Raw genomic sequence first — 55,591 nt, 5'->3', positions numbered from 1 at the left:
GATGTCGCCGACGCGGTTGCCGACGGTGGCCGCGGCGATCCCGGCGTCGAGGGCCCGCCGCGTGGCCTCGATGAGGCGCACGTCGGCGGGCCGTGGCGTGCCGACGGTGAAGCTGATCGCGGCGTCGCCGGTCCAGCCCTCCAGTTCGGCGCCGCAGTCGACACTCACCAGGTCGCCGTCCCGCAGCCGGTAGGCGGTGGGGATGCCGTGCACGACGGCGTCGTTGACCGAGGTGCAGATCACCGCGGGGAACGGCGTCGGCGCGAACGACGGCCGGTAGCCGAGGAAGGGCGACCGCGCGCCCGCCCCGTCCAGGACGGCGCGCGCCGCCTCGTCCAGTTCCCGCAGCGACACCCCGACCCGGGCCGCCTCCCTGGCGGCGGCGAGCGCACGCGCCACGACGCGCCCGGCCTCCCGCATGGCCGCCAGCGCGGCGTCGGTCTTGATCTCCACCATGTCCGTCACTCCTTTTCCGTCCTCAAGGGCACCCAATTCTTATACCGGTATTAGTATCACGGACATGGTGCGAACTCCCCTGACCCCCTGGGAACGGCAACGCGGCGAACGCTTCGGGGCACTGCTGCGGCAGGCCCGCGGCGACCGCAGCATGGTCGAGGTCGCCGCGGCGGCGGGCGTCTCCGCCGAGACCCTGCGCAAGATCGAGACAGGCCGCGCCCCCACGCCGGCCTTCTTCACCGTGGCCGCGCTCGCCGCGGCGCTGGGCATCTCCCTGGACGAGCTCGCCTTCGCGTGCGTCGACGCGCCGGAGGGCGGGGACGCCCTCTCGGCGTAGCGGTGCCCTTCGCCACCCGGGGTTGTGGTTGCGGCCTGTGTTCGTGCGCGGGTCGTTTGCTCGTCGGCTGCGTCGGCTGCGCTGGCTGCCCGGCGGTTCGGTGCGCCGGGTGCGGGTCGTTTGCGCGTCGGCTGCGCTGGCTGCGCTGGCTGCCCGATCGTTCGGTGCGGTCCGTTGTGCCGGGTGCGGGTCGTTTGCGCCTGCGGCGGGCTGCTTCCCACCCTCCCGCCCGATTGCCCGGCGCGATTGGTGCGGGCCTGCGCACCTCGTTGTGGGGTCGGCGCCGCGCCGGCGCACTCCCCCAGCCTTCGGCCGGGGGGACCCCCAGAACGCTCGCGGTTTACGTCCACATCCTTGGGCACCGCGTCCGCCGCTCGTCGTTTCCGGGCGCTCCCCGCCACACCCCCTCCCGTCGTATGGGCGCACAACCGCCTGTGGGGGGTATGGAGGCAGTCCGAAACGCCCCGAACCGCTCACTGACCCCCACGGCCCCGCGGTTCAAGCCCGTATAATCGGCACCGAATCCCACCGCTCCTCTCCCCTCCGGCCGGTGTGGCCGCATTACGGCCGGTGGGGGAACGTAGACAGTACGGGGTTGCCGCCCACGTCTGCGTCGGGCGCCGTCCCTCCCGTTGCACGGGCGCCGTTCTCGCGTGGGCAATGACAGCCGGTGAGGGGTGCATCGAACACGTGCGGTACCCCCGGACTGCCTTCTGACCACCCACCGGCCGCCGCGACTGCGGGTGCTTCGGGGTGCGGTCGGGCGGACGGCGTGAGATCGGGCCCGCTTTCAGCGTCATAGCCGTCGGAAGAGAGCCCGATGTCGGATCGGGGAAGCACCCGCAGACGCCGGTTACGGCGGGCGCGCCACCCACCAACAGTGGGCGTGGTCACCGGCCATCTATACCCGCGGACGGCAACGAGACCCGAGCCAGACGAACAACCCACCCCGCTCCGGCGCCGGAACTGGCCGCCCACCCACCCGCACACCGCCGAAGACGAGCGCCCCCGCCCTCCCATCCGCAGCCAGCATCTTTGCGCCCGCAGGGCGCGAGACGGCGGTCACTGTCGAGACGGAGGGGGTGAGGGAGGCGGGGGCACCCCCGGCCGAAGGCTGGGGGAGGCTTCCCCTTCGTTCGGGCGCAGGGTGTCCAGTTGGGGGTGCGTCGGACAGGTGCGGTGCCCCCGGGCTGCCTTCTGACCCCCACCGGCCGCTGTGCGCCCATACGACGGGAGGGGGTGTGTCGGGGTGCGCCCATGGGGGTCCCCCCGGCCGAAGGCTGGGGGAGACGAGCGGCGGACGCGGTGCCGAATGATGTAGACGTAAACCGCGAGCGTTCTGGGGGTCCCCCCGGCCGAAGGTTGGGGGAGTGCACCGGCGCGCCGCCGACCCGACAACGAGGTGCAAGGCCCGCATCAATCGCGCCGGGCAATCGGGAGGGCGGGTGGGGGAGGAACCACAACATCAACCACAGCGGCGCCGCACCCAACAACCCACCGGGACACTCAACCGTCCCCGAAGCCGCCTCCGAAGCCGTCCCCGAACCCGCCCCCGAAGTCCCCGGGGTCGAAGTCCGCACCCGAGTAGTCGCCGCCGGCCTGATCCACCCCGCCCCCGTCGAACCCCCCACCCCATCCGCCGCCGAGGGAACCCCCCAGCAGCGTCCCGACGAGGATCCCGGGCAGCATCCCGCCGCCGAAGTAGCCCTGCGCCCAAGGCGCGTAGGCCGGGCCCGCCTCCCAGTACGGGCGGGGGCCGCGGGGCGTGCCGACCTGGCGGGCCATGGGCTCCAGGCCGTCCGCGAGCCGGGCGGCGTCGGCCGCGCACACCGGTACGGCCCGCTCGGCGCCGCCGCCCCCGGGCGCCCACGGCACGTCCTCGACGGAGGGACCGTGCCGGGGGTCGAAGAAGCAGGGCGGGCGGCGCTCGGGCAGCGGCCTGCCCCCGATGCGCGCCTCCAGGGTCGCGAGCGCGAAGCGCCCCTCCTCCAGGGCCTGGCTGACCGGCCGGACGTCGTCGGGCGACCGCGCCCGGTCCATGGCGGCCTTCGCGGTGTCGTAGGCGTCCAGGGCGTGCGTGTAGTCCTCGCGCATGGCGTCGTCAGCCGTCGCGCCGCCCGGGTCGAAGCCGATCCGGCTCAGCTCCTCGCCGAAGGCGGTGACGTCCTCGTCCACCACCGGGCGCAGCTCGTCGAGGCGGCGCCGGTCCTGCTCCTCGCGGCGCCGCTTGGCGCGCCGTGACATCAGGACGGCCCCGCCGCCCACGACGAGGACCAGGAGCCCGAGCGCGACCAGCACCCCGGTGCCGCCGCCCGCGGATCCGCCGCCCCACGAGGCCGGGGCGTGCCCGCCCGCCTGCGGCAGCGCCTGGTCGACGAAGCCGGTGACCATCGCCGCGGGGTCGCCGGGATCGGAGCGGCGCACGGCGCCGGCCAGGTTCTCGACGGCGTTGTGCGGCATCACGGCGGGGTCCGCGCCGGCGTCGAGGCGGTCACCGAGGGCGACGACGTACAGGCCGGTGATGCCGACCTTGGTCCGCAGGTCCTGCAGGAGCGTGGTGGCGGGGAACTCCGCGGTGTCCGGGAGCACGGCGACGAAGACCGGGCGGTCCGCCTTCTCGATGCGCCCGGCGAGGGTGTCCGCCTCGGCCGGCGACAGTGCGTCCCGTGCCCGGGGGTCGACGTAGACCGGGCCCTGGCGGAGGGCCGCGGCCGCCGTGTCGAGGCCTCCCGCGGCCCGCGCCCCGGCGCCCGTCGCGAGGACGAGTCCCAGCACACCGCAGATCACGGCGAGTACGGGCAGGAGGCGGAGGATCCGCCGGACGGTCCTCATATCTTCGACGCTAACCCACATCGGCCGGACACGGCGCCCGCGCCCGCCCGCCCGGGCGGCGCCCGGGATCTCCGAATAGGCTGTTCTGTCGGAATTGCCTCACAATGAGCGACATCGGCAGGTCGGGTCCGGCGGGTCGGGCCGCCCGCGACCGGCCGGATGAGAACGCCCCTCGTTCCCGGGGATGGGTCGTCGCGGTGGACATGCAGCAGTCGGCGAAGGACGTCGGTCAGCCCCAGGTGGCCGTCGGGCAGGCGGGTGTGTTCCGCGACCTGCTGCCGATCGCGATGTGGCGGATCGACTCCGAGGGCCGCATCTCCCAGTGGTCGCTGGCGGCGCAGGAGCTCTTCGGGCACACCGCGGAGGAGGTGCTCGGCCGCAGCGCCACGCCCCTGCTGGTCCCCGTGGCGAACTGGGAGCTGGCGGACGAGCTGACGCGCAGGGTGCTGTCGGGCGAGGCCGTCGTGGGCACGCTGCCGGTGCGCCACCGCGACGGCCACCTGGTGACCATGGAGATGTGGATCTGCCCGACCGCCGACCCGCAGGGCCGCACCGGGCTGATGGGCATCGCCGCCGAGACCTCGGCGGTGCTGCGCATGCGGGACTCGCTGGCGGCGCTGGAGGGGCTGTTCACCCAGTCCCCGATCGGTCTTGCGATGCTGGGCCCCGACCTGCGCTACGTACGGGTCAACGAGGCGCTGGCCCGCATGAACGGGGTGCCTGCGGCGCAGCACATCGGCCGGCGCGTGAGCGAGGTCGTGCCGGGACTGAACACCATGGCGCTGGAGACCGTGATGCGGCAGGTCCTGGCCCGCGGCGAGCCCGTGGTGGACTTCCGGGGCCTGGGACGGACGGGCGCCGACCACGTCGCCGAGCGGGTCTGGTCGTGCTCCTTCTCGCCGTTGCTCGGCGGCGGCGGCCGCCGGCTGGGCGTGATCGCCTCCCTGATCGACATCACCCGCGAGGAGCGGGCACAGCTCCAGGCGACCCGCGGACGGCAGCGCCTCGCGCTGCTCGCCGAGGCCGGCACGCGCATCGGGACCACGCTCGACCTGCGGCAGACCGCCGAGGAGGTGGTGCAGGTGCTCGTGCCCCGGGTGGCCGACTCCGCCGACGTGCACCTGCTGGAGGAGGTCCTCGACCCGGACGAGGCCACCGCCTCCGCCCACGGGATGGTGCGCCGCCTCGCGGTGTCCTTCGCCGACCCCGCGGCCCCGGCCGAGGACCTGGCCGTCGGCATGACGCACCAGGTGCCCCGCGCCTCGGCGTACGAGCAGGTCATGGTGGAGGGCCGGCCGTTGAGGCTCACCAGGGCCGACATACCCCGGCTGGTGCCCGGCCCGGAGCACGAGCGGCTGAGGGGCTACCTGCGGACCCTGGGCTCCGCCCGCATGGTCCCGCTGGTCGCCCGCGGCACGGTGCTGGGCATCGTCATGGTGACCCGCTCCCGCAGGCGCGAGCCCTTCGACGACCAGGACAACCTGCTCATCGACGAACTCGCCGCCCGCGCGGCGCTCGGCATCGACAACGCACGGATGTACTCCGCCCAGCGCCGCGCCGCCCTCACCCTGCAGCGCAGCCTCGCCAACACCGCGCTGCCCGAGGTGCCCGGGCTGGAGCTGGCCGGCCGGTACCTGCCCGCCAGCGACCAGGAGGTGGGCGGCGACTGGTTCGACGTCATCGCGCTGCCCGGCGACAGGACGGCCCTGGTCATCGGGGACGTCATGGGCCACGGGGTGCACGCGGCGGCCGTCATGGGGCAGCTGCGGACCACGGTGCGCACCCTGGCCCGGCACGACATCCCCCCGGCCGAGCTGCTCCGCTCGCTGGACGCGGCCGTCGCCGACGTCGGCGAGAACGAGATGGCCACCTGCGTCTACGCCGTCCACGACCCGGCCGACGGCAGCTGCCTGGTCGCCCGCGCCGGCCACCCGCCGCCCGCGGTGACCGGGCCGGGGGGCGAGGTGGCCTTCCTCGACGGCCCGAGCGGTACGCCGCTGGGCGTGGGCCGCAGGGACTTCCAGACCGAGCGGATACGGCTGCCGCCGGACGCGGTGCTGGTGCTGTACACCGACGGCCTGATCGAGGCCCGCGACCGCAACCTCGACCAGGGCATGCGTCAACTCGCCCGTGCCCTGCGCGATCCCGGCCCGCCGCTCTCCCGGATCTGCGACCGCGTCCTCGCCCGGCTGCTGCCCGACGGCGCACAGGACGACGTCGCGATCCTGCTGGCCCGGCCGCTCCGCGCGACCACCGCCACCACCGCCACCACCGCCACCACCACCACCGCCACCGCCACCGCCACCGGCCATGAGCCCCCGCGGTGAGTGCGCGACGTGGCCCGCCGGGCCAGGCGCCACCGGCCGGACGGGCCGATACTGGAGCTGTGCCCGTAGGGGCGCCCGTCCCGAGCCACGGCGGGGAACCACAGGAGTTGACGCGGCTCGCCCGGCGCTCCGGCACGTGCGACGGTGGTAGCGATGGACAACCCGGCCAAGACGTTCAGCGAGTCACCGGAGGACCCGTTCTCGGTGCACGGCGCGGCCTCGGTGGTACTGGACGACGACGCTTCCGTGGTGGGCTGGAGCGCGCGCGCCGAGACGCTGCTCGGCCACCGGGCCGGGGAGGTGCTGGGCCGCCCGGCACCCGAACTCCTCGTGCACCCCGCCGACCTCGACCTGGTCCTCGGCGTCACCGCGGCGTGCGTCCGCGAGGGCGGCTGGTTCGGGATCGTGCCCGTGCTGCACCGTGACGGGCGCCGGGTGGAGGTCGGCTGCCGGGTGCGCCCCGTCGCGCGGGAGGACGACCGCCGCGAGTGGTACGTGGTCGCGGCACCGGCCGCCGAGGTCGTGCAGTGGGAGACCGACCGGTGGGTGCTGGACGGGCTGTTCCGCCGCTCCCCCATCGGGCTCGCGGTCTTCGCGCCCGACCTGACCTTCCTGCGCGTGAACCGGGCGATCACCAAGTTCAGCGGCGTCCCGCCGGAGCGTCACCAGGGCCTGCGCACGGCCGACTTCCTCTACGGTCCGGACGCCGAGGCCGTGGACGAGCAGCTGCGGCAGGTGCTCGCGACGGGCCGGTCCTCGATCTTCTCCGAGCAGCCCTGCCGGCTGCGCCGGGACCCGCAGCGCGAACTGTACGTGGCCGTCTCGGCGTTCCGGATGCAGGACGCGGGCGGGCACGTGCTCGGGGTGACCCAGACCGTCGAGGACGTGACCGAACGCCACCGGGCCCGCCGCAGACTGGCGCTGCTCAGCGAGGCCGGGGCCCGCATCGGCACCACGCTGGACGTCGGCCGCACCGCCCGCGAACTGGCCGAGGTGGCCGTGCCGGGGCTCGCCGACAGCGCCTCCGTCGACCTGCTGGAGGCCGTGCCCCAGGGGGACGAGCCCGCCCAGGACGCCTTCCCCGTGGTCTGCCGCGCGGCGGTCCAGTCGGTGTTCCCGGACACCGAGAGGCTCATGTACCCGGTGGGCCGGATCATCGTCATCCCCCGGGGCTCCACGCAGGCGCGGTCACTGGCCGAGGGCCGTCCGGTCTTCGAGTCCGACATGGACCGGGCCATGGCCTGGCTCGACGAGGACCCCGCGCGGGCCCGGGCGGCCCGCGAGGTCGGCGCGCACTCCCTGATGGTGGTCCCGCTGCTCGCCCGCGGCCTCGTCCTCGGCCTGATCAGCCTGTGGCGGACCCGCGGCCGCGAGCCCTTCGAGGCCGACGACCTCACCCTCGCCGAGGAGTTCGCCGCCCGCGCCGCCCTGAGCATCGACAACGCCCGCCGCTACACCCAGCAGCACCAGGCGGCCCTCACCCTGCAGCACAGCCTGCTCCCCGGGGACGTGCCCCGGCACCCCGCCGCCGAGGTGGCACACCGCTACCTGCCCGCCAACACCGCCACCGGGGTCGGCGGCGACTGGTTCGACGTCATCCCGCTCTCCGGGCTGCGCATCGCGCTGGTGGTGGGCGACGTCGTCGGCCGCGGGCTGCACGCGGCCGCGACCATGGGCCGGCTGCGCACCGCCGTCCACACCCTGGCCCACCTGGACCCCACCCCGGACGAGGTGCTGTCGCACCTCGACGATCTCGTCGACCGGCTGGCCTCGGAGCAGGGCGACTGCGACGAGGACGCCCCGCCGGTCGTCGGCGCGACCTGCGTCTACGCCGTCTACGACCCGGTCTCCCGGCGCTGCTCGCTGGCCCGGGCCGGCCATCCGCCCCCTGTGGTCGTCACCCCGGAGGGCCGGGCCAGCCTGGTCAACATCCCGCCGGGGCCGCCGCTGGGCCTCGGCGGCCTCCCCTTCGAGACCGCGGAGATCGAACTCGCCGAGGGCAGCACCCTCGCGCTGTACACCGACGGGCTGCTCTGCACCCGCTGCCGCGACGTCGACGACAGCCTGGCGATGCTCTGCGGGGCGCTCACGGCGCCGTCCGGCTCGCTGGAGGAGACCTGCGGCGCGGTCGAGGACACCCTGCTCAAGGGGCGCCGGTCCACCGAGGCGGCCGACGACGTCGCCCTCCTCGTCGCCCGGACCCGCGTCCTGGCGCCCGAGCAGGTCGCCACGTGGGACCTCCCGCCGGACGCCACCGCCGCCGGGCGGGCCCGTTCGCTCGTGGAGTCCCGGCTCGCGGAGTGGGGGCTGGAGCAGGCGGCCTTCGTGACCGAACTGATCGTCAGCGAGCTGGTCACCAACGCGTACCGCTACTCGGGCGGGCCCATCACGCTACGGCTGATCCGCGACAGCCACCTCATCTGCGAGGTGTCCGACACCAGCAGCACCTCCCCGCACCTGCGCCGGGCGCGCACGACCGACGAGGGCGGGCGCGGGCTCTTCCTGGTGGCCCAGCTCAGCGAGCGCTGGGGCACCCGCTACACGCGCGAGGGCAAGACGATCTGGGCCGAGCAGCCCCTGCAGGGGAACTTCTGAGCGTGTGCGGCACGTGGGCCTCGCGCCCGTGCGCCCGACGCCCTCCCCTTCAGGGGCGGCCGGCCCGAGTGCGGCAACGGCCGCGGTCAGGGCCCGTGGACCTGAGACGAGCAACACGGCGACGGGACGCCGGGCCGCTCGGCCGGGGGCGCCGTCCCGCCGCACGGGACCGGGTCCGCTGCCCCACCGGGGCCGCCGCATGAGGGGGACCGGCTCAGCGGGGCGGGAGTCCGGTGCCGCAGCGGGAGCAGAACAGGGCGTCGCTCTCGCCGGACAGCCGGCCGCAGTCCGGGCACACGCGGTGCAGCAGGCACGCCGCGTCGCCCGCTTCCGGCGCCGGGGCGGGGGCAGCGATGGTCAGGCCGGGCCGGCGGGCGTGGACCGTGAGGTAGGTCAGCCCCGTCGCGCCGGCGGACAGCGCGCGGCACGTGCCGCGCGGCAGCCAGGCGAGGGCCCCGGCTGCCAGGGTCGTCTGGCGTCCGCCGTCGTCGCCCGAGAGGTGTCCGCCACCGTCGACGACGTACAGCAGGACGTCCAGGTCGGCCTCGACGTGCGGCCGGACCTCGGTGCCCGCCGGAAGGCGGATGACGTTGGCGTCGAGCTGGCGGCCGTCCGCGCCCAGCCGCCACAGCGCTCCGCGCTGTCCGACGGGCGTACGGCCGATCAGGTCCGCCACTTGGGCGAGGACACCCGGCGCGGGCTTGGTCTCCACGTTCGTCCTCCCTGCACCTGTGGAACAGCCGAACGGTACTCCGCCCCGCGTGCCACCGCACGGCGGCGAGGACGCGGCGTCCCGACGCGACGCGCGCACCGGGGAGGCGGACGATGGGGTCATGACGCCGGAACGGACGCCGCCGGGGAGGCAGTGATGCCAGTGGGCCGGATCGGGATGGTCGTGCACGGGGCGCGCGAGGACGCGAGCGAGGCCGCCGCGACGGTGCACGACTGGGCCGCGCGCCACGGGGTCCCCGCGGTGGAGATCGACGTCTGGCGCAGGGACGAGCCCCGGCACAGCGGTGAGGAGGAGGCGGCCGCCGCCGGTTACCCGGACCTGGTCGTGACCCTGGGCGGCGACGGGACCTTCCTGCGCGGCGCCCGGGTCGCCGCGGCGTGCGGGGCGGCCGTGCTGGGCGTGGACCTGGGGCGCGTCGGCTTCCTGACCGAGGTGTGCTCCGGTGACGTGGAGCACGCGCTGGACTGCGTGCACGAGGGCCGGGCGTCCGTCGAGGACCGCATGACGCTCACGCTGCGGGCGTCGCGACCGCTGGAGATCCCGGAGGGCATCGAGTCGTTGCTGCGGTACGGGCGCGGGCCGGCGCTGCCGCCGCCGCGGGTGCGCTCCAGCGACCCCGACGACGTGGGCTGGGGCGTGCCGATGGCCGTCAACGCCGTCAACGACGTGGTCTTCGAGAAGCTCGCCCGGGACCGGCAGGCCAGCCTCGCGGTGTACCTGGCGGGCCGGTTGTTCGCGTCCTACTCCGCGGACGCGGTCGTGGCGGCCACGCCGACGGGTTCCACCGCGTACAGCTTCGCCGCCGGGGGCCCGGTGGTCTCGCCGCACATGGACGCGATCGTGTTCACGCCGGTCGCGCCGCACATGGCCTTCGACCGCACCCTGGTGGCGGCCCCGGACGAGGTCGTGGGGGTGCGTGTGCTGACGCGTTCGGGCCGGGTCGCGGTCAGCATCGACGGCCAGTTGAGGGGCGTCCTCGATCCCGGCGACTGGGTCGGGGTGTACAAGGCGCGGCACCGGTTGCGGCTGGTCCGGCTGGGGCCGACCGACTTCTACGGGCGGGTGCGCGACCGCTTCCGGCTCAGTGACGCCCCGGCCGCGGCCGCGGACGGGGAGGTGCCTCCGCTGTACCGGCCGTCCGCCCCGGTCCCGCCCGACCTGCGGAACCTGCGCTTCCCGCCCCCGGCCGCCCGGCGCTGACGGCGCCCTGGCGCGCGATCCCGGCCAGTTCCCGGGCCGGCCCGGTCAGTTCCCGCCCGTGGGCCCGCACCAGGCGCAGCGTCCGCGTGAGGTCGAGTCCGGCCACGGGGACGGCGACGACGCTGCCGCCGGCGAGTTCCGCGGTGAGCGCGAGGGAGCTGAGGACGGCCGGGGCGAGGCCGTCGGCGACGGCGGTCTTGATGGCGGTGGTGGAGGGGAGTTCGAGCAGCGGGTCGGCGAGCGTGAGCCCCGCCGCCCGGGTCAGCGCGTGTTCGAGGTGGCGGCGGGTGCCGGAGCCCCGTTCGCGGCTGACCAGGGGGGTGGCGGCGAGTTCCGCGGCGCCGACGCCGGAACGACGGCGTGCCCAGGGGTGGGAGGGGGCGACGACCACGGTCAGCTCGTCGTAGGCGACCGGCCGGGCGACCAGCCCGCGCGGGACGTCGGGGCCCTCGACGAAGCCGAGGTGGGCCTCGCCGGCCAGGACGGCGGCGGCGACGTCCTCGGAGTTGCCCGCGGTGAGCGCGACCGTGGTGCGCGGGGCGCCGGCCCGCAGGGCCAGCAGCCACTGCGGCAGGAGGTACTCGGCCACGGTCATGCTGGCCGCCACCCGCAGCCGGCACTCGGTGGTGCCGCGCAGCGAGGTGATCCCCGCGTCCAGCGAGGCGGCGGCGTCGACGGCGGTGCGCGCCCAGTCGGCGACGAGCGCGCCGTGCTCGGTGAGCCGCGAGCCGCGCGGGGACCGTTCCAGCAGGTCCAGGCCGAGCCGGCGTTCGAGGTGCCGGAGGCGGGAGCTGGCGGCGGGCTGGCTGACCCCGTGGGCGCGTGCGGCGGCGCCGACGCTGCCGAGGCTCGCGACCGACAGCAGCAGGTCGTACGCCGCCAGGTCGCTCACACGCTCGGGCAGGGGCATAAGCCCAGTCTATGAGCCCATCCGGAAGTGGTCCCTACCGGCCTCGCACCCGCTGGGGCGAGGCTGAGGACATGCCCTCGAAGCTCGCAGTCCCCTCCCGGCCCGGCGCCCATCCGCGCACCGGGCCGCAGCGGGAGCCGGCCCACCCCTCCCGGCTCTTCCGCGACCTCGGCCCCAACTGGTACGCCTCCGTGATGGGCACCGGCATCGTCGCCACGGCGGCGGCCGGGCTGCCCGCGCACGTACCGGGGCTGCGGACGGCCGCCACGGTCGTGTGGGCGCTGGCGGCCGGCTGGCTGGTGGTGCTCTCCGCCGCCTGGGCGGTGCACTGGACCCGCCACCGCGACCGCGCGCTGGCGCACGCCGGCCATCCGGTGATGGCGCACTTCTGGGGCGCCCCGGCGATGGCGCTGCTGACCGTCGGCGCGGGCACCCTGGCGCTGGGCTCCGACTGGACCGGACCGCACGCGGCCCTGGCCGTGGCCGGGGCGCTGTGGTCGGCGGGCACGGTGCTGGGCCTGCTGACCTGGGTGTGGATCCCGTACCGGGCGATGACCGACCACCGGGTCGCCGACGACTCGGCGTTCGGCGGCTGGCTGATGCCGGTCGTGCCGCCGATGGTGTCCGCGGCCACCGGGGCCGCCCTCGTCCCGCACCTGCCGACGGGGCAGGCGCGGCTGACGCTGCTGCTGGCGTGCTACGCGATGTTCGGGATGAGCCTGCTCGCGAGCCTGGTGATCATCCCGCAGATCTGGGGCAGGCTGGTGCGCCACAAGACGGGCCCGGCGGCCATGGTGCCGACCCTGTGGATCGTGCTGGGCCCGCTGGGCCAGTCCGTCACGGCGGCCAACCTCCTGGGGGGCGTGGCGCCCGCCGCCCTGCCCCGTCCGTATGCCACCGGGGCCGAGGTGTTCGGCTACCTCTACGGCGTGCCCGTCTGGGGCTTCGCGATGATGTGGCTGGCCTTGGCGGCGGCGCTCACCCTGCGCACCGCGCGGCGCAGCCTGCCGTTCACCCTGACCTGGTGGAGCTTCACCTTCCCGCTGGGCACGTGCGTGACGGGTACGAGCGCGCTGGCGCTGCGGCTGCACTCGGCGGCCTTCCAGGGGGCGGCGCTGGTCCTCTACGCGGGCCTGGTGGCGGCGTGGGTGCTGGTCGCGGCGCGGACCGTGCACGCCGGGGCGCGCGGCACGCTGCTCGCGCCGCCCGCCCCGGCGCCCGGCGCGTGAACCGCCGGGGTCACAGACCCTGCCAGGCCGGCTTGGCGGCGTAGGTGGCCCGGAAGTAGTCGGCCAGCTTCAGCTTGGACGCGGCGGCCTCGTCGACGACGACGGTGGCGTGCGGGTGCAGCTGGAGCGCGGAGGCGGGGACGACCGCCGCCAGCGGGCCCTCGACGGCGAGGGCGACGGCCTCCGCCTTGGCCTCGCCCGTGGCGAGCAGGACGAGGTGCCGGGCCTCCAGGATGGTGCCGATGCCCTGGGTGATGACGTGGTGCGGCACCTCCTCGGGGTGGTCGAAGAAGCGCGCGTTGTCCTTGCGGGTCTGCTCGGTGAGGGTCTTGATCCGAGTCCGGGAGGCCAGCGAGGAGCACGGCTCGTTGAAGCCGATGTGGCCGTCGGTGCCGATGCCGAGCAGCTGCAGGTCGACGCCGCCGGCGCCCGCGAGGGTCCGCTCGTACGCGGCGCACGCCTCGACGACGTCTTCTGCGGTGCCGTCGGGTCCCATGAACGACTCCGGCGCGAGGCCGAGGGGCTCCACGACCTCGCGCAGCACCACGGAGCGGTAGGACTCGGGGTGCCCGGCGGGCAGGCCGACGTACTCGTCCAGCTGGCAGATCCGGGCGCGCGAGACGTCGGCGGCGCCCTCCCGGGCCAGTCCGGCGAGCGCGCGGTAGACGGGGAGCGGGGTCGATCCGGTGGCGACGCCGAGCAGCGCGTCGGGCTTGCGGCGCAGCAGGTCCGCGAGGGCGCCCGCGATGAGTTCGCCGCCCGCGGTGGCGTCCGGAACGATGACGACTTCCACTTCGGGACCGCCGATCTGGTGAGGGACCGCTAACTGGTTTAGACCAATTTAGCAGCCGGGCCCCCCGCAGATCCACCGCCGGCCCGGGGGTGCCTTCGGGCGAATGCGGCGCGCGCCGCGTTGGAGGGCACGCCGCCGGTGGTAGCAAGCAGGGACAGGCGCGCGGGACGCGTGGCGTACGGCCGGGCACGACGGGGAGGTGCGGGACGGTGTCCCAAGGACGGCGGATCCGGATCCGCGCGGGGCGCCGGGAGGTGCGCGAGCCGGCCAGGCGGCCCGGCGTCCGGGTGTTCCCCGCACTGAACACGGCCGCCGCCTACTCCTGGCGGCTGCTGGTCGTGGGGGCCGTCGTCTACGCCGTCTTCGCCACCCTGGGACGCTTCCACGAGATCGCGGTGGCCGTCTTCCTCGGGCTGGTCGTCACCGCCATGCTGCGGCCGGTCGCCGATCTGCTCGCCCGGGCGATCCCGCGCTCGCTGGCCGTCGCCGCGTCGCTGATCGGCAGCATCCTGATCGTGTTCGGCATCCTGGCCATGGTCGGCGAGGTGGTCGCCGGCGAGACCGCGGGGCTGCAGCGCGAGTTCAGCGCGGGGCTGGCCCGGATCGAACGCTGGCTCGAGGCCCCGCCGTTCCGGCTCGACCCCGAGGCGCTGAACGACCTGCAGTCGAAGATCGGGCAGTGGCTCTCCAGCCACCGGGCGACGCTGATCAGCACCGCGCTCAGCGGCGCCGGGCGCCTGGTCGAGGTGCTGACGGTCTTCGCGCTGGCGCTGTTCTGCTCGGTGTTCTTCCTGCACTCCGGCGACCGTCAGTGGTCCTGGTTCTGCGGGCAGTTGCCGGGGAGCGTTCGGGGCCGGGTGTCGCTGGCGGGCAGCGCGGCGTGGCGTACGCTCACCGGCTACACGCACGGGATCGTGCTGGTGGCCGCGACCAACGCGATCCTGGTCGGGGTCGCCCTGTACCTGCTGCGGGTGCCGCTCGCGCTGCCGCTGGCGCTCCTGGAGTTCTTCGCCGCCTTCGTGCCCCTGATCGGCTCGCCCATCGCCCTGGCGGTCGCCGCCGTGGTGGCGCTGGCGGCGAAGGGGCCCCTCATCGCGGCGATCGTCGTCTGCCTGATCGTCGTCATCGGCCAGATCGAGGGCCATGTGCTGCACCCGCTCGTGATGGGCTGGGCGGTGCGCCTGCACCCCGTGGTGGTCGCGCTCACCGTCATCGGCGGCGCGATCGCCGCCGGGGTGATCGGCGCGGTGGTGGCGGTGCCGCTCGTCTCCGTCCTCTGGTCGATGTACCAGGCGCTGCGCACCGCGGAGTAGGACGCGCAAGTTCTTGCGGAGCTTCCGCAACGGTCTGTCGGCTGGACGACACTCCAGCGCAAGCCCGTGTCGACTGAGACGAAAGCCCGGTCGGGGGCATAGACGCCCGGAAACACCTCTGCAACTATCGGCTCGGGCCGCGCAATTACCAAAGCAATCGATGCAATTTTCTCCGCGTGGCAGCCGTATCGCATGCGACATGTCATGGCACCAACAACTCTGACGAGAGGTACAGGGACGACATGCCAAAGGAACGGTTCATCAGACGGCTGCTGGCGGGGGTGATCGCGGCGGGCATGGTGCTGCTCGGCCTGTCGGCCCTGCCTGCCGCGGCCGCCGGCGGCCCCGACCTCGCGGCGGGGGCGCCGGCCACCGCGAGCAGTTCGCACGCCGAGTACGGGGTGGCCAACGTCACCGACGGCAACCAGAACACCTACTGGCAGAGCGCGGGCAGCTCCTTCCCGCAGTGGGTCCAGGTCGACCTGGGCAGCAGCACCAGCGTCGACCAGGTCGTCGTCAAGCTCCCCGCCTCCTGGGAGGCCAGGACCGAGACCTTCGCGGTCCAGGGCAGCCCCGACGGCACCACCTTCTCCACGCTCTCCGGCTCGGCCGGGCGGAACTTCGGCCCCGGCTCGGGCAACACGGTGACCATCGACTTCGCGGCCACGCCCACCCGGTTCGTACGGCTGAACATCACCGCCAACACCGGCTGGCCCGCCGCCCAGGTCTCCGAGCTCGAGGTGCACGGCTCCGCCACCTCCACCGAGAACCTCGCCCGGGGCCGCACCCTCACCGCGAGCAGCGGCAACGCGCCCTACATCGCCGCCAACGCCAACGACGGCAACCAGACCACCTACTGGGAGAGCAACAACAACGCCTTCCCCCAGTGGATCCAGGCCGACCTGGGGTCCTCCGTCGCCGTCACCAAGGTGGTGCTGAAACTGCCGCCCACGTGGGAGGCCCGGACGCAGACGCTGTCGCTGCGCGGCAGCACCAACGGCTCGTCCTTCAGCGACCTGGTGGCGTCCCGCGACTACTCCTTCAAGCCGGCCGACAACAACACCGTCACCATCAGCCTGAGCAGCACGACCACCCGCTACCTGCGGGTCGACGTCACCGGCAACACCGGATGGGCCGCCGCCCAGCTGTCCGAGCTGGAGGTGTACGGCCCCGCCTCCGGTGACACCACCGCGCCGAACGCGCCCACCGGCCTGGCCTACACCGAGCCCGGCTCCGGCCAGATCCGGCTGAGCTGGAACGCCGCCGGCGACAACGTCGGCGTCACCGGCTACGACGTGTACGCCAACGGCGAGCTGCGCACCAGCCTCTCCGGCAGCACGCTCACCTTCACCGACAACCAGCCCGACAACTCCACGGTCAGCTACTTCGTGCGCGCCAAGGACGCGGCCGGCAACGTCTCCGGCAACAGCAACACCGTCACCCGGACCGGCTCCGGCGGCGACACGCAGGCGCCCAGCCGGCCCGGCGACCTCGCCCTCACCCAGCCCGGCTCCGGGCAGGTCAAGCTGACCTGGACCGCCTCGAGCGACAACGTCGGCGTCACCGGCTACGAGGTCTACGCCAACGAGGTGCTGCGCGCCACGGTGTCCGGCAGCACGCTCACGTACACCGACAACCAGCCCGACACCGCGACCGTCTCCTACTACGTGAGGGCCAAGGACGCGGCGGGCAACCGCAGCGTCGCCAGCACCACGGTCACGCGCAACGGCTCCGGCGGCAACGGCTCCGACCTGGCCGTGGGCAAGCCGATCACGGCCTCGTCCAGCACGCAGAACTTCGTCGCGGCCAACGCCAACGACAACAACGTCACCACCTACTGGGAGGGCGCCGGCGGCAGCTACCCGAACACGCTGACCGTCTCCCTCGGGGCGAACGCCGACGTCACCTCGGTGGTCCTCAAGCTCAACCCCGACGGTGCCTGGGGCACCCGCACCCAGACCGTGCAGGTGCTCGGCAGGGAGCAGGGCGCGAGCGGCTTCACCAGCCTCAAGGCGGCGGCCGGCTACACCTTCAACCCGTCCTCGGGCAACACGGTGACCATCCCGGTCAGCGCCCGGGTCGCCGACGTACGGCTGCAGTTCACCGCCAACAGCGGTGCCGCCGCGGGCCAGCTGGCGGAGTTCCAGGTGATCGGCACCCCGGCGCCGAACCCGGACCTGACGATCAGCGGCATGTCCGTGTCCCCGAGCGCACCCGTCGAGACCGACGCGGTCAGCCTCTCCGCGACCGTGCGCAACATCGGCGAACTGGCCTCGGGTGCCACGAACGTCGCCTTCTACCTGGGCACCACCAAGGTCGGCACCGCCTCCGTCGGCGCGCTGGCGGCCGGCGCCTCGACCACGGTGACGGCGAACATCGGCGTACGGGACGCCGGCAGCTACCCGCTGGGCGCCGCGGTCGACGAGGCCGGGGACGTGATCGAGCAGAACGACACCAACAACGCCTACAGCAGCCCGGCCCCGCTGGTCGTCAGGCCGGTCGACAGCTCCGACCTGATCGCCTCGCCCACCGGCTGGTCCCCCGGCAACCCGGCCAAGGGCAACACCGTCGCCTTCTCCGTCGCGATCAAGAACCAGGGCACCGTCGCGTCGGCGGGCGGCTCCCACGGCATCACCCTGACCGTCACCGACACCGCCTCCGGATCCGTCGTCAAGACGCTGACCGGCTCCTACAGCGGCGCCATCGCCGCGGGCGGCACCACGAGCCCGGTCTCCCTGGGCACCTGGACGGCCGCCAACGGCAAGTACACGGTCAAGACCGTCATCGCGCCCGACGCGAACGAACTGGCCGTCAAGCAGCAGAACAACACCAGCACCAAGTCCCTGTTCGTGGGGCGCGGCGCCAACATGCCGTACGACATGTACGAGGCGGAGGACGGGGTCCTCGGCGGGGGCGCCGCCGTGACCGGTCCAAACCGGACCGTCGGCGACCTCGCGGGCGAGGCGTCCGGGCGCAAGGCCGTCACGCTGAACAGCACCGGCAGTTCGGTGGAGTTCACCACCAAGGCCAGCACCAACACCCTGGTCGTGCGCTACTCGATCCCCGACGCCGCGGGCGGCGGCGGGATCAACTCCACCCTGAACGTCTACGTCAACGGCACGTTCCTCAAGGCCGTCGACCTCACCTCCAAGTACGCGTGGCTGTACGGCAGCGAGACCGCCCCCGGCAACAACCCGGGTGACGGCAGCCCCCGCCACATCTACGACGAGGCCAACATGATGCTCGGCACGACCGTGCCGGCCGGGGCGAAGATCAAGCTGCAGAAGGACGCCGCCAACGGCAGCCAGTACGCGATCGACTTCGTCAACACCGAACAGGTCTCGCCGATCGCCAACCCCGACCCGGCGGCCTACACCGCGCCGACCGGGTTCACCCACCAGGACGTGCAGAACGCCCTGGACAAGGCCCGGATGGACACCACGGGCACCCTCAAGGGCGTCTACCTGCCGCCGGGCGACTACGAGACGGGCAGCAAGTTCCAGGTCTACGGCAAGACCGTCAAGATCATCGGCGCCGGCCCCTGGTACACCCGCTTCCACACCCCGTCCGGCCAGTCCAACACCGACGCGGGCTTCCGCGCCGACTCCACCGCCAACGGCTCGTCCTTCTCGGGCTTCTCCTTCTTCGGCAACTACACCTCGCGCATCGACGGCCCCGGCAAGGTCTTCGACTTCGCGAACGTCGCGAACATGACGATCGACAACGTCTGGAACGAGCACACGGTCTGCCTCTACTGGGGCGCCAACACCGACAACGTCACCATCACGAACTCCCGGATCCGCGACACCTTCGCCGACGGCGTCAACATGACCAACGGCAGCACGGACAACCACCTCGACAACATCGAGGCCCGTGCCACGGGTGACGACAGCTTCGCCCTCTTCTCGGCGATCGACGCCGGCGGGGCGGACGAGAAGAACAACCTCTACGAGAACCTGACGTCCCTGCTGACCTGGCGCGCCGCGGGCATCGCCGTCTACGGCGGCTACGCCAACACCTTCCGCAACATCCTCGTCGCGGACACGCTGGTCTACTCGGGCGTCACGATCAGCTCCCTGGACTTCGGCTACCCGATGAACGGCTTCGGGACCGATCCGACCAACCTCCAGAACATCTCCATCGTCCGCTGCGGCGGGCACTTCTGGGGCAGCCAGACCTTCCCGGGCATCTGGCTCTTCTCCGCCTCGAAGGTCTTCCAGGGCATCCGCGTCAGCGACGTGGACATCGTGGACCCGACCTACAGCGGGATCATGTTCCAGACCAACTACGTGGGGGGCCAGCCGCAGAACCCGATCAAGGACACGGTCCTCACCAACGTGTCCATCACCGGCGCCCACCGCAGCGGTGACGCCTACGACGCCAAGTCGGGTTTCGGCCTGTGGGCCAACGAGATGCCGGAGGCCGGGCAGGGTCCGGCGGTCGGCTCCGTCACCTTCAACAACCTGACGATGAACGACAACTACCTGAACATCAAGAACACCACGTCCACCTTCACCATCAACACCAACCCGTAGCGGCCGGACGCGCGAGCGCCGTGGTCCCGGCCGGTTCTCCGGCCGGGACCACGGCGCTTCGTCGTCCCCGTCATCCGCGGCGTGCGCGGCCGTACGCCCACGAACCCCACCACGCCGGGATCGGCGGATCGGCGGGGGCGGACGTCGGCTGGTCCGGGTGGAGTCCGAGCCGGCGCAGGGCGGCCGCGTCGACCCGTACTTCGTGGGTTCCGTGCCAGTGCCCGTCCGCCCCGATCCCGCACATGAGGTCGATCATCACCTCGTGGCCGGCGAACGGCCACCAGTCGATGCCGCGGTCCCGCAGTCAAAGGGCCGTCAGCTCGACGGGCCCGGGACGGCCCGGCAGGTTCTCGCAGCCGAGGAGGGGCACCCATGCGTCAGATGCGTCAGGTCTTCGGTCCATGCCCCCATGCTCGCGCAGCACGACGGCGTGCCGCAGCGGGATTTCGCCGCGGCACGCCGTCGAGGGGGGACGGGGTGGGCCGTGCCGGCCACGGGGATGCGGCGGCACGGCCCGGATCGGTTGCCGGTCAGCGGCGGCCGCCCCAGGACTTCACGTCGACGACCTGGCGGTGGTCGTTGCGCAGGGTCGCGGCGTCGCGGCGGTCCCAGACGGAGTTGCGGCGGTCCTGGAAGACGTCGCGCCGGCCGTCGCGGCCGAAGCCGGTGTGCACGCGCACCTTGGAGTGGCCGACGAGCCGCACGTTGTTGAAGCGGTAGCGGTTGCCCTCACGGTCCGACAGGGTCCAGCCACGCAGGTTGACCGTACCGCGGCCGGTGTTCACCACTTCGATCCATTCGTCACCGCCGCGGCCGAACCGGCCGTGACCGTCGCGGGTGTTGACGTCGCCGATGACCACCCGGGACCGGCCGTGGTCGCGGTGGTCGGCCGCGGTGGCCGGCAGGGAGGCGGCGGCCACGACCGCTCCGGAGGCGAGGACGGTGGCGATGACGCGGCGGGTGATACGAGCAGACATGATGCCCCCTCAACAAAGGTGCGTTCCCGGCCCTTTCGGGCCGTTCCCGCGGTGCGGATGCTTCGGCGGTTGCCGATGACCCAACTCTGGCCCACCGGCGACGCACACAACCGGAACAATCGCTTCGCGTTACAGAATGCGGACATATCCGTAACTGTTAGCTGTAAGCGACATCTGTCAGTCTCGGGCGACATGTCGACTGACTGCGTGATGCACCCATCCGCCGGGCGCCGCTGTCCGGGCTTCTCGCTGTCACCCACACGAGTGCCCTGATCGCCGGGCGCCCCCCGGCGGCCGGAGAAGGGCCCCGGTAACGGAGAATCGCGCCATGACGACACGCGGCGCGGGCCACGGGAACGCCCCCGGACAGGACCACGGCTATCTGCTGGACAACCGCCGGGCCGAGGCCGGGACACGCTTCGCGGCCTTCGCCGAGCTCTTCGACCCGGTGACGTTCCGGCACGTCGACGCCCTGGGCGTCGGGGCGGGGATGCGCTGCTGGGAGGTGGGGGCCGGGGGCGCCTCCGTGCCGCTCGGGCTGGCCGCGCGCGTCGGCCCCGGCGGTGCCGTGGTCGCCACCGACATCGACGTGTCGTGGGCCCGCGGCGCCGCGGGCGGCGTGGTCGAGGTGCTGCGGCACGACGTCGCCGCCGACCCGCCGCCACCGGGCGGCTTCGACCTCGTCCACGCCCGGCTGGTGCTGGTGCACGTCACCGACCGGGCGGAGGCGCTGCGCCGCATGGTCGGCGCGCTCCGCCCCGGCGGGGCGCTGCTGCTGGAGGACGCGGACCCCAGGCTGCAGCCGCTGCTCTGCCCGGACGAGTCCGGACCGGAGCAGCGGCTCGCCAACCGCCTGCGCTCCGGCTTCCGCGCGCTGATGGCCGAGCGGGGCGCGGACCTGGCCTACGGGCGGACGCTGCCGCGCCTGCTGCGGGAGGCCGGGCTGGAGGACGTGGGGGCCGACGCCTACTTCCCGATCACGTCACCGGCCTGCGCCGTCCTGGAGGCGGCCACCGTGCGGCACATCAGGGACCGCCTCGTGGCGGCCGGTCTGGCCACCGACGAGGAGGTGGACCGCCATCTGGCGAACGTCGCGACCGGCACGCTCGACCTGGCCACGGCGCCGATGGTCTCCGCCTGGGGCCGCCGGCCGCTCAGCCCGGCGGCGTCCAGCCCGGATCCCGGCCGGTGAGGCCGAGCAGCCGGTCCAGCGGCGGCGCGGAGTCCGGGACGGGCACGGGCCGGCCGAAGGGCCCCGAGCCGTCGCCGGACGCCGCCCCGAACGAGGTGAGCAGCCCGAGCACGACCTCCACGGACGCCTCGTCGGGGCGGTACTCCAGCCCGGTGGACCGGGCCAGGTCCCAGCCGTGCACCAGCAGCTCGTTCAGGGCGAACCGGCCCGCGGCCTGCGCGGGCAGGGTGATCCCGCCGGCGCGGGTCTCGCCCTCCCACGCCCCGGGGGCGTCCCAGGCGGCGGACAGCTCCGTCAGCAGGACGGGCAGCAGCTCGCGCCAGGCGTCCGGGAGCCCGGGGACGGAGGAGCTGGGGTCGGTGTCCGTTGTCGGGCCGAAGTCCTTGCGGGCGGCGTCCCGGAAGGCCGCGCAGAGCCCGGCGACGTGCCCGACGAGGTGCGCCACGGTGTAGTCGGGACAAGGTGTGGGGGCGTCGAGTTGCTTGTCGGCGATCTGCTCCAGCAGGGCGCTCACGTCCCGGGTGGCCGGGCGGAGGTCGGGATGACGTGTCATGGGGTCCCCTGGGTCGGTGGTCGTCCCGGTCGGTGGCCGTCCGGGTCGGTGGCCGTCACGATGGGGACCGCTGCGGCGCCGCGAACTCATCGGTGTGCCGCCGCAACGCCCCTGTCACGGCGCGTCCTCGCAGGTCACAGCGGTGGGGCACGCACCGCGTGCCTCAGATCTTGACGGCGGGCAGTATTGGTCTGTGGGAATCCTTGGGTGTGCCAGGGCCGGGTGGGCGTGACGGGTGGACATGCGCGGCACGCTGTTCGCCGACGCCCCTGACGGTTTCCCCCGGTCCAGAGGCGACGCCTTCGCCGTCGTGGACGCCCGCGGCACCGTGACGAACTGGACCCCCGGCGCGGAACGGCTGCTCGGCTGGGCGGCCGAGCAGGCCCGCGGTCCGGTGTCCCGGCTGCTGTGGTCCCGCTCCGACGGCGCCCGCCTCGCGGGCATCGTGTGCCCCGAGCACTCGGTCTTCCTGGGCCCCCTGCTGCTGCGGCACCGGGAGGGCGCACCCGTCGGGGTGCTGCTGTGGGGGCACCCCCTCGCGCGGGACCTGTGGCTGCTGCAGGCGGAGAACGCCGACGCGGTGCGCCACGACGACCTGCTCGGCGCGCTGCTGCGCGGGCTGTTCACCGAGTCGCCGTTCATCATCGACGTCTTCGACACGGACCTGCGCTTCCTGGCCCGCAACGACTCCCAGATCCGCGCCACGGGCTTCCCCGACGACTTCGTCGGGCTCACCATGCGCGAGGTGGCCCCGCCCGGGCTGCTGGACACGGACGCCTTCGAGGCGCGCCAGCGGCTGGTGCTCACCTCGGGCCGGGCGATGATCGGCAGCGAGGTGCGCGGCCGCGACCCCCGCGACCCGGACCGGGACACGGTCTGGTCGGAGACGATCCTGCCGCTGCGCGGCGCCGACGGCGACGTCGTGGCCCTGGCGCACATGGTCTTCGACCTGACCACGGAGGCCCGGGCCCGGGAACGGCTCGACCTGGTCAACGAGGCGAGCGCGCGGATCGGCAGCACCCTGGACGTGCTGCACACCGCCCAGGAGCTGACGGACGTGGCGGTGCCGCGGTTCGCGGACTTCAGCTACGTCAACCTGCTGGATTCGGTGATGGGCGGTGAGGAGCCGCTGCCCGGACCCGTCGCCGAGGCGGTGCCCCTGCGCCGGGCGGCGGCGACGATGGTCCCCGACGGCCCGGCGCAGACGGTGGTCTCGCCGGGCGAGGTGGACCACTTCGCGTCCCTGCCCGGCACCCCTGCCGCCAGGGCCCTGGCCAACGGCAAACCGGTCCTGCTGACGGGCGAGGAGCTGCTGGTCGAGCTGGAGGCCGCCGATCCGGCCCGCGCGGAGATGGTCCGCGGCTTCGCCGTGCGGTCCTGGCTGCTGGTGCCGATGTTCGCCCGCGGGGCGGCGCTGGGCGTGGCCCTGTTCGTACGGTTCACCCGGGCCCATGCCTTCGAGGCGGACGACGTCCTGCTCGCCCGGGAGTTCGTCGCGCGCGCCGCGGTCTGCATCGACAACGCCAGCCGCTACACCCGGGAACGCGCCACGGCCCTGGCCCTGCAACGCAACCTGCTGCCGCAGCGGCTTCCCACCCTGGCCACCGTGGACGCGGCCTCACGCCACCTGTCGCGGGGCGGCCACCCCGGGCTGGGCGGCACCTGGTTCGACGTCATCCCGCTGTCCGGCGCGCGGACCGCCCTGGTCATCGGCGAGGCGGGCGGGCACGGGCTGCACTCGGCGGTGTCCATGGGCCGGCTGCGGACGGCGGTACGGACGCTGGCGGACCTGGACATGGCGCCGGAGGAACTGCTCACGCACCTGAGCGACCAGGTCAAGCGCCTGCGCGACGAGCAGGGCTGGCCGACGCCGCCCGGAGCCGGCGCCCCGACCTGCCTCTACTCGATCTTCGACCCGATCACCATGCGCTCCCTCGTCGCCAGCGCGGGGCACGCTATGCCGGCGCGGGTGAGCCCCGACGGCCAGGTGTCGGTGCCCGGGACCCCCGCGACCCCCGGGCTGGGCACCGGCGGGGTGCCGTTCGAGTGCGTGGAGGTGGCCCACGCCGACGGCGACCTGCTCGCCCTCTACACCGAGGGGCTGCTCGCCCCGGATACGGGGGACGGCACGGCGCTCCGGCTGGGCCGGGCGCTGGCCGGGGCCGGGGCCTCCGCCAGGAAGGGGCCGGGTGAGGTCGCGGACGAGGCACTGCGCCGGCTCGTGCCCGACGGGCGCTGCGGGCAGGACGTGTCGCTCCTGGTGGCACGGCTGCACCGGCTGCCGCCGGACCGGTACGCCACCTGGGACCTGAGGGACGCGCCGGAGTCGGTCGGGCGGGCGCGGGGGCTGGTGACCGGGAAGCTGGCCGAGTGGCACCTGGAGGAGCTGGAGTTCACCACCGAGCTGCTGGTCAGCGAACTGGTCACGAACGCGATCCGCTACGGCTCGCCGCCGGTGCGGCTGCGGCTGATCCGCGACCGCCGGCTGATCTGCGAGGTCGGCGACGGCAGCAGCACCTCCCCGCACGTCCGGCGTGCCCTGGAGACGGACGAGGGCGGCCGCGGGCTCTACCTGGTCTCGCAGGTCGCGTCGCTCTGGGGGACGCGCTACCACGCCCGCGGCAAGACCCTCTGGGCCGAGCAGCCGCTGCCCACGCCGGACGGGGCCGGGGAGGACGCCTGACGGCCGGCGCCGGCCAGGCCCGGGCGGCCTCCTCCGGGCGACGGCTCCTCCCCCGGCAGCCGGATCAGACCGCCGGATCCGTCGCGCGGGTCCCGTACGCGCCGCCGGGCACCGCGGCGACCGGCACCCCGGTGACGGGGTCGGCGCCGCAGGTGTTGCGCAGCAGGAGGAGCGCGGCGTCGTCGTGCAGCCTGCCGCCGACGTGGTCGAGCAGGTCGCCGTGGAGCGCGGCCAGGGTCCGTGCGGGGTCGTCGGTCAGGTGACGGCTGACGCGCTCGTCCAGGGGGTAGAAGCGGCGGCCGTGGTCGCGGGCCTCGATGACGCCGTCGGTGTACAGCAGCAACTGGTCGCCCTCGGAGAAGCGCAGCACCTGGAGGACCGGGTCCTCCCCGGCGAGGGCGCGCAGCCCCAGCGGCGGGACGTGGCCGGAGGACTCGACGGCGACGACGTCGCCCCCGCGCAGCAGGAGGGGGTGGGCGTGGCCGCAGTTGACGATCTCCATGCGGCCCGGTCCCGGATGCCCGACGACGACGGCGGTGACGAAGTCGTCGGGGCCGAGGTTGCGGGCCAGGCTGCGTTCGATCCGGTCGACGACGTCCAGCAGGTCGGGCTCGTCGTAGGCGGCCTCGCGGAACACGCCCAGCACCAGGGCGGCGGTGCTCACCGCAGGCAGCCCCTTGCCGCGGACGTCGCCCACGATCAGGCGCACCCCGTACGGCGTGGGCACCAGCGCGTACAGGTCGCCGCCGATCCGGGCCTCCGCCGCGGCGGCGCTGTAGCGCACCGCCACTTGGAAGGGGCCCACGGTCTCGGGCACGGGCAGCAGCAGCGCATGCTGGGCGGCCTCGGCCACCGAGCGGACGGCCGCGAGCACGCGCTCACGGCGCTTGCGGACGGCGGCCCCCAGCCCGCTCGCCAGGGTGACGGCGGTCAGCGCGCCCAGCACGATGGCGAGCTTGTCGCCCGGCATGCCCTTGTACGCGCCGAGGACGGCGGCCAACGCCACGGTGAGCACCCCGACGCGCAGCACGCGCCAGGGGCCCCCGATGGCCGCGGCGAGCGCCGGGCCGACGGCGAGCAGCGGCAGCCAGTCGGGGCCGCTGCCGCTGACGAAGGCGACGAGGGCCACCGCGCAGATGATCAGAAACGGCGCTCCCGTGGCGACGTGCCACGTCGGCCGGCCGCCGTGGGGCTGGTCCGGGGCTTGACTCATGTTCGTCCGCAATCCCTGCCTGTGCGAGGCGTCACACCGCCGCTGTCCGTTTCAACCAGTTAATGGGTGTATGACCCAGGCCACAAGGGTGGGGATTTCAGATAGTGAGCGACAGCCCCCGCGTCACACGGCTCGCCGTGGGGAGCAGCCTGGCGCGTACCGCGTCGAGGGCGGCGACGCGGTCCGCGCGCAGCGACACACCGAGGGAGCCCAGGGTGGCGCCGCAGTAGACGGGCACCGCGATGCAGACCGTGCCGAGGGCGTACTCCTCCAGGTCCATGACGGCGGGCGGGGCGGGGACGGCCTCCAGGCGCCGCAGCAGCTCGGCGCGGCGGGTGATCGTGCGCGGGGTGAGATCGGCCAGCGGGTGCCGGGAGAGGTAGTCGTTGCGGGCCTCCTCGTCCAGCTCGCGCAGCACGCACTTGCCGAGCGCGGTGGCGTGCCCCGCCTCCTCGAAGCCCACCCACAGGTCGACACGCGGGGTCCGGGGGCCGTCGACGATGTCCGCCACCCGGATCTCGCCGTCCTCGTAGAACGTGAGGTAGGCGGCGGCCGACAGCTCGTCGCGCAGCGCGGCCAGCGCCGGCCGGACGCGGCTGAGCGGCATCTGGGGCCGGCTCGCGGCGTGCAGGGCGTCCAGCTTCTCGCCGAGGGCGAAGCCGCCGTCGTCGAGTTTGCGCACGTAGCCGTCGTGGGTCAGGGTCCGCAGCAGGTGGTAGGCGGTGGCGAGCGGCAGTTCGGTCTCGCGCGCCAGCTGTTTCGCCGGCGCGCCGCACTCGTGTGCACCCACCGCCTCCAGCAGGCGGAAGGCCCGCTGGACGGACGTGATGAGCGTCGGCCCGCCCTGAGCAGCCATGACTCCAGCCTGCGCTCCGTGTCCTGCCGCGGCAAGCGACGGCCGGGAACGGCCGGGGACACCGTGCGGTGCGTCCCGTACCGCTTCGCGCGGACGCCTGCGTCGGCGCGCGCCGCTGTGCCACAGTGACGGCACGACGGTGCTCAACCCCGGGGGGAACGGTGCCGATGGACCTCATCGTCACGACACAGGCGCGGGACGCCGAGGACGAGCTGCGCTCGTTCCACACCTGGCTGCTCGACGACTCCTACGTGCGGCGCAACGCCAAGGTCACCCTCGACGGGCGCGGCCCGGCGCCCGGCCGCGTGGGCGGCGGCACCCTGGACGGTGTCCGGATCGCCCTCGACAGCGGCTTCCGGCTGGCCAACCTCGCCCTGGCATGGCTCGCCTGGCACGCCGCGCGCGCCTCGGCGCCGGAGCTGACCTTCGAGCACGACGGCGTCGCCGTCACCCTGTCCGGGCAGGACGTCGAGACCGCCACCCGCGTCCTGGAGTCGCTGCGCCCCACCGACCGGTGACGCCCGCCGGCGGGCCTGCCTGTGCCGGTGCCCGCGACTACGCCTGCGCCAGGGCGAACACCGTGCCGGCCAGGGAACGCCAGGCGAGGTCGGAGTCGGGCGTGGCGGCGTGCGGGGAGCGGAAGTCGCCGAGGAAGGCGGCGACGTCGTCCAGTTGCCAGCGCAGGGCGTAGAGGGCGATGGCCTCCCGGTCCGGGCGGTGGCCGGTCGCGTCCTGGTAGCGGTCGAGGTCTCCGGGCCCGGCGGCGACCAGCCACAGGTCGCGCTCGGGCGGGGCGAGGCCCACGGTGTCCCAGTCGACGAGCGCGTACCCCGCGCCCTGGCGCAACAGGTTGCCCGGGTGCGGTTCGCCGTGGGTGACGACGCGTTCCGCTCCGTCGCGTTCGAGGGCGGCGGCACGCCGGTCGAACTCCGCCAGCCGACGCCGGAGCACCCCTTCGTGCTCCCTCGTCAGGTCCCTGGCCCGCTCGGCGTACGGGCCGCCGTGCCAGGGGCCGTCCAGCCCGGCGAGGACCGACTCCAGCGCGGCGCGCCCGGGGAGGGCGAGCCGCGGGCGCGGTATGGGGGCCGGAGGCGGCGTCCGGTGGAGAACGGCGAGGGTGTCCAGCAGGGCGCCGCGTTCGCGTGCGTCGAGGCGGTCGCCGAACTGCCCCGCGACGCCGTCCGCGTGGGGGAAGACGCTCACCCCGTACCGGGTGCCGGCCCGGAGCACCGTGCCGCCCCCGGCGGCGGGCAGCGGCGCGACCACGAAGTCCCGCCCCGGGTGTGCCCGCAGGGCGAGGGCGGTGTCCATGGCCCGGCTCAACCCCGCGAAGGCCGCGTCGGCGTCCGCGCCGCAGTGACCTTTGTGCACCAGGTCGGCCACGGTGACGAACCACCGGCCGCCGTGCACGTCGGCCGCCGTCCAGTGGTGGTCGCCGAAGCCGACGGGTTCGTGCGTCCACGACGCCACGTCGATCCCCCACGCGCGCAGCGCCTCGCCCAGTTCCGCCTCGCCGATCCCCTCGGGCCGCTCCCTCATGCGACGACCCTAAGCGCTGCCGCGGGGCTCCCGCCCCGGATTCCACGGGGACTCCGGGGCGCGGGCGACCGGCGCGTCGGGCCCGCCCCGGAGGGGTACGGTGGCGGCCGTCCGCCAGGGCGGGGCGGGGGCGGGGAGAAAGCGCGTGCGGCATAGAGTGCTGATCATCCGTCCCCCGGAAGGACCGACGCAGATGTATGACGCACTCCTCGCCGAGACCGTGACCGTCACCGGTCACGGCGGCGACCGCATCGAGGCGTACTCCGCCCGCCCCATGGCCCCCGGTCCGTACGGCGGCGTCGTGGTGATCCACCACATGCCCGGCTACGACGACCCCACCAAGGAGATCACCCGCAGGCTCGCGGCGGAGGGCTTCGCCGCCGTCTGCCCGAACCTCTACAGCCGCGAGGCACCGGGCGCCTCGCCGGACGACGCGGCCGCGGCGGCGCGCGCCCAGGGCGGCGTGCCCGACGAGCGGTTCCTGGGTGACGCCGCGGGCGCCGCCGCGTACCTGCGCGGCCTGCCGTCGTCCAACGGCAAGGTCGGCGTGATCGGTTACTGCTCCGGTGGGCGCCAGGCGTTCCTCGCCCTGGCCTCGCTGGACGTGCAGGCCGGTGTCGACTGCTACGGCGCCTTCGTCGCGGGCCGGCCGCCGGAGGGCTTCCCGCTCCAGGTCGAGCCGATCGTCCACCTGGCGAAGGACCTGCGCGGCCCTCTGCTGGGCCTGTTCGGCGCCGAGGACAGCTACCCCTCCCCCGAGCACGTCGCGGAACTGGAGACGGAGCTCAAGGCGCAGGGCAAGCCGTACGAGTTCCACACCTACGAGAACGCGGGCCACGCCTTCTTCGCCGTGAACCGTCCGAGCTACCGCCCCGACGCGGCGGTCGACGGCTGGTCGAAGGTCCTGGCCTTCTTCAGGGAGAACCTCTGATGTGCACGTACCTCACCGAGAAGATCCGCATCGAGGGCAGCGGCAAGGGCGCCCAGGGCTACTTCGGGCTGACCGAGGCCATGGTCTACGTCGACCACCCGCAGCACGCGCCGTACGAGCACACCGTCAACATCGACTTCCTCAACCCGGCGCTGGGCCCCTCGGCCCGGGTCGCCGTCGAGCTCACCGAGGAGGCGGCGCTGGCGCTGGTCGACGCGATCCGCTCCGCCCTTGCGGCGGCCCCGCCGGGGCTGGCCTCCTCCGGGCGGACCGCGCCTGCGGCGCACTGACCGGACGGGCCGTCACCCCGGGACCGTGACCTGGACCAGGGCGTGCGTACCGCTGGTGCGCCACGCGGTGCCGCCGGCGTCCAGCCGGGCCACGGTCTCCGGGGCGAGCCCGGTGACGGTGTCGGACTTGAGGGTGCGCAGGGTGGCGAGCGGGCCGGGGAACCAGGCGGTGACGTCCGCGAACGGCACGGTCGGGGGCCACAGCCGGTCGTCCACCAGGCGCCGGTAGTTGAGGTCGCCCTTCATCACGGTCAGCCGCGCCGCCGCGAACCGCTCCCGCAGGTCGTCCGGCATGTCGCGGTAGCCGAGCGGCGCGCAGGCGAAGGGGTGCGCGACCAGGGCGAGCCGGCCCTCGCGCAGGGCCGCGAGCAGCCGTCCGCCGATGCGGGCGGCCTCCCCGGCCGCACCTGGGGCGGCGGTCATCCGGCGCAGGCAGGACAGGACGTCCTGGGTGGTGGCGTCGGAGACGTAGTACGGGCGTGGTTTGACGAGCAGTTGGACCTCGCGGGCGCGTCCGCTCGCGAGGAGGTGGTCGACGAGGGCGAGGTCGGCCAGGATCTCGCGGGCGCTGTTGTCGGCGACCACGACGACGGTGCCGCCGTCCAGCAGGGACCACAACCGCTCCGACTCGTCGGCGACGAACGTGCCGGAGGCCTCGGGGTCGGCGGACCCGGCCACCATCGTGAAGCCGAGGTCGGCCTGGTTGCCCCACACGGCGGCCGCGAGCAGCGTCCGTTCCCGCTCGGCGGGGGCGAGCCCGGGCAGCGCGTCGAGGGCGGCGAGGTCGGCGGCGAAGCCGGGACCGTCCAGCTCGGCGTCCTTGAAGGGGGCGAACGGGTCGACGCCGTGCCACGCCCCCGCGGCGAGGTATCCGGCGGGGTCGAGGAGCCGGCGGTAGAAGTACGACTCGGACCACAGGAAGGGCAGTTCGGGCCACGGCCGCCCGAAGCGGCCCTCGCCCCACTCCTCCCAGGCCGCCCGGTCCGGCGCGCCCTGCGGCAACGCGGCGACCGTGCCGGAGCGCGACTCCTCCAGGAGTGCCGCGAAGCCCCGGCGGCGCTCCGGGCCGTACGGGACGGCGTCCAGGATGCGCCGTACCAGCACGGGGTGCCGCTCCTGGAAGACGCTCCGGGCGAAGGACCCGGGCTCGTCACAGGTGATCGCCGGTGCCTGCAGGAGCCGGGGGCCGGGGGTGTCCTCGGGGTGTCCACCCATGCGTCGTCGTCCTCCAGCGGTCGGGGGCGGGGGCAGCCGTCGCGGGCATTGTCACAGGAAGCGGAGGGGAAGTGGGGCATCCGGGCCGTACGCGCGGTTCCCCTCCGGGGCGGCCTCGGGCACGCTGTCCGCGGCGGGTCGGCCGGGAGCGGGGCGGACCCGCCCGGATGCACGGGATGTGCGGGGATGTGCGGGGATGTACGGGGAGGACGCATGGGCGGGGCAGGGCAGACGGGAACATGGGACGGCATGCCGGCGACGGTCGTGCTCGGGGACGTGGGGCCGCGCGTGACGGACGTCGTGACCGCGCTGGGGCTCCTGACGGGGCTGGACGCGGAGCGGTGCCGGTCCCTCACGGACCGGACCCCGGTGGCCGTGCTGCGGGACGTGCCGGAGGCGGACGCCGAGGCGGCCGTCGCCGCGCTGCGCGCCGCCGGGGCCACTGCCGGGATCGGCGGTTCCGGGCCGGGGTCGCGGCTGGATCGGGCCCTCACCCAGGGTCGGGAACGGCCGCTGCCGCCGGAGGTCGCGCGCCTGCTGCGGGACGTGGACGCCCCGCCGAGGCTCGCGGCCCACCTGCGGCTGGTGCACGACGTGGCGTACGAACTGGTCGCATGGGTGGGCCGGTACAGCCCGGCCCTGGCCGTCGACCGGGAGGCCGTGCTCTTCGGCGCGGCCACCCACGACATCGGCAAGGCGCTGCACGTCGCCGAACTGTCGGGCCCGGGCAGCGCCCACGAGGACGCGGGCCGCGCGCTGCTGCTGGCGCGGGGCGTCACGCCGCGCCTGGCACGGTTCGCGGCCACCCACGGTTCGTGGACGGACGCGGCCGTCACCATGGAGGACCTGCTGGTGAGCGTGGCCGACAAGGTCTGGAAGGGAAAGCGCGTCACCGAACTGGAGGACCTGGTCGTGGACCGGCTGGCCGGGGCGACCGGCGACGAGCGCTGGGAGGTGTTCCTGGCGCTGGACGGGTTCCTCGCCGGCGTCGCCGCCGATGCGGACCGGCGGCTGGACTTCCACTCCTCGTTCCCCGCGGTCCGGGGCGCGGTGGGCCGCACTTCCTGGGCGCCCGAGCCCGGCGGTGCGTGAGGCGGCGTCACGGGCGGCGCCGGACACGGACCCGGGCCCTGGCCCGGTCAGCGGTCCGGTTGCCGCCGGCCGGGGCGCGACACGTCGTACAGGACGCGTTCCAGCGGCTGTCCGGGCCCGGAGATCGTCATGCGGGGCGAGATCCGCATCACGGTCCACGCGAACGGCGACGTCGTCGACGCGGCCGGGTACGTGCTGGCCCGAACCGGCTACCTGGAAGTGCGTGTCTCGGGCACCAGCCCCCGCGTGACCGGCTGACCGCCGTCAACGGGCGCCTCGGGCCTCCTCGTTCCCGGCCCGGAGAGGCACCGGCGACGCGAGACGCCCCTCCCTCGGTGTCGTTCGGGTGCACGACCGGCCGCGAGATGATGGTCCCGCCGGCGATCACCGCCCGGCAGGGTCGACGTATCGGGCCGCGTCCTGGCAGGGTCGGGACCGGCGTTCACGGCGCGGGGGTACGAGAGTGGCAGGGATGACCGGGTGCACGGCGACCGAGCGCCCGGACCTGCCGGTTCCCGGGACCGCGTCCCGCCCGGGCGGACGTCCGGAACCGGGGCTGCCGGCTGCGCGGTTCGGGCTGAGGGCGGGAACGGGGAGGCCGTGCCGGTGACCGACCGTTCGAGGCTCCTCGCATCGCGTCTGCGGCTGCCGCTCGCCGGCCCCTGGGCGGTGGACGCGGGGCTGACGCTGCTCGTACTGGCGGCCGAGACCATCCCGTTCGTCGTGCCCCGCTCCCCGGCGCTGCCGCCCGCCACCTGGGCGTCGTACGGCCTGACGGCGCTCGGCGTGCTGCCCCTGCTGTGGCGGCGCCGGGCGCCGGTGGCCGTGCTCGCCGCCGTCCTCGCCGCGCAGGCGCTCTACCGGTTCACGGTCGACGGGCCCGGGCAGCCCCTGCCGTACAACGCGCTGGTGGCGCTCTACACGGTCGCCGAGCTGACGCCGGCCAGGTGGCGCGTCCCCGTGGCCGCTGGAACGCTGGCGCTGATCTTCCCGTCGGTGGCGCTGAACTCCGGTGAGGCCAGGGAGCTGCTGTTCTCGCTGTTCCTCTTCGGCGCGGCCTACGGATTCGGCCGTCTCACGCACACCCGCAAGGCCTACACGGCCGCCCTGGAGGACCGGGCGGCCCAGCTGGAGCGGGCGAACCGCATCGAACGGGAGCAGGCGGCGGCAGCGGAACGCGCCCGGATCGCGCGGGAGATGCACGACATCCTCTCGCACGCGGTGAGCCTGATGGTGGTGCAGGCGGAGGCCGGACCGGTCGCGGTCCGTACGGCGCCGGAGCGTGCCGAGGCGGCGTTCGAGGCCATCTCCGGGACGGGGCGCGACGCGATGGCGCAGCTGCGCAGGATGCTGGGGGTGCTCAGGCAGGACACGGGGGTCCCGGAGCCCGCGTCCCGCAAGCCCCTGCCCGCCCTGGTGGACCTTCCGCTGCTCGTGGAGCAGGTGGCCTCGGGCGGCCTCGCCGTCGCGTACGTGCCCGTGGGCCTTCCGGGGTCCCTGCCGCCGGCCGCCGAGGCGACCGTCTACCGGATCGTGCAGGAGTCGCTGACCAACGTGGTCAGACACGCGTCCGCCGAATCGGCCGTCGTGCGCGTCGAGTTGAGCGCCGGGGCCGTGGAGGTGACGGTCACCGACGACGGTAGGGGCGCCGCGGCCGGCACCGCCGGCGGGCCGGGCGGTGGCACGGGGCACGGTCTGATCGGGCTGCGCGAGCGGGCCGCGGCGCACGGCGGGACCGTCGAGACGGGCCCGGGCCCGGGCGGCACGGGATTCCGGGTGAGGGTGCGCTTCCCGGTGGCGGACGACTTCACGGAGGTGGACGGGTGACGATTCGCGTGGTGGTGGCCGACGACCAGGAGCTGGTGCGCAGCGGCTTCGCCATGATCCTCGACGCCCAGCCCGGCATCGAGGTGGTCGCGGAGGCGGCTGACGGCGCCGCGGCGGCGGAGGCCGTACGGCTCCAGGGCGCGGACGTGGCGCTCCTGGACGTCAGGATGCCGGGCACGGACGGCATCGAGGCGTGCCGCGCCATCAGCGCCGCGACCGGCTGCCGGACGATCATGCTCACCACCTTCGACTCCGACGAGTACGTGTACGAGGCGCTGCACGCGGGGGCGAGCGGCTTCCTCCTCAAGGACGTCAGACGCGACGACCTGGTGCACGCGGTGCGGGTGGTGGCCGCGGGCGACTCCCTGCTCGCCCCCACCGTGGCGCGCCGGCTGGTCGAGGAGTACCGGCGCCGGCCCCGGCCGGCCTGGGCGCCTCCCTCGGCACCGCTCGACGCGCTGACCGCCAGGGAGCGCGAGACGCTGCTGCACCTCGCCCGGGGGCTGTCCAACGCCGAGATCGCGGCCGCGCTGACGGTCAGCGAGCACACCGTGAAGACCCATGTCGGCAACGTTCTGGCGAAACTGGGGCTCAGGGACCGCATCCAGGCCGTCATCTGCGCGTACGAGACCGGACTCGTGACCGCGGGGGAACCGGCCGCCGCGGGGCACCCGGCCGGCGATCCCCCTCCCGGGGGAGCCGGTCCGGCCTCCTCCCCCGCGCGGGCGAGCCGGGGCCCGCGGCAAGACCGCTCGCCCGGGCGATCCGCTCGGGGGCGGTGATCAACAGGATGGCAGGCAACGGCTCGAGCCGTTCCCCGTCGTCAGGAGACCACACGATGAACACCCGTGCCCGCACCTCCACGCGCACCCGTACCGCCCTGGCCGCCGTCCTCGCCCTGAGCGCCGTGACCTTCCCGGCGGCCCGGGCGGCGGTGGCCGCAACACCCCTGTCGCCGTCCGCGTGCGCTTTCACCGCGCACACGGGCGGGCTCGACACCGCGGCGCTGTGCGCGGCGCTCGGCTCGCTGCCCGACTCCGGCACCACCGCGGCGCTCGTCCGCGTCGGCGGCACCGACGGCACCTGGCGCGGCAGCGCGGGTGTGCACGACCTGGACAGCGGACGCCCGGCCGATCCGCAGGGCCGTTTCCGGGCCGGCTCGGTGACCAAGGTGTTCACGGCGGCGGTGGTCCTGCAACTCGCCGCGGAGCGGAAGGTGGACCTCGGCGCGCCCGCGCGCCACTACCTGCCGGCGCTGATCCCCGCGGCGTACGGGGGCGTCACCGTACGGCAGTTGCTCGACCACACGAGCGGCATCCCGGCGGCGGACATGCCGGCCGACACCGTCGAGGGGGCCTACGCCCACCGGTTCGACCTCTTCACGCCCGAGGACATGGTCGGGAACGCGACCGCGAAGACGCCCGAGTTCGCGCCCGGCACGCAACAGCACTACCTCAACATCAACTACACCGTGCTGGGTCTGCTCGTCGAGAAGGTCACCGGACACGCCTACGAGGAGGAGGTCGGCCGGCGGATACTGCGGCCGCTGCAGCTCCGGAACACCTCCTACCCCGGCACCGACCCGCGCATCAAGGGCCTCCACAACCACGGCTACCAGGCCTTTCCGCGCCCCGACGGCTCGACCGAGCTCCGCGACGTGACGGTGTGGGGCCAGACGGAGGGCTACGCGGCGGGGGACGTCATCTCGACCACCGCCGACCTGGAACGGTTCCTGCGGGCGCTGTTCACCGGCCGCGTGGTGCCGCGACCGCTACTGGAGGAGATGTTCACCCTGCCCGCGCCGTCGGTGCGCGAGTACGGTTCGGGCGCCCCGGCCTCGTACAGCGCGGGGCTGTCCGTGGTCACCCTCGGCGGCCGCGAGGTCTGGGGCAAGACGGGCAGCCGGTACGGCTACACCAGCGTCATCGCCGCGACCCGCGACCTGTCCCGCACGATGGTGGTGAACGTCGGTGCCACCGACGCGAAGGGCGAGGGCATGAACCCCACGGAACTGGCCCTGCTCGTGGCGGCGTTCGGGCCTCCGTCCGCCTGAGGCGGCCCGGCCCTTCCCCGCGCCGGGCCGGCAGCGGACGCCTCGCTCACTGGGCGCAGATCGCCGACGCCACGAACGTGCTGGGCTGCTCCGACGCGGGGACGACCACCGTCCAGCCGTTGCCGACCAGGTCCGAGGACCGTACGGGAACGGGCGACCCCGTGAGGAAGGTGACGCCCCCTCCGGTCACCGTGGTGCCCGGCGGGCACGGGGCGGTCGCCACGGAGTCGCCCTCGGTGTCCGTGGGTACCGGCTGGCTGGTGACCCTCGTCGTACGGACAGGTCCGGGCGGACCAGGGGGACCGGAGGGACCGGCAGGACCGGCAGAACCGGCAGGACCGGCTGGACCGGCTGGACCCGATGGGCCCGCGGAGCCCGGCGCACCCGACGGCCCTGGCGGGCCCGGGGGTCCCGCAGGGCCGGCCGGGCCCGAGGGTCCGGGCGGTCCGGGCGGTCCGGGAGGCCCGGGAGGCCCGTGCCGGCCCGGGGGGCCCGGGCAGTAGCCGGGCAACGCCGGTGAGAAGAAGCACGGGTGTGCCGTGCTCTGCCCGCCCCCGCGGGCCGCTGCGGGCATCGCGGCAGCCTCCCGGGCGCTGCCCGTCGGTGCCGCGGCGGCAACGGTGCCGGACGCCAGTGCCACGGCCGCCACCCATGCGCCCGCCCGGCGTGACCGTTCCGTCCTCTCCGGCGAGGGCCCGGTTGCGCGGTTCCGCATGTGTCCTCCCGGAGGGACTGGGGACGGGGGGCGATCCCCAGCAAGGTTCACGCCGGGAGATCACCGCCGCACCCCCCGCCGCCCGACCGGGTGACCGGGCGGACGTCGGCCGCGGGCCGGGGGGGGGTCGGCTGCCGGGCGGCCCCGCGGCAGCGGTCTCCGTGGGAGGGCTCAGGCGTCGGAGGGCGGCAGGGCCCGGAGCAGGGCTTCGAGCGCCGCCCGGTAGGCGTGTTCCGCCGGGGTGGCGTAGCCGATGACGAGACCGTCGCCGACCGGACCGGCGGCGCCCGGGTGACGGAACTCGGCGAGGCCGTCCAGGGCGATCCCCTGCCAGGCGGCGGCCTTGACCGCGGACGCCTCCGTGCCGGGCGGCAGCCGGAGGACGACGTGCAGACCCGCCGCGATCCCGGTGACGCCGATGTGCGGGGCCCCTTCGGCGAGGGCGGTGACGAGCTGGTCGCGGCGGCGCCGGTAGCGCTGCCGCATGCGGCGGACGTGCCGGTCGTACTGTCCGGAGGCGAGGAACTCCGCGAGCGTGAGCTGGTCGAGCACGCTCGCCCATGCCTCGCGCTCGCCCTTGGCGGCCAGCACGCCGTCGACGAGGTGCTCGGGCAGCACCATCCAGCCGATCCGTACGGCGGGCGAAAGGCTCTTGCTGACCGAGCCGAGGTGGATGACCCGTTCGGGGTCCAGGCCCTGCAGGGCGCCGACGGGCTCGCGGTCGTAGCGGAACTCCCCGTCGTAGTCGTCCTCGAGGACCAGGCCGCCGGTGGTGCGGGCCCAGTCGACGACGGCGGCGCGCCGGGCCGGGTGCAGCGGGCCGCCCGTGGGGAACTGGTGGGCGGGGGTGAGCAGGACGCCGCGCACCCGTGGATCCGCGGCCAGTTCCTCGACGCGGGCGCCCTGCCCGTCCAGGCCCAGCGGCACCGTGCGTACGCCCGCGCCCTCCAGGATCCCGCGGTGGAAGCCGAGCCCGTACGACTCCACCGCGAAGGGACCGCGCAGCACCCCGCCGCCGGCGCCACGCGAGCCCGCGAACAGCAGCCGCAGCGCGTGCGCGAAGCCGGAGCACACCACGATGCGTTCCGGGTCGACGCGCACCCCGCGGGCCCGTGACAGGTAGTCGGTGAGCGCGCGGCGCAACTCGACGCGGCCGCGCGGATCGCCGGCCCCGAAGGCGTCGTCGGGTGCGGCGCCCAGGGCTCGCCGGGCAGCCGCGAGCCAGGCCGTGCGGGGGAAGGAGGCGGCCTCGGGGGTGCCCTGGCGCAGGTTGTGCGGGACGGGCCGTCCGGGGGCGGGCTTCGGCTTCCGGGGGCGCCCGGGCGGCGCGGCGCGTTCCGTCACGCGGGTCCCGGAGCCCTGGCGTGCGGTCAGCCACCCCTCGGCGACCAGCTCGGCGTAGGCGTCGGCGACGGTGTTGCGGGCCAGGCCGAGGTCGGCGGCGAGCGAGCGGTAGGGCGGCAGTCGGGTGCCCGGCGCGAGCCGTCCCTCGCGCACGGCCTCCCGCAGGGCGCGGATGAGCACGGCGCGGCGACTGCCCGGACCGGACAGGTCCAGGTGCAGATCGCTGCCGACGCGCTCCGCTGAATTGACCCATGAATCCGGCACGGGAATGAACCCTAACCGAGGTCTTTCCCAGCCGTAGATTCATGGTCATGACGAACACCACGCGGACCCCGACCGCCGCCACGACCGCCCACGGCCACGCCCCGCGCGTCGACTTCGCCAGGGCCGCCCCCAAGGCCTTCAAGGCCCTCATCGGTTTCGACGCCGCCGCGCGCGAAGGCCTCGACCCGGCCCTGGTCGAGCTGATCCAGATCCGCGCCTCACTCCTCAACGGCTGCGCCTACTGCCTGCACATGCACACCTCCGACGCCCGGAAGGCCGGCGAGGACGAGGCCCGGCTGCACATGATCGGTGTGTGGCGGGAGGCCCGTACCTTCTTCACGGAGAAGGAGCAGGCCGCCCTCGCCCTGACCGAGGCCGTCACCCTCGTCTCCCACGGCGGCGTGCCCGACGACGTCTACGCCGAGGCGGCCCGCCACTTCGACGACGCGGAGCTGGCCCGCGTCCTCGCCCTGATCCTCACGATCAACACCTGGAACCGCATCGCCCTCAGCACCGGCAAGGTCGCCGGCGAGGACGGGAGGGCGGCGGGCTGACGGCGGCCGTGCGAACAGCGGTCGCGGGGACGGCGGCTGCGGGGACGGGGCCTGAAGGGGAAGAGCCGCGTTCGGTGGCACGAGTCGGCGCACGCGTACGGATCGGCGGCGCAGGTTCCGGGCCGGCCGTCCTCGACGTGACGGTCGCCGCGGCCCGTGTCGGCGGGAGATCGCGGTGACCGACTCCCTCACCAGGCGGCCGGACGTGACCGATGTGCGGGGCGCGGCTCACCAGGCCGTGCCCTATGGCCGGTCAGCCGCCCAGGTGCGCTTCCACCAGGGCGTCGAGCGCGTCGCGCACCCGGGCCTGGCGGGCGATCGCCAACAGGGCCCTGGCCAGCACCGGTTCGGGCCGCCGGTCGGCGATGACCAACCCCACCCGGGGGCCGTGCGCGGGCCCTTCCAGCGGCACCACGCGCATCCCCGGGGGCACCCCGAACATGTGCAGCCAGGCGTGCGAGATGACGCTCGACCAGCGCCCGCCCGAACCGGCGAGGTGCGCGTACAGCCCGGCGACGGAGTCCGTCTCGACGGCCGGCGCCGCGGTGACCCCGTCCGCGGCGAAGCACTCGTCCATGATCCGGCGGTTGCGCATCCGCGACGACAACAGGCACAACGGCAGCGCGGCGGCCTGCTCCCAGCGTGCCACCGGCAACGCCGCCGGCGGCGTGTCGTCGGGGGTCAGCAGCAGGTAGCGCTCCTCGTAGAGCGGGAAGCGGCGCACCTGGCGCAGGGCGTCGTCGTCCAGGTACGTCATCGCGACGTCGAGCTCGAACTCCCCGAGCCGGTCGCTGATCTCCCGCGAGGACAGTGACTCCAGGCTGACCCGCACCCCCGGGTGCCGCTCGCAGAACGGCGTCGTCAGCAAGGAGGCGGCGGTCAGCGCGGTGGGTATCGCGCCGAGCCGCAACGTGCCGGTCAACCCCCCGCGCATCTCCGAGAGTTCCTGCTGCAGCGCGTCCCGCTCGGCCAGGATGCGGTGCGCCCACAACAGCACCCGTTCGCCCTCCGGGGTCAGCCCCTCGAAACGGCGGCCGCGCCGCACGATCGGCACGTCCAGCTCGCGCTCCAGCTTGCGGATGCCCGCCGACAACGAGGGCTGCGAGACGAAGCAGGCGTCGGCGGCACGCGCGAAGTGCCGTTCCCTGGCCAGGGCCACCAGGTACTCCAGTTGACGAAGCAGCATGGCTCACGGTCGCACACACCTGCACCGGCTCGGGAGCCGGGTGCGGCACTTGCGAGCCCCTTCTCACGATGAGCCTGCCGATGCAATGCGGTAGGGGTACTCAAGCCCGCATCTGCGTGGGCCATGATCACCTCGCGTTCCTGAGTCGGCCAACGTGGTCGTCGAGAGACCGTGGGGACCGAGACTCGGTCCGTGGGACGCCGTGGTCGGCCGGGACCACTTCCGGCCGTTCGCACATCCGCATCCGATCGACCGGCATTGCCTCCGGCGCAGCGGGTACGCGACGCATCACGGCAACGTCCGTGACACCCCCGAACGCTTCCTCCGGAAGGAGTCGAAACGATGGGCTGGTGGCGAAGCGCCGCTTGCGCAGACGAGGATCCAGAACTGTTCTTCCCGGTCGGCTCGTCGGGCCCGGGCGCGGGGCAGGAAGCCCGCGCCAAGGCGGTCTGCGAGAGGTGCCCGGTGGTCGGCGACTGCCTGGAGTGGGCCCTCAGTACGGGCCAGTCCCCCGGCATTTGGGGCGGCACCTCCGAGGAGGACCGCCGCGCGCTGCGCCGCCGCGCCGCCCGCAGCGGGTGAACGGCCCGGCACCGCGCGCGTCAACCACGCGTCACGACAGGGACGTCGGGATCCGTCGGCGGCGAAGACGTACACACACCGTTCCCGCGACCGCGGGGAGCGGAGGGCATCGGTGGCGCCCGGGTCGTGCACGATGGGAACATCCCTGCGCGGGTGCGCGCCTCGTCGACGAGGCCGCCGACCCGGTGTCCGTGAGGCGAGGTGATCGGTGCGTGTCCCCGGGCCTGGGGCGGATGCCGGCGGGAAGGAATGCCGACCATGATCCTCCCGAAGGTCCGGGACCCCCGCTTCGTGACCATCCGCCGCGGTGGAACGCTCACTGACCCGGATCACCATCTCCTCGCCCTGTGGGCGGCAGCTTGCGCGGAGCACGTCCTCGACCTCTTCGAGTCGGCTCGGCCCGAGGACCCACGACCGCGCCAGGCGATCGAGCACGCCCGCGCCTGGGTGCGGGGCGAGGTCAGGATGATGCAGGCCCGTGCGGCGGGCGGCCATGCCATGGGCGCGGCTCGAGACCTGCGTGGCGCGGCACGGCATGCCGCCTACGCCGCCGGCCAGGCCGCGGTCGTGGCACACGTCGCCGCGCACGAACTCGGTGCGGCCGCGTACGCGATCAAGGCCGTACGCGCTGCCGCGCCGAAGGACGAAAGTGATGTCGCAGGCCGACGCGAGTGCCAGTGGCAGCGCGACCAGCTCCCGGAGGCCATTCGCGAACTCGTACTGGACGACCAGCGCTTGCGGAACGACATCTGCTGGTCGGTGTTCGACTGCTGAGCAGGGCCGCACCCATGGGGGTGCGGCCCTCCGCCGTCCAGGGAGGCCGGGAAGCGCTCGCCCAAGAAGGCGACGAGGGCCGGGGCGACAACGAGACGCGGGGCATCGGGGGGGGCGAATCACTCCCCTGAACGCCGCTCCCCGGCACAGCTCGACCTCGCCCACGGCCGCGCCCGGACGGCCGCCCGCACGTACTCGCCCGGCCGCAGAGGACAACAGCGGCGGATCAGCCGCGCCGGCGGCGCATGCCCGGGAGGCGTACGGCCACGACCAGCGTCACGAGCCACGTCACCACGAAGGCGCAGACGACCGCGAGCAGCGTCGTCACGGTCGCGGCGATGAGCAGCCCCAGACACACGATCGCCAGGAGTGCCAGCAGCAGGGTGCGTGGCCGCCGCAGCAGTTCGGCCGGGCCGGGGCCCGGCTGCGGCTCCGGGTCCAGACGCATCGTGCGCAACTGACGTTCGAGCACGTCGTCGTCGCGCATCAGGTCCTCGATCTCCGCCAGCGCACGCCGTTCGCGCTCCGTGAGCCCCGAACCTTCCATCACCGCCCCCTCCACCACCCGCCCATGCCTGTCCTTTACCCCGAATGGCGGGAGGGATGAGGGGTACGCGGTCGCAGAGTCGCAGAATGTGCCGGTGTCGTGACGGAGGGATTCCGATCGTGTTGATGGCCCATCCCGTGGTCCTGCACATGCTGGCCGAGGAGTACGAGGCGCTGCGGGCGGCGAACGCCGGGAGCGGCGCGAACGGCGGGCCCGAGGCGCGCCGGCGGCTGGAGGACGTCGCGGACGCGCTGTGCGTCGCCACCGGCGCCAGGGACGTGGAGGCCGCGCTGGCGACCGCCCGTGCCAGGCCGCCGGGAACACGGCCGGGGGGAGCCCGGTCGGTGGGAACCCGGCCGGCGGACGTTCCCGCCACGGTTCCTGAGGACGGGCCGAGTGAGGGGCGGCCTGCCGGGTACGCGCCCCTCAGCGCAGAAGGCCCGAACCGGGAGGAACGCATGACGAGGAACGCCACGCCACCCAACGATCCGGTGCCCCCGAGCCCCACGCCGTCGCCCGGCCCCACGGGACCGGAGCCCGGTCCGGCGCCCGGGCCCATGCCGCCTCCGGTCGGCCCGGACCCGCTGCCGCCCACGCCCCCGCCGCCCGGCCCTGACCCCGTACCCCCGGACCCCACGCCGCCGGGTCCCGGGCCGGAACCGGGGCCGCTCCCGTCCCCGGGACCCGGGCCGCAGCCCGCGACCTGAGGGAACGGCAACCGTGCCCGCGAAGGACGCGCTGGCCGACTACCACCGCAAGCGGGACTTCGCCCGGACCCCGGAACCGGAGGGCGGGGCCCGTGAGCCGGACGCGGGACCGCGCTTCGTCGTGCAGATCCACGACGCGAGCACCCTGCACTTCGACTTCCGGCTCGAGGTGGACGGCGTGCTGAAGAGCTGGGCCGTCCCCAAGGGCCCGTCCGGTGACCCCCACGACAGGCGCCTGGCCGTGCCGACCGAGGACCACCCGCTGGAGTACGCCGACTTCGAGGGCGTCATCGCCGCCGGGGAGTACGGCGGCGGCACGGTCATCGTCTGGGACGAGGGCGGCTACCGACCGCTCACCGACGGGCCGTTCGCGGAGGCGCTGGAGCACGGTCACGCCTCGTTCTGGCTGAACGGCTCCAAGCTGCACGGCGGTTACTCCCTCACCCGCACCCGTGGCGGCCCGGACGGGAACCGCGAGGCGTGGCTGCTGGTCAAGCGCGCGGACCGGCACGCCTGCGCCCACCACTCGACCGACCCGCGGCGTGCCCGCTCGGCCCACTCGGGCCGGACGCTGCGGCAGGTGGCGGCCGGGTCGGAGCCGGTGCGTCCCTGACCGCCACCGCGTACGGGCGCTCGCTCCGGAACCCCCTCGCCGGTCCGGGCAGGCCCGGCTGCTAACGTCCGGTCCCATGTGGGCTCAAGAGACCGTGGCCGGCCGCGCGGCCTGGCGGCACACCCCTTCCGGAGTGGTCTTCCGGGTGGTTCCCGGTGGGACGTTCCGCATGGGCTTGTCCGACGCGGAGTTGCACGCGGTCCGTGCCATCGAGCGTGCGGGCGGCGTGGAGGACCACATCGGGGGGTTCTTCGCCGGCGCCGGCCAGGCCCAGCCGGTCCGCGAGGTGCGGGTCGAACCGTTCATGATCGCCCGGCATCCGCTCACGGCCGCGCAGGTCCGTCACTGGCTGCCCGGGTACGAGGACGACTACGCCGATTCGGACTCGACCACCGCCCGGCTGGAAGACGACCTGGACGACGTGAACGACCTGATCGGTGCGTCGCCCTTCCGGCTGCCCAGCGAGGCGGAGTGGGAGTACGCGGCCCGGGCGGGCACGACCACCCTGACCTTCCGCGGGAACGGGAAGCCGGACGAGGACCACCTGCTCGACGACTTCGCCGACGAGGAGCGCACCGCCGCGGCCGAGAACGCCTTCGGGCTGGCGGCGATGGGGTCCGCGAACGAGGTCTGCTCCGACGTGTGGATCCCCCATTTCGAGGACGCGCCCACGGACGCCCACCCACGCACCGGCGACGGTCCGCGGGTGGCGCGCGGAGGCGCCGCCGACATCTACCCCTGGCAGGGCTGCGACGAGTGGCTGCTGCTCCTCTCCGCCACGCGCTACGAGATGCGGGGCTTCACCGCGGTCCGTCCGGTGGCGCCGGTGCCGACCGAGTGGAACAGCAACGCGTAAAGGGGACGATGCGCGCCTGAGGTTGCCGCCTCGCTTCGAGGCGGTTGCGGCGCACCCGGGTCCGATCCGTGGGCGCGAACTTGGCCGGTCGGGCCTGGCGTGGCAACCTGCCGGCATGCCGCCCTTCGCAGACAGCAACGACCTGGCGCGGGCGCTGGAGGACGGTCTTTCGCCCTCGTGGTCCGTGCGAGCCGCCGCAGGCCCGTGCCTCGCCCCGCATGCGGCAGTTGCGTCCGCTGCGGTCGTCCTGGAACGCCTGTTGCTCGATCTTGAGGACACGTTCGTGACCAGGATCACCGCGGAAGCTGTGCTCAGGCACGGATCGTTGGCTGCGGTGCGGCTCGTGGCCCGCGCTCTCATCCGCGCTGACGACAACCACGGCGACTATGTGCAGACGGCCGCACTCGACGTGGCCTGGCCGCCGGGTGAGGCCGGTCGCGGTGTCTCGGCTGCGTGCGCTGCCCTTGCCGACGATCCCGATGAGGACGTCCGCCGTGGTGCCGCGGAACTCGCGGCCCCCTGTAGGGCCGGGAATCAGCTCGCGCGTCGCCCCGCGAGCAGGTCCTCGTACGACGTGGACTGGAGTTGCACGGGTGGAGCCAGGTCGCCGAAGGACGTGCCGAAGGCTTGCGGCGACCGCGCGAGTTCCCTCAGCACCTGGTCCGCTGCCTCGTCGCCGGCAAGGTTGGGCGCCAGCGCCGCGCAGGCCCGAACGCCTGCATGCGGGTCAGCCAGCCAGGGTCGCGTGTCGCCGTCGAGGTGGCCGATGGCGATCACCATCGTCGCCAGGTCGTGCGAGGTATCGGCACCCAGGGCCAGCGACGTCAACTGTGCGCGTAGCCACGGACGTTGCGCGGAGGCTTCGGGATGCCGTGCCAGTGACCCGACAGCTGCTGCGGCGCATGTCCTGCGCCTGGCGCGTTCCGACGCGAGGTGCGGCAGTGTTCGCCGCAGGAGCGCGGGAACCAGGTCGAAGCAGGCGAGCGCCGCCTGATCGAGGACGAGTTCACCCAGACCCGTACCGTCCCGCCACATCCGGGCCCTGCCGTCCGCGTCGGTCGACACGTACGCGGCAGTCCAGGCCCGCAGGTCCGGTGCGCGGCCCTTGACCTGGGCGCGGATCTCCGCGGCCCGGTCTCCGAGGTCGGCGGCGACGCCGACCTCGTACAGATAGGCGAGCATGGCATCGGGCAACGAGGGATCATCCGGCCCCAGCAGCGGATCGTCCAGGAGCTCGGCGACGAGCCCCGCGGTGGGTGCCGTCGCGGGCCAGGCCCTGCCTTCGCGACGAAGCGTCACCGACCACAGGTACGAGTACCCGTCGACGAATGCCCGCGCGTCGTCGCCGAGGAGAGCAGCCAGGTGCCGCGGAGTGTCGTCGGCGGGGCCCACGGCATGGAAGAGGCCCGACCAGTCCACGTCGTGCTTACGGTCATCCACAACGGGGATCGTGCCATGACACCTCGACGGACTCACATCGCCCAGGCTCACTCCGGATCGGCGGACCCGTCCACCCAGCCCGACCCCAGGGCCGCGGAGGCCCGACTCACCGACGTCGCCACTATTGGTCGCCTCGGTTGCTGTGCTTCCCTGCTGCCTGGCGCGCTTCGCCGCCGTGTTCCGGGCGTGGGCCTCACGCCGCTGACCGCGGGGTCCATGACCTGCGTCCGGCGCCGATTCCGGCCCCTGGGAGGATGGCGGCATGGAGATCGTCCCCGGCCGTGGTGTCGGCCTCGTCGAGATCGGTGAGCACCGTTCGCGCGTCGATGAACGGATCGGGCTGCCACATCACGGCCCCGGCGGGGAGCGCGCGGTCTACCGCACCTCGCCGATGCTGGTGGTCACCTACGCGGCGGACGACACGGTCGAACTCGTCGAGATCAGTTACCGCGGCGAGGGAGGGGAGGCCGAAGCCGCTTTCGACGGCGTCCAGTTGACGTACCGGTTTCTCGATGACGTCGTCTCCGAACTCCATGCCCGGGGGTACACCAGCACCCCCTCCGACATCGGTCACGACTTCCATGCCGGCTTCGCCGTGTGGTCCATGCACTCGCTGTGGGCGGGTGACCTCGACCCGGCGGCCGGCGAGGACGACGAACGCGCCATTGCGGAAGGCGTGTCCGTGGCGCCGTACGCCTACTTCCGGCGGGGCCGGGACGCGGACCTGAGCGGTGCGGACGCCGTCGAGCCGGGCTGAGGCGCGACCGCCCGGCGCCGCGTGGCTCACGTGCGCGGATGCCGGCCTGCGGCAACCAGGTGCCGCCACTGCCGTACGCCGGGGCTACCCGGGCGGCACCGCCCCCGGCGCAAACGATCACGGCCCGGGCCGCCCGGAGTCATGCCGGACGGCCCGGGCCTTCGCCCCGCGCCGGGGCTGCTGGACACCGTGGACGGATACGTTCGGGCCCGTCCTCGTCACAACTGGCCGCAGGCGGCTCAGACGTCGAGGATCTGCTCGCTGATCACCTCGAGGAAATCGAACCGCTCCGCCGTACTCGACCCCGGCTGCGGCCGGAAGATCACCATGCGGTGGCCCGTCGCGGGGCTCACCACGATGTCGCACTGCACATCGAGCGGCCCGGCGTGCGGATGCACCAGCCGCTTCCGCGTGGAACTCATCGGCTTGACCGCCATCTCGTTCCAGTAACGCGTGAACTCCTCGCTGGCCTCCAGCAGATCGGCGATCAGCCGGTCCGCCGCCGCGTCGCTGCCGCGCCCCGCGGCGGCGACCCGCAGGTCCGCGGCGTAGCCGCGGCCGATCGCCTCGTGCTCCTCGGCGACGTTGAGCGCCCGCGACGCCGGATCGGTGAACCAGCGCCACGTCACATTGCCGGCCCGGACGTCCCCCAGTGCCCAGGTGCCGAGCAGGACCCGGCTGAGCCGGTTCTGGGCGATCACCGTGGACAGGTCGTCCACGACCTGCGCGGGCACCGTCGTCAAGGCGTCGAGGAGGAACATCATCGCCGGGTCGACGTACCTGCCCGCTCCCCCGGCGCGTGGCGGGGCGTAGCCGGCGAGCCGGTAGAGGTGGTCGCGCTCGTCCACGGACAGACGCAGCGCTCCCGCCAGGCTCGCCAGCATGGCCTGCGAGGGGTGGGCGTTGCGTGACTGCTCCAGCCGCTCGTAGTAGTCGACGGAGATGTTCGCGAGCAGGGCGACCTCGGACCGCCGCAACCCGGGGGTCCGGCGGCGGCCGCCGGCGATCAGTCCGACGTCGGACGGTCGCAGTGCCTCGCGGCGGGTCCGCAGGAAACCACCGAGGTCGTTGTGGTGCATGGCTCCGCTCATTCCTGGACGGCCTTCATTGCCTCCCCCTGGTACCGCTCACCCACCACCTCGTCGGCTGCGATCACCTCGTCGAGGTCGCCGAGCGTGCCGGCGTCGAGGGTGAGCGCCGCGGCGGCGACGTTCTCCTCCAGGTAGGCGCGGCGCTTGGTGCCGGGGATGGCGGTGACGCCCTGGGACAGTACCCACGCCAGGGCCAGTTGCCCGGGCGTGACGTCGAGCTTCTCGGCGATCACGCGCACCCTGTCGGCGAGGGCGAGGTTGTGCGCGAAGTTCTCGCCGCTGAAGCGGGGGGCGGTGCGCCGCCAGTCGTTCTGGGGCAGCCCGTCCAGGGTGCGCAGCCGTCCGGTGAGGAAGCCGCGGCCGAGCGGGGCGTAGGCGACGAAACCGATGCCCAGTTCGCGTGCGGTGTCGAGCACGCCGTTGCCCTGCACGGTCCGGGTGAACAGCGAGTACTCGGTCTGTACGGCCGACAGCGGCGCCACCGCGTGGGCGGCGCGGATCGTCTCGGCGGACGCCTCGCTGATGCCGAGGTAGCGCACCTTGCCCTGGGCGACCAGCTCTCCCAGCGCCCCGAAGGTCTCGGCCACCGGCACGTCCGGGTCCACGCGGTGCTGGTAGTACAGGTCGATGCGGTCCGTGCCCAGCCGGCGCAGGGAGCCCTCCACCGCTCGCCGCAGGTACTCGGGCCGCCCGTTCGGGCCGCCGACGACCTTCCCGGACTCGTCCAGCGTCAGCCCGCCGAACTTCGTGGCGAGCAGCACCCGGTCCCGATGGGGCGCCACCGCGTGCCCGAGCAGTTCCTCACCGCTGTGGGGACCGTACATGTCGGCGGTGTCGAAGAGGGTCACCCCGAGCTCGATCGCCCGGTGGATCGTCTCCACCGACCCGGCGTCGTCCCGGGTGCCGTACACGGCGGTCATCCCCATGGTGCCCAGGCCCTCGACCGACGCCGTCAGTCCCTGGCTGCCGAGCGCGTGCGTCCTGATGCTCATACGTGTCTCCCTCCGGGCGGCCGCCGCTGTTCAGCGACCACCCGGTCAGCCTCCTCCCGCACGGAGCGGCTTCCAGCGTCCGGTTCAGACCCGTCTTCCCAGGACGACACTACGTCCCGTCCCGTGGACGATCTGCGGCGTACGGGCTGACCTGCTCCTCTGCGCGGTCGCCCGGCCCCGGTCCGGCATGCGGCCGTCCGACGTGCCCGGCCGGCCGGGAGCGGTGGCCTCCGCCGCGGCGACCGGTTCCGCGGGCGTGGCGGACCCGGCCGTCGGGGTGGGGTCGGCCGCCGAACACGGGAGGCAGAGGGACGATGCGACGGGCAGGACGGCGGCGCCGCGGCGTACGCCCGCACGGTGGCCGGCCGGCTCGCCACCGGGCCCGGCTGACCGGCCTGGCCGAGGTCTTCCTGCGCGTGCACCCCGACGACGCGGCCGCGCTGCGCTGCCACCTCGGGGCGGGTTTCGCCCCCGTCACCCCGGAACTGGCCGCGGAGTGGAACGTGCCGCAGCCGGTCGCGTACGTCCGGCTGCGGCACGCGGCCTGAGCGGGCCCCTCCGGACGGTCCCGCCGGGCCCGCGCAAGTGTGCCCTCGCGACGATCCCCGACCCGACGCATTGACATGTCCGCCTCACTCGCCGACGCTTGAGAGCGCTCTCACGCACCGTTCCGCCACTCCCCCGGCGTCCCTCCACCCCCCACACGAGGAGGAAGTCGCGTGCACATCCGACGCAACCCCGTCGCGGCCCTGACGGCCGCACTGCTGATGACGGCCGGCCTCGCCGTCCTCGGCACCACGTCCCCCCGCGCCGAGGCCGCCGTCCCCGCCACCATCCCGCTGACCGTCACCAACAACTCCGGCCGCAGCGAACCCGTGTACCTCTACGACCTGGGCACCGAACTCGCCACGGGCCGCCAGGGCTGGGCCGACGCGGCCGGCACCTTCCACCCCTGGCCCGCCGGCGGCAACCCGCCGACCCCGGCGCCCGACGCCTCGATCGCCGGTCCCGCGAACGGCAGGTCCGTCACCATCCGGATCCCCAAGTTCTCCGGCCGCCTCTACTTCAGTTACGGCCGCAAGCTGGACTTCCGGCTGACCACCGGGGGCCTGGTGCAGCCCGCGGTGCAGAACCCCTCCGACCCCAACCGGGACGTCCTCTTCAACTGGTCCGAGTACACGCTGGGCGACTCCGGCCTGTGGCTCAACAGCACCCAGGTGGACATGTTCTCCGCCCCGTACGCCGTCGGCGTCAAGCGCGCCGACGGCAGCACCACGACCACCGGGCACCTGGTGCCGGGCGGCTGGAGGGGCTTCTTCGCCGCCCTGCGCGGACGGACGGGCGGCTGGGCCGGCCTGGTGCAGACCCGCTCCGACGGCACCGTGCTCCGCGCGCTCTCCCCGGGCCACGGGATCGAGACGGGCGCGCTCCCGCGCACCGCCATGGACGACTACGTCAACCGCGTCTGGCAGAAGTACTCCACGGCGACCCTGACGGTCACCCCCTTCGGCGACCGGCCCGGCACCAGGTACTTCGGACGCGTCTCGGGCGGCGTCATGAACTTCACCGACGCCTCGGGAGCCGTCGTCACCTCGTTCCAGAAGCCCGACGCCGCCAGCGTCTTCGGCTGCCACAAGCTGCTCGACGCGCCCAACGACGCGGTGCGCGGGCCGATTTCCCGTACGTTGTGCGCCGGCTTCAACCGCTCGACCCTGCTCACCAACCCGGCCCAGCCGGACACGAGCGCGGCCGGCTTCTACCAGGACGCGGTCACCAACCACTACGCACGCGAGATCCACGCACGGATGGCCGACGGCAAGGCGTACGCGTTCGCCTTCGACGACGTCGGCCACCACGAGTCGCTGGTCAACGACGCCAACCCGCAGCAGGCGTACGTCACGCTGGACCCGCTCGACTAGCGTCGTCGCCTCCCCCTCCCGCCGTGTGGGAGAGGACCGGCACGCGGGACCGGCGCGCGGGTCGGGCGCCCAACCGCCGGACCGGGCCGCCCCGTTACCGTCCGCCGGGAGGCAGCCGCCGTGCGCGCGGCGGGCGCACGGCGGAGCGGCTCACGCTCCGCCGAGCTGTCCCTGCGCGAGGCGCGCGACGTGGTCCCACTGCTCCAGCCCGGCGAGCCGGCCGGCGTACTCGGTGCGCAGGGCCTCCAGGCCGCCGGTCCCGAACAGGGCCCGCAGGGGCGGCTCGGGCGCGTCCACGAGCGCGAGGAGGGCCGCGGCCGTGGCCGCGGGATCGCCCGGCGTGAACCCGCTCGCCTCGGCCCCCGCGTACAGCGCCTGCCGGGCGTGGGCGTACGCCGGGTCCTGCAGGACCTGCGGGGACGCGGCGGCCAGACCGGTGGGGAACATGAGCGGCTCGATCAAGGTGACGTGGATGCCGTAGGCGGCCACTTCGGCGGCGAGCGACTCGCTCATCGCCTCCAGCGCCCACTTGGTCGCCTGGTAGACGCCGAGCGCCGGATAGGCGACCAGGCCTCCGAACGAGGAGACCTGGAGGATCCGGCCCGCGCGGCGCTCCCGCATCCCGGGCAGCACGGCACGGGTGGCGGCCAGCGCGCCGAAGTAGTTGACGTCCATCTGGGCTTTGGCCTGTTCCTCCTCGATCTCCTCGACGGCGCCGACCAGCATGTGACCCGCGTTGTTGACCAGTACGTCGATTCCGCCGAACGCCGCCTCGGCGCTCCGCACGGCGTCGCGGACGGCCGCGGTGTCGGAGACGTCGAGCCGCAGGGGCAGGAAACGGTCGCCGTACCGCTCGGACAGCGACGTCAGCGCCGCCTTGTCGCGGGCGGTGGCCGCGAGCCGGTCACCGCGGGCGAGGACCGCCTCGGCCCAGTGGGCGCCCAGTCCGCGGGACGCTCCGGTGAGGAACCAGGTCCGGGGGGTCGTTGCCTTGCTCATGGGGATCTTCTCCGTCGTCGTACGACCGGGCGGCTCCCGGTCCGGTGACCAGCGTTCCGCCGATCGGAGAAGGCAGGCAGAGTCGCCCTACCCAGGGATCGGCGGTCTCTGGCTGCCGCTCCGGCCGTGACGCAGACTCGAAGGGTGGACAGCAAGCAGTTGGCCGATTTCCTGCGGGTGCGCAGGGAGGCGCTCACCCCCGGCGACGTCGGCCTCCCCGCCACGGGGCGCCGGCGCACCCCCGGACTGCGCCGTGAGGAGGTCGCGCGCCTGGCCGACATCTCCACGGACTACTACACGCGCCTGGAGCAGGACCGCGCGCCTCAACCGTCGCCGGGCGTGCTGCGGGCGATCACCAGGGCGCTGCGCCTGACCCTGGACGAGCGCGACCACCTCTTCCGGCTGGCCGGGCACCGGCCGCCGGACCGCAGGCGGTCCGACGAACACGTCGCGCCGAGCCTGCTCGCCGTACTGGACCGCCTCTCCGACGTCCCGGCCCAGGTGATGACCGACCTCGGGGTCACCCTGGTGCAGAACGACCTGGCACGGGCCGTCTTCGGCGACCTCACTCGGCTGCGCGGTGCCACGGGCACGGCGGTGTACCGCTGGTTCACCGACCCCCGCGTCCGGGCCGGGTATCCGGTCCAGGACCACGCGACGGAGTCCCGGGCGCTGGTCGCGGACCTGCGGGCGGCGGTCGTCCGCCGCGACGACGCGCAGGCCAGGGACCTGGTCGAACGGCTGCTGGGGGCGAGCGCGGAGTTCGCGGCCCTGTGGCGGCTGCACGCGGTGGGAGTGATGCGCGGCAGACGCAAGCGGATCCAGCACCCCGAGGTGGGCCTGCTGGAATTCGACTGCCAGATGCTCGTCGACGACGACCGCACCCAGATCCTCGCCCTGTTCTCGCCTGCCGCGGGCACACCGACGACCGAACGTCTCACCCTCCTCAGTTCCCTGGGACCGCTCGCCGCGCAGCGCGCTTCCGGCTGAGCCGCCCCCCGAACGACCGCCCATCGCGACCGGGCGCCGGGAGGTGCCTGGTCCGGCGCCGTGACTGCGTTTGCGACTGCTCCCAGGCCGACGGCGGGCACCCCGGCAAGGGTTCCTGGTCACCGACACGCTGCGTCTGCTGCTGGCAGTTCACATCATGGCCGCGAGTGTCCAGGACCCCGACGGAGCCAAGCGCCGGTTGCTGTGGGCGCGTCTGGACCATCCGGCCATGCGGAAGGTCTGGGCGGACCAGGGCTTCGCCGGACGTCTGGTCGACTGGATGGCCCAGATCCTCGGCCGCGAGCTGGAGATCGTTCGCAAGGACCCTGGGCAGCGAGGCTTCCAGGTCCAGCCCAAGCGGTGGGCGATCGAGCGGACCTTTGCATGGCTGACCGCCCACCGCAGGCTGGCCCGCGACTATGAGCACCATCCCGCGCACGCCGAGACCATGATCCGCTGGGCCATGATCGGCGTTATGACGCGCCGGCTCGCCCGGGGGCGCCCGGCCACGCGTCCAGGCCCCCGCCCCTTGCATCGCACCACTGGGGCGCAGACCCGGACCCGTAGGCGATGATCGCCGTATGGAGCGTGTCGTAGACCTCGACGAAGCCGTTGCTGCCGTTGCGGACCGTCGGCCTGCATGGCTGGCCGCGGGGCTGGTTGCCGACCCCGTAACCTGGCGCGACGAAGCGGACGCGTGGCCGCAGCAGCTGAAGACAGGTCGCTCCCGAGTCAACGACCCGGACTCAGTCGGCATTCGTCTGCACGGCCCGGACGATGCCGAACTCCTCGTTGTTCTCTACCGTGGCGGGTGGGCCGACGTTGACTACATCGCTGATGCCGACGACGCCGGTGTAATCCCTGCCCCGACGGTGGGCTCCGCTCAGGCGTTCGCGTCGCTACTCGACGCATGCATCACTCGCGTCTTCGGCATCAACTACGACGTTGGACAGAGAGCAGATCTCAAACGCGGTCTCAGGGGTAGCCGTCGCAGCGGCACTTCGAGCCCTCATTGAGGTGCACGATCACCAGCTCCCGCCGCCGTCCACGGTTGGCGGAGCCGACGTCAAGAGGTTCTGCACGCGACGCCTTTTCAAAGCGGGGGCCCCGCACCACCGCCCACTCGGTGTCCGTCAGGTCCGACGGATACCGCCGGACACGGTGCGGAGGATCGGCCGCGCACGCCCAGAGCGGCGCCTACGGGACCTGCAGGAGCGAGACCAGCGGCCGGTCCTTCACGCGACGTTGCTCGACACTTCAAAGCGTGAAGAACGGCCGTCCTGCTGTCTCAGGAAGGAACCAAGATCAGCAGGTCAGATGACCCAGCGAGGTCAAACAACAAGCTTAGAAGGCGTGGCCAAACCTACTGGCATCCTCAGGTACAAATCGCGCTTCCGGAAAAGCTGGATCAGAGCTTGGATCCCCAGGCGGCAGGATCCGGGCCAGAGCCTCGAAAACTCTCCTCATCGCGTCGTCGGTATAGTCAGCCAAGGTTTCTGACGCCTGCAACAACGCTCCCCCTGACCGAAGCGGGATGACGCGGGTGAAAGCGCCGCACTGCTGGAGTTCGCCACTTCCGCCCAGGCGTTGCAGTAGCTCCTGGGGGCATACGGTGACCCATGCGTAGCCTCGGAGGTAGGTGCGGCCTTCCGGGATGGATTTATCAATATCCCGCAATAGCGCGATATCCAGGTTCGTTTCATCGTCGAAGATGCCGTACTCAATTCGCGCAAATACGGGATTAACCTCGTCCAGCGCGGTCGCTAGAAACTCAACGAGCGCCGCACAGAATGCTACATCCGCCCGTTGCTCGTGATTTGCTTGCAGCGCTATAGAGAACTGAGAAAATGACTCACTGGGCAGAATTCGGCGGGCGCGCACTCGCCCCAGGACGTCGTCTCCGTAAAATTCTGTCACCGCCCACTCGGGCCGCTTAGCAAGCTCCTCGTCCAGACGGCTCCGATTTTTCCCGAGGTGGGCGAACTTGATTTCTTTGCCGGAGTTTGACTGCTCGATCAGCGACCTGGTGATCGCCTCCCCATGCTCTTCAGCGCGAACCAGTGGGGCGAGCGGTCCGGAGAGCGCTTTATCGAACCACTGCATTTCAGCCGCCCCAGGCGGCAGTGTGGCACGAGAATCGAGCGTAGCCTCCACGTGGATATCCATGCGGACCCTTCCTTGCTGCGACATGGGCGCGCCAGCGGAAAAAGCTGCTTTCGCCGCATTCTTTCTGGCCGGGCTGGACCGAATCTTGCTGTCTGAGAGCGCGTTTGAGATCTCGGTGCACTCGGGTGATACTTCGAATTTCGGCTCAGGTGAGGAGTCGGACGCTCGGAGAGAGTGCGCTGGTGGAGAGTGGCTGGGCACAGTGGTCGCAGGTCTGGCGTACTGGCCTGACCATGTTGGCCTGAACGCTGCATGATCCCGCCAGCTGAGACTGCGGGCAGTAGTACCCGACGTGTAGCCGGAGCCACGGTGCATCAGTTAGAGCAGAGGCTGGCTGAGCCCGCTTGATGTCGTGAAATGGTGCCCACCAGTAGTCGACGATGCTGCGGAGTGCCAGGCGTTCCCGCTCAGTAGTGACGTCGAAGCTGGCGATCCGGGCCGCGGAGGGGTGCTGGGGACGCTCCCGGTCCGACGGGCACGTCGCCTGCTCCTCACCATGCTGGAAGAGCGTCGTGCGGCCAGTGCGCTCGCAGATGAAGCAGTCCAGACTCAGTTCCAGCTTCTTCTGCCAGTGCAAGTTGTGGAAGCCCTCGCCATGGAAGGAGCCGGTCAGTTCAGTGGTGATCTCGACGCTTCTTAGCACCGGGTGATGTTCTCAGACGGGCTCGCGATTCACCGCCTGGAGTGTTGTTCGTCGCAAAGGTGTTGGGCCGAGGCGGGTGGCGGGATCCTCCGCGGGTAGTCGGCGGAGTATCACACTAATCATGGCCCGGCGGATCACGGTCTCGGCGTGGGCGGGATGCTGTTCGTAGTCGCGGGCCAGGCGACGGTGGGTGGTCAGTCAGGCGAAGGTTCGTTCCACGGCCCAACGCTTGGGCTGAACGTGAAAGCCCCCGCTGGCTCGGTTCCTTGCGAACGATCTCCACAGTGCGTCACAGGGCGGCGGCAGCCCAGTCCACCAGGCGACCGGCGAAACCCTGATCCGCCCAGATCTTCTGCACGCTGGGGTGGTCGAGCCGGGTCCACAGTAGGGAACGACGGGCGCCACTCCGGCCTGCACGCTGGCTGCCATGACGTGACGGTCAGGAGGAGCCCGAGGGTGTCTGTGACGATGAACCGCTTACGGCCCTTGACCTTCTTGCCTGCGTCGTAGCCGCGGGTGTTGGCCGGGACGGTGTCGGCGGTGCGTATCGACTGTGAGTCGATCAGCGCCGCGGTCGGCTCCGCGCTGCGGCCCTCGGCCTTCCGTACCTGGTCGCGCAGTGCGTCGTGGATGCGGCCGACGGTGCCCTCGTCGTGCTCCCGGCGGGCTCAGGGGTAGAGGCCGGCCCGGAAGGTGAACGAGACGAGCTGCGCTCGATCACGTGCGCCGACCTTCGTCATGGCACGCACCGCGTGGGTCTTCACGGTGAAC

General features: G+C 73.6%; 53 protein-coding genes (2 of these 53 running past the window's edge). 29 read left to right on the top strand and 24 right to left on the bottom strand.

Going from position 1 to position 55,591, the window contains the following annotated elements:
* A protein-coding gene (gene map, locus ACFZAU_RS01790) for a type I methionyl aminopeptidase (RefSeq protein ID WP_499602817.1) crosses the window boundary here: on the bottom strand, positions 1-456 show its 5' portion. The gene continues 312 nt to the left of window position 1, outside the view; only the first 456 of its 768 coding nucleotides appear in the window; it begins with the start codon at positions 454-456; its stop codon lies beyond the left edge, outside the window.
* Positions 457-520: 64 nt separating this feature from the next.
* Here map and ACFZAU_RS01785 point away from each other — a divergent pair, with 64 nt between their 5' ends.
* The gene (locus ACFZAU_RS01785) at positions 521-793 is read left to right on the top strand and encodes a helix-turn-helix domain-containing protein (protein ID WP_500550604.1); all 273 of its coding nucleotides are present in this window, start codon (positions 521-523) and stop codon (positions 791-793) included.
* Between the two features lie 1,506 nt (positions 794-2,299).
* Here ACFZAU_RS01785 and ACFZAU_RS01780 read toward each other — a convergent pair.
* The gene (locus ACFZAU_RS01780) at positions 2,300-3,625 is read right to left on the bottom strand and encodes a hypothetical protein (protein WP_500550603.1); all 1,326 of its coding nucleotides are present in this window, start codon (positions 3,623-3,625) and stop codon (positions 2,300-2,302) included.
* A gap of 203 nt (positions 3,626-3,828) precedes the next feature.
* On the opposite strand from ACFZAU_RS01780, the gene ACFZAU_RS01775 reads away from it, so the two are divergent.
* Together ACFZAU_RS01775 and ACFZAU_RS01770 are read left to right on the top strand one after the other, a co-directional pair.
* Positions 3,829-5,952, top strand: a complete 2,124-nt coding sequence (locus tag ACFZAU_RS01775) for a SpoIIE family protein phosphatase (protein ID WP_500551104.1) — start codon at positions 3,829-3,831, stop codon at positions 5,950-5,952.
* Between the two features lie 153 nt (positions 5,953-6,105).
* Positions 6,106-8,547, top strand: coding sequence for a SpoIIE family protein phosphatase (locus ACFZAU_RS01770; RefSeq protein WP_500550602.1), 2,442 nt, complete (start codon positions 6,106-6,108; stop codon positions 8,545-8,547).
* Positions 8,548-8,761: 214 nt separating this feature from the next.
* Here the strand turns inward: ACFZAU_RS01770 and ACFZAU_RS01765 are convergent, their stop codons facing one another.
* Complete coding sequence (locus tag ACFZAU_RS01765) at positions 8,762-9,259, bottom strand: cupin domain-containing protein (RefSeq protein ID WP_500550601.1); 498 nt, start codon at positions 9,257-9,259, stop codon at positions 8,762-8,764.
* Positions 9,260-9,415: 156 nt separating this feature from the next.
* Here ACFZAU_RS01765 and ACFZAU_RS01760 point away from each other — a divergent pair, with 156 nt between their 5' ends.
* A complete protein-coding gene (locus ACFZAU_RS01760; RefSeq protein WP_499602824.1) occupies positions 9,416-10,480 on the top strand; it encodes an NAD(+)/NADH kinase in 1,065 nt (354 codons plus the stop codon).
* Here ACFZAU_RS01760 and ACFZAU_RS01755 read toward each other — a convergent pair.
* Positions 10,362-11,390, bottom strand: a complete 1,029-nt coding sequence (locus tag ACFZAU_RS01755; RefSeq protein ID WP_500550600.1) for a LysR family transcriptional regulator — start codon at positions 11,388-11,390, stop codon at positions 10,362-10,364. The two genes, ACFZAU_RS01760 and ACFZAU_RS01755, sit on opposite strands and share 119 nt — an antisense overlap.
* Positions 11,391-11,461: 71 nt before the next feature.
* On the opposite strand from ACFZAU_RS01755, the gene ACFZAU_RS01750 reads away from it, so the two are divergent.
* Positions 11,462-12,619 carry a TDT family transporter gene (locus ACFZAU_RS01750; protein WP_500550599.1) on the top strand — a complete coding sequence of 386 codons (1,158 nt, stop codon included), beginning with the start codon at positions 11,462-11,464 and terminating at the stop codon, positions 12,617-12,619.
* 10 nt (positions 12,620-12,629) lie between these two features.
* Here ACFZAU_RS01750 and nagB read toward each other — a convergent pair whose 3' ends face one another.
* On the bottom strand, positions 12,630-13,412 hold the full coding sequence (gene nagB, locus ACFZAU_RS01745) for a glucosamine-6-phosphate deaminase (protein ID WP_500461717.1): 783 nt from the start codon (positions 13,410-13,412) through the stop codon (positions 12,630-12,632).
* 254 nt (positions 13,413-13,666) lie between these two features.
* On the opposite strand from nagB, the gene ACFZAU_RS01740 reads away from it, so the two are divergent.
* Positions 13,667-14,725 carry an AI-2E family transporter gene (locus ACFZAU_RS01740; protein WP_500551103.1) on the top strand — a complete coding sequence of 353 codons (1,059 nt, stop codon included), beginning with the start codon at positions 13,667-13,669 and terminating at the stop codon, positions 14,723-14,725.
* A 242-nt stretch (positions 14,726-14,967) separates the two neighbouring features.
* Complete coding sequence (locus ACFZAU_RS01735) at positions 14,968-19,260, top strand: discoidin domain-containing protein (RefSeq protein WP_500550598.1); 4,293 nt, start codon at positions 14,968-14,970, stop codon at positions 19,258-19,260.
* 70 nt (positions 19,261-19,330) lie between these two features.
* On the opposite strand, the gene ACFZAU_RS01730 is transcribed toward ACFZAU_RS01735, so the two are convergent.
* Positions 19,331-19,516, bottom strand: coding sequence for a hypothetical protein (locus ACFZAU_RS01730; RefSeq protein ID WP_500550597.1), 186 nt, complete (start codon positions 19,514-19,516; stop codon positions 19,331-19,333).
* A 274-nt stretch (positions 19,517-19,790) separates the two neighbouring features.
* Complete coding sequence (locus tag ACFZAU_RS01725; RefSeq protein ID WP_499602829.1) at positions 19,791-20,237, bottom strand: lamin tail domain-containing protein; 447 nt, start codon at positions 20,235-20,237, stop codon at positions 19,791-19,793.
* A gap of 328 nt (positions 20,238-20,565) precedes the next feature.
* Here ACFZAU_RS01725 and ACFZAU_RS01720 point away from each other — a divergent pair, with 328 nt between their 5' ends.
* A complete protein-coding gene (locus ACFZAU_RS01720; RefSeq protein ID WP_500550596.1) occupies positions 20,566-21,429 on the top strand; it encodes a class I SAM-dependent methyltransferase in 864 nt (287 codons plus the stop codon).
* Here ACFZAU_RS01720 and ACFZAU_RS01715 read toward each other — a convergent pair.
* Entirely contained in the window at positions 21,392-21,982 is a 591-nt protein-coding gene (locus ACFZAU_RS01715) for a TIGR03086 family metal-binding protein (protein WP_500550595.1), read from the bottom strand. The two genes, ACFZAU_RS01720 and ACFZAU_RS01715, sit on opposite strands and share 38 nt — an antisense overlap.
* A gap of 241 nt (positions 21,983-22,223) precedes the next feature.
* Between ACFZAU_RS01715 and ACFZAU_RS01710 the strand changes: the two genes are divergently transcribed.
* Positions 22,224-24,665, top strand: a complete 2,442-nt coding sequence (locus tag ACFZAU_RS01710) for a SpoIIE family protein phosphatase (RefSeq protein WP_500550594.1) — start codon at positions 22,224-22,226, stop codon at positions 24,663-24,665.
* Between the two features lie 64 nt (positions 24,666-24,729).
* Here ACFZAU_RS01710 and ACFZAU_RS01705 read toward each other — a convergent pair whose 3' ends face one another.
* Positions 24,730-25,878, bottom strand: a complete 1,149-nt coding sequence (locus tag ACFZAU_RS01705) for a PP2C family protein-serine/threonine phosphatase (protein WP_500550593.1) — start codon at positions 25,876-25,878, stop codon at positions 24,730-24,732.
* Between the two features lie 97 nt (positions 25,879-25,975).
* Entirely contained in the window at positions 25,976-26,734 is a 759-nt protein-coding gene (locus tag ACFZAU_RS01700) for an IclR family transcriptional regulator (RefSeq protein WP_500550592.1), read from the bottom strand.
* 167 nt (positions 26,735-26,901) lie between these two features.
* Between ACFZAU_RS01700 and ACFZAU_RS01695 the strand changes: the two genes are divergently transcribed.
* On the top strand, positions 26,902-27,252 hold the full coding sequence (locus tag ACFZAU_RS01695) for an effector-associated constant component EACC1 (RefSeq protein WP_500461708.1): 351 nt from the start codon (positions 26,902-26,904) through the stop codon (positions 27,250-27,252).
* A gap of 37 nt (positions 27,253-27,289) precedes the next feature.
* Here the strand turns inward: ACFZAU_RS01695 and ACFZAU_RS01690 are convergent, their stop codons facing one another.
* Entirely contained in the window at positions 27,290-28,273 is a 984-nt protein-coding gene (locus ACFZAU_RS01690) for a phosphotransferase (RefSeq protein ID WP_500550591.1), read from the bottom strand.
* Between the two features lie 193 nt (positions 28,274-28,466).
* Between ACFZAU_RS01690 and ACFZAU_RS01685 the strand changes: the two genes are divergently transcribed.
* Together ACFZAU_RS01685 and ACFZAU_RS01680 are read left to right on the top strand one after the other, a co-directional pair.
* Positions 28,467-29,204, top strand: coding sequence for a dienelactone hydrolase family protein (locus ACFZAU_RS01685; protein ID WP_500461706.1), 738 nt, complete (start codon positions 28,467-28,469; stop codon positions 29,202-29,204).
* On the top strand, positions 29,204-29,494 hold the full coding sequence (locus ACFZAU_RS01680) for a DUF6295 family protein (protein ID WP_500550590.1): 291 nt from the start codon (positions 29,204-29,206) through the stop codon (positions 29,492-29,494). The genes ACFZAU_RS01685 and ACFZAU_RS01680 overlap by 1 nt, the downstream gene beginning before the upstream one ends.
* Before the next feature lie 12 nt (positions 29,495-29,506).
* Here ACFZAU_RS01680 and ACFZAU_RS01675 read toward each other — a convergent pair whose 3' ends face one another.
* Positions 29,507-30,709 (bottom strand): damage-control phosphatase ARMT1 family protein, encoded by a 1,203-nt coding sequence (locus ACFZAU_RS01675; protein WP_500550589.1) that lies wholly within the window; start codon positions 30,707-30,709, stop codon positions 29,507-29,509.
* A gap of 477 nt (positions 30,710-31,186) precedes the next feature.
* Between ACFZAU_RS01675 and ACFZAU_RS01670 the strand changes: the two genes are divergently transcribed.
* The 5 genes from ACFZAU_RS01670 to ACFZAU_RS01650 all read left to right on the top strand — a co-directional run bounded on the left by ACFZAU_RS01670 (position 31,187) and on the right by ACFZAU_RS01650 (position 35,681).
* Positions 31,187-31,801 (top strand): HD domain-containing protein, encoded by a 615-nt coding sequence (locus tag ACFZAU_RS01670; RefSeq protein WP_500551102.1) that lies wholly within the window; start codon positions 31,187-31,189, stop codon positions 31,799-31,801.
* Positions 31,802-31,930: 129 nt separating this feature from the next.
* Positions 31,931-32,059: a hypothetical protein gene (locus ACFZAU_RS01665; protein ID WP_500550588.1), complete on the top strand. Its 129-nt coding sequence runs from the start codon at positions 31,931-31,933 to the stop codon at positions 32,057-32,059.
* A gap of 348 nt (positions 32,060-32,407) precedes the next feature.
* Positions 32,408-33,628: a sensor histidine kinase gene (locus tag ACFZAU_RS01660; protein WP_500550587.1), complete on the top strand. Its 1,221-nt coding sequence runs from the start codon at positions 32,408-32,410 to the stop codon at positions 33,626-33,628.
* Positions 33,625-34,410, top strand: coding sequence for a response regulator (locus ACFZAU_RS01655; RefSeq protein ID WP_500550586.1), 786 nt, complete (start codon positions 33,625-33,627; stop codon positions 34,408-34,410). Before ACFZAU_RS01660 ends, ACFZAU_RS01655 begins: the two co-directional genes overlap by 4 nt.
* 56 nt (positions 34,411-34,466) lie before the next feature.
* Entirely contained in the window at positions 34,467-35,681 is a 1,215-nt protein-coding gene (locus tag ACFZAU_RS01650; protein WP_500550585.1) for a serine hydrolase domain-containing protein, read from the top strand.
* Between the two features lie 46 nt (positions 35,682-35,727).
* Here ACFZAU_RS01650 and ACFZAU_RS01645 read toward each other — a convergent pair whose 3' ends face one another.
* On the bottom strand, positions 35,728-35,904 hold the full coding sequence (locus ACFZAU_RS01645; RefSeq protein ID WP_500550584.1) for a hypothetical protein: 177 nt from the start codon (positions 35,902-35,904) through the stop codon (positions 35,728-35,730).
* 663 nt (positions 35,905-36,567) lie between these two features.
* The gene (pdxR, locus tag ACFZAU_RS01640; protein WP_500550583.1) at positions 36,568-38,004 is read right to left on the bottom strand and encodes a MocR-like pyridoxine biosynthesis transcription factor PdxR; all 1,437 of its coding nucleotides are present in this window, start codon (positions 38,002-38,004) and stop codon (positions 36,568-36,570) included.
* Between the two features lie 47 nt (positions 38,005-38,051).
* Here pdxR and ACFZAU_RS01635 point away from each other — a divergent pair, with 47 nt between their 5' ends.
* Positions 38,052-38,558 (top strand): carboxymuconolactone decarboxylase family protein, encoded by a 507-nt coding sequence (locus ACFZAU_RS01635; protein WP_500550582.1) that lies wholly within the window; start codon positions 38,052-38,054, stop codon positions 38,556-38,558.
* Between the two features lie 253 nt (positions 38,559-38,811).
* On the opposite strand, the gene ACFZAU_RS01630 is transcribed toward ACFZAU_RS01635, so the two are convergent.
* Positions 38,812-39,744, bottom strand: coding sequence for a LysR family transcriptional regulator (locus tag ACFZAU_RS01630; RefSeq protein WP_499602849.1), 933 nt, complete (start codon positions 39,742-39,744; stop codon positions 38,812-38,814).
* A gap of 342 nt (positions 39,745-40,086) precedes the next feature.
* Here ACFZAU_RS01630 and ACFZAU_RS01625 point away from each other — a divergent pair, with 342 nt between their 5' ends.
* Complete coding sequence (locus ACFZAU_RS01625) at positions 40,087-40,326, top strand: WhiB family transcriptional regulator (protein ID WP_499602851.1); 240 nt, start codon at positions 40,087-40,089, stop codon at positions 40,324-40,326.
* 258 nt (positions 40,327-40,584) lie between these two features.
* Positions 40,585-41,100 (top strand): putative immunity protein, encoded by a 516-nt coding sequence (locus ACFZAU_RS01620; protein WP_500550581.1) that lies wholly within the window; start codon positions 40,585-40,587, stop codon positions 41,098-41,100.
* A 226-nt stretch (positions 41,101-41,326) separates the two neighbouring features.
* Here ACFZAU_RS01620 and ACFZAU_RS01615 read toward each other — a convergent pair whose 3' ends face one another.
* Positions 41,327-41,647, bottom strand: coding sequence for a DUF3040 domain-containing protein (locus tag ACFZAU_RS01615; RefSeq protein WP_499602854.1), 321 nt, complete (start codon positions 41,645-41,647; stop codon positions 41,327-41,329).
* A 44-nt stretch (positions 41,648-41,691) separates the two neighbouring features.
* On the opposite strand from ACFZAU_RS01615, the gene ACFZAU_RS01610 reads away from it, so the two are divergent.
* The 3 genes from ACFZAU_RS01610 to ACFZAU_RS01600 all read left to right on the top strand — a co-directional run bounded on the left by ACFZAU_RS01610 (position 41,692) and on the right by ACFZAU_RS01600 (position 43,823).
* Positions 41,692-42,354, top strand: coding sequence for a DUF5133 domain-containing protein (locus ACFZAU_RS01610; RefSeq protein WP_500550580.1), 663 nt, complete (start codon positions 41,692-41,694; stop codon positions 42,352-42,354).
* 13 nt (positions 42,355-42,367) lie between these two features.
* Complete coding sequence (locus tag ACFZAU_RS01605) at positions 42,368-42,967, top strand: DNA polymerase ligase N-terminal domain-containing protein (RefSeq protein ID WP_500550579.1); 600 nt, start codon at positions 42,368-42,370, stop codon at positions 42,965-42,967.
* A gap of 76 nt (positions 42,968-43,043) precedes the next feature.
* A complete protein-coding gene (locus ACFZAU_RS01600) occupies positions 43,044-43,823 on the top strand; it encodes a formylglycine-generating enzyme family protein (protein ID WP_500550578.1) in 780 nt (259 codons plus the stop codon).
* A gap of 534 nt (positions 43,824-44,357) precedes the next feature.
* On the opposite strand, the gene ACFZAU_RS01595 is transcribed toward ACFZAU_RS01600, so the two are convergent.
* Positions 44,358-45,263: a hypothetical protein gene (locus ACFZAU_RS01595; RefSeq protein WP_500550577.1), complete on the bottom strand. Its 906-nt coding sequence runs from the start codon at positions 45,261-45,263 to the stop codon at positions 44,358-44,360.
* A 262-nt stretch (positions 45,264-45,525) separates the two neighbouring features.
* Here ACFZAU_RS01595 and ACFZAU_RS01590 point away from each other — a divergent pair, with 262 nt between their 5' ends.
* Complete coding sequence (locus tag ACFZAU_RS01590; RefSeq protein WP_500550576.1) at positions 45,526-46,020, top strand: hypothetical protein; 495 nt, start codon at positions 45,526-45,528, stop codon at positions 46,018-46,020.
* A gap of 239 nt (positions 46,021-46,259) precedes the next feature.
* Here ACFZAU_RS01590 and ACFZAU_RS01585 read toward each other — a convergent pair whose 3' ends face one another.
* Both ACFZAU_RS01585 and ACFZAU_RS01580 read right to left on the bottom strand, forming a co-directional pair.
* Entirely contained in the window at positions 46,260-47,099 is an 840-nt protein-coding gene (locus ACFZAU_RS01585) for a helix-turn-helix transcriptional regulator (protein WP_500550575.1), read from the bottom strand.
* 8 nt (positions 47,100-47,107) lie between these two features.
* Positions 47,108-48,097: an aldo/keto reductase gene (locus ACFZAU_RS01580; protein ID WP_500551101.1), complete on the bottom strand. Its 990-nt coding sequence runs from the start codon at positions 48,095-48,097 to the stop codon at positions 47,108-47,110.
* A 320-nt stretch (positions 48,098-48,417) separates the two neighbouring features.
* Between ACFZAU_RS01580 and ACFZAU_RS01575 the strand changes: the two genes are divergently transcribed.
* Together ACFZAU_RS01575 and ACFZAU_RS01570 are read left to right on the top strand one after the other, a co-directional pair.
* Positions 48,418-48,651: a hypothetical protein gene (locus tag ACFZAU_RS01575; RefSeq protein ID WP_500550574.1), complete on the top strand. Its 234-nt coding sequence runs from the start codon at positions 48,418-48,420 to the stop codon at positions 48,649-48,651.
* A gap of 219 nt (positions 48,652-48,870) precedes the next feature.
* Positions 48,871-50,022, top strand: coding sequence for a glycoside hydrolase family 64 protein (locus ACFZAU_RS01570; protein ID WP_500551100.1), 1,152 nt, complete (start codon positions 48,871-48,873; stop codon positions 50,020-50,022).
* 150 nt (positions 50,023-50,172) lie between these two features.
* On the opposite strand, the gene ACFZAU_RS01565 is transcribed toward ACFZAU_RS01570, so the two are convergent.
* A complete protein-coding gene (locus ACFZAU_RS01565) occupies positions 50,173-51,021 on the bottom strand; it encodes an SDR family NAD(P)-dependent oxidoreductase (RefSeq protein WP_500550573.1) in 849 nt (282 codons plus the stop codon).
* Positions 51,022-51,165: 144 nt separating this feature from the next.
* Between ACFZAU_RS01565 and ACFZAU_RS01560 the strand changes: the two genes are divergently transcribed.
* The 3 genes from ACFZAU_RS01560 (at position 51,166) to ACFZAU_RS01550 (ending at position 53,027) form a co-directional block, all read left to right on the top strand.
* Positions 51,166-52,011: a helix-turn-helix domain-containing protein gene (locus tag ACFZAU_RS01560; protein ID WP_500550572.1), complete on the top strand. Its 846-nt coding sequence runs from the start codon at positions 51,166-51,168 to the stop codon at positions 52,009-52,011.
* Between the two features lie 70 nt (positions 52,012-52,081).
* Positions 52,082-52,585, top strand: a complete 504-nt coding sequence (locus ACFZAU_RS01555) for a transposase (RefSeq protein WP_500550571.1) — start codon at positions 52,082-52,084, stop codon at positions 52,583-52,585.
* A 7-nt stretch (positions 52,586-52,592) separates the two neighbouring features.
* Positions 52,593-53,027 (top strand): hypothetical protein, encoded by a 435-nt coding sequence (locus ACFZAU_RS01550; RefSeq protein WP_500550570.1) that lies wholly within the window; start codon positions 52,593-52,595, stop codon positions 53,025-53,027.
* 328 nt (positions 53,028-53,355) lie between these two features.
* Here ACFZAU_RS01550 and ACFZAU_RS01545 read toward each other — a convergent pair whose 3' ends face one another.
* From ACFZAU_RS01545 to ACFZAU_RS01530, 4 genes are all read right to left on the bottom strand, one after another.
* Positions 53,356-54,177, bottom strand: a complete 822-nt coding sequence (locus ACFZAU_RS01545; protein WP_500550569.1) for a hypothetical protein — start codon at positions 54,175-54,177, stop codon at positions 53,356-53,358.
* A gap of 145 nt (positions 54,178-54,322) precedes the next feature.
* Positions 54,323-54,820, bottom strand: coding sequence for a hypothetical protein (locus ACFZAU_RS01540; protein ID WP_500550568.1), 498 nt, complete (start codon positions 54,818-54,820; stop codon positions 54,323-54,325).
* 194 nt (positions 54,821-55,014) lie between these two features.
* Positions 55,015-55,386, bottom strand: coding sequence for a transposase (locus ACFZAU_RS01535; protein WP_500551099.1), 372 nt, complete (start codon positions 55,384-55,386; stop codon positions 55,015-55,017).
* A gap of 102 nt (positions 55,387-55,488) precedes the next feature.
* Positions 55,489-55,591: the end of a response regulator transcription factor gene (locus ACFZAU_RS01530; RefSeq protein WP_500550567.1), read on the bottom strand. 557 nt of this gene lie beyond the right edge of the window; 103 of the gene's 660 nt are visible here — the last part of the coding sequence; its start codon lies beyond the right edge, outside the window — the gene reads right to left on this strand; the stop codon is at positions 55,489-55,491.

Source organism: Streptomyces sp. NPDC008238 (genome assembly GCF_042956445.1).
In the GTDB taxonomy this organism is placed as follows: Bacteria; Actinomycetota; Actinomycetes; order Streptomycetales; family Streptomycetaceae; genus Actinacidiphila.
Note: the sequence above shows the minus strand (reverse complement) of the source record. Positions and strands in the feature narration are given on the sequence as shown.

Excerpts from the sequence above, each read along its gene's own strand:
- ACFZAU_RS01785 (WP_500550604.1), top strand. The coding sequence starts at position 521 with ATGGTGCGAACTCCCCTGACCCCCTGGGAACGGCAACGCGGCGAACGC.
- ACFZAU_RS01780 (WP_500550603.1), bottom strand. The coding sequence starts at position 3,625 with ATGAGGACCGTCCGGCGGATCCTCCGCCTCCTGCCCGTACTCGCCGTG.
- ACFZAU_RS01775 (WP_500551104.1), top strand. The coding sequence starts at position 3,829 with ATGCAGCAGTCGGCGAAGGACGTCGGTCAGCCCCAGGTGGCCGTCGGG.
- ACFZAU_RS01770 (WP_500550602.1), top strand. The coding sequence starts at position 6,106 with ATGGACAACCCGGCCAAGACGTTCAGCGAGTCACCGGAGGACCCGTTC.
- ACFZAU_RS01760 (WP_499602824.1), top strand. The coding sequence starts at position 9,416 with ATGCCAGTGGGCCGGATCGGGATGGTCGTGCACGGGGCGCGCGAGGAC.
- ACFZAU_RS01755 (WP_500550600.1), bottom strand. The coding sequence starts at position 11,390 with ATGCCCCTGCCCGAGCGTGTGAGCGACCTGGCGGCGTACGACCTGCTG.
- ACFZAU_RS01750 (WP_500550599.1), top strand. The coding sequence starts at position 11,462 with ATGCCCTCGAAGCTCGCAGTCCCCTCCCGGCCCGGCGCCCATCCGCGC.
- ACFZAU_RS01735 (WP_500550598.1), top strand. The coding sequence starts at position 14,968 with ATGCCAAAGGAACGGTTCATCAGACGGCTGCTGGCGGGGGTGATCGCG.
- ACFZAU_RS01730 (WP_500550597.1), bottom strand. The coding sequence starts at position 19,516 with ATGATCGACCTCATGTGCGGGATCGGGGCGGACGGGCACTGGCACGGA.
- ACFZAU_RS01725 (WP_499602829.1), bottom strand. The coding sequence starts at position 20,237 with ATGTCTGCTCGTATCACCCGCCGCGTCATCGCCACCGTCCTCGCCTCC.
- ACFZAU_RS01720 (WP_500550596.1), top strand. The coding sequence starts at position 20,566 with ATGACGACACGCGGCGCGGGCCACGGGAACGCCCCCGGACAGGACCAC.
- ACFZAU_RS01715 (WP_500550595.1), bottom strand. The coding sequence starts at position 21,982 with ATGACACGTCATCCCGACCTCCGCCCGGCCACCCGGGACGTGAGCGCC.
- ACFZAU_RS01710 (WP_500550594.1), top strand. The coding sequence starts at position 22,224 with ATGCGCGGCACGCTGTTCGCCGACGCCCCTGACGGTTTCCCCCGGTCC.
- ACFZAU_RS01705 (WP_500550593.1), bottom strand. The coding sequence starts at position 25,878 with ATGAGTCAAGCCCCGGACCAGCCCCACGGCGGCCGGCCGACGTGGCAC.
- ACFZAU_RS01700 (WP_500550592.1), bottom strand. The coding sequence starts at position 26,734 with ATGGCTGCTCAGGGCGGGCCGACGCTCATCACGTCCGTCCAGCGGGCC.
- ACFZAU_RS01695 (WP_500461708.1), top strand. The coding sequence starts at position 26,902 with ATGGACCTCATCGTCACGACACAGGCGCGGGACGCCGAGGACGAGCTG.
- ACFZAU_RS01690 (WP_500550591.1), bottom strand. The coding sequence starts at position 28,273 with ATGAGGGAGCGGCCCGAGGGGATCGGCGAGGCGGAACTGGGCGAGGCG.
- ACFZAU_RS01685 (WP_500461706.1), top strand. The coding sequence starts at position 28,467 with ATGTATGACGCACTCCTCGCCGAGACCGTGACCGTCACCGGTCACGGC.
- ACFZAU_RS01680 (WP_500550590.1), top strand. The coding sequence starts at position 29,204 with ATGTGCACGTACCTCACCGAGAAGATCCGCATCGAGGGCAGCGGCAAG.
- ACFZAU_RS01675 (WP_500550589.1), bottom strand. The coding sequence starts at position 30,709 with ATGGGTGGACACCCCGAGGACACCCCCGGCCCCCGGCTCCTGCAGGCA.
- ACFZAU_RS01665 (WP_500550588.1), top strand. The coding sequence starts at position 31,931 with ATGCGGGGCGAGATCCGCATCACGGTCCACGCGAACGGCGACGTCGTC.
- ACFZAU_RS01650 (WP_500550585.1), top strand. The coding sequence starts at position 34,467 with ATGAACACCCGTGCCCGCACCTCCACGCGCACCCGTACCGCCCTGGCC.
- ACFZAU_RS01635 (WP_500550582.1), top strand. The coding sequence starts at position 38,052 with ATGACGAACACCACGCGGACCCCGACCGCCGCCACGACCGCCCACGGC.
- ACFZAU_RS01630 (WP_499602849.1), bottom strand. The coding sequence starts at position 39,744 with ATGCTGCTTCGTCAACTGGAGTACCTGGTGGCCCTGGCCAGGGAACGG.
- ACFZAU_RS01625 (WP_499602851.1), top strand. The coding sequence starts at position 40,087 with ATGGGCTGGTGGCGAAGCGCCGCTTGCGCAGACGAGGATCCAGAACTG.
- ACFZAU_RS01620 (WP_500550581.1), top strand. The coding sequence starts at position 40,585 with ATGATCCTCCCGAAGGTCCGGGACCCCCGCTTCGTGACCATCCGCCGC.
- ACFZAU_RS01615 (WP_499602854.1), bottom strand. The coding sequence starts at position 41,647 with ATGGAAGGTTCGGGGCTCACGGAGCGCGAACGGCGTGCGCTGGCGGAG.
- ACFZAU_RS01610 (WP_500550580.1), top strand. The coding sequence starts at position 41,692 with ATGGCGGGAGGGATGAGGGGTACGCGGTCGCAGAGTCGCAGAATGTGC.
- ACFZAU_RS01600 (WP_500550578.1), top strand. The coding sequence starts at position 43,044 with ATGTGGGCTCAAGAGACCGTGGCCGGCCGCGCGGCCTGGCGGCACACC.
- ACFZAU_RS01590 (WP_500550576.1), top strand. The coding sequence starts at position 45,526 with ATGGAGATCGTCCCCGGCCGTGGTGTCGGCCTCGTCGAGATCGGTGAG.
- ACFZAU_RS01585 (WP_500550575.1), bottom strand. The coding sequence starts at position 47,099 with ATGCACCACAACGACCTCGGTGGTTTCCTGCGGACCCGCCGCGAGGCA.
- ACFZAU_RS01575 (WP_500550574.1), top strand. The coding sequence starts at position 48,418 with ATGCGACGGGCAGGACGGCGGCGCCGCGGCGTACGCCCGCACGGTGGC.
- ACFZAU_RS01570 (WP_500551100.1), top strand. The coding sequence starts at position 48,871 with ATGACGGCCGGCCTCGCCGTCCTCGGCACCACGTCCCCCCGCGCCGAG.
- ACFZAU_RS01565 (WP_500550573.1), bottom strand. The coding sequence starts at position 51,021 with ATGAGCAAGGCAACGACCCCCCGGACCTGGTTCCTCACCGGAGCGTCC.
- ACFZAU_RS01550 (WP_500550570.1), top strand. The coding sequence starts at position 52,593 with ATGGAGCGTGTCGTAGACCTCGACGAAGCCGTTGCTGCCGTTGCGGAC.
- ACFZAU_RS01545 (WP_500550569.1), bottom strand. The coding sequence starts at position 54,177 with ATGGATATCCACGTGGAGGCTACGCTCGATTCTCGTGCCACACTGCCG.